Origin of the sequence: Paenibacillus sp. P46E (assembly GCF_001909095.1) — a bacterium.
Lineage (GTDB): Bacteria > Bacillota > Bacilli > Paenibacillales > Paenibacillaceae > Paenibacillus_AQ > Paenibacillus_AQ helianthi.
In genome coordinates, this window is sequence record NZ_LVYZ01000028.1 from 57,672 (window position 1) to 114,190 (window position 56,519).

A 56,519-nucleotide genomic window follows, 5' to 3' on the forward strand; every position below is an offset into this window, starting at 1 on the left:
TCAGTCCGGTAGACAGTGACCTCTTCCGGCGTCAACACCGTACCCTCGAGACGTTTGTTGAAAATCTGCTCCAGCTGTGAGGCATCACCAGCGGCCTGATAACGCAGGACATCCAGTGCATGGTCGGACAGCCGACAGCCGTTCTCATGGAAAAAGTCAACACGGTTCCGCAACGTTTCGACCAATGAGCTATATGTTGTTACTGTAACTCCTGCTGCTTCCTCCAGACGGGCCAGCCAAGCCGGGAAGCCTTCGGCGTCGATATTCAGCGCTTTGTCGGGACGGAAAGTCGGGAAGACCTGAAAGTCATGCTCCGACTCCTTCAACAGCTGGTGATATTCCAGAGAATCTGCCGGGTCATCTGTGGTGCAGATGATTTTGACATTCGAATTCCGGATCAGGCTCCGCCGGGTATAGGCCGGTTCAGCCAGCTTCCGGTTCACTTCCTCCCAGATGGCAGGTGCGGAAGTTTCGTTCAATAGTTCATGAATTCCGAAGAACCGGCGCAATTCCAGGTGGGTCCAGCTGTATAACGGGTTTCCGATTGCCATTGGAAGCGTACGGGCCCAGGCCAGGAACTTGTCATAATCGGAAGCATCACCGGTAATATGGGATTCAGGAACCCCGTTGGCCCGCATAAGCCGCCATTTGTAATGGTCTCCGGCCAGCCAGGCTTCCGTCAGGTTGCGGAATGCCTTGTCTTCATAGATTTCCTTCGGGTCGAGATGGCAGTGATAATCGATAATCGGCATGGTTCTGGCATGATCATGGAAAAGCTTGCGCGCCGTTTCGCTGGTCAGCAGAAAATCGTCATCTAAAAACATCGTGATTCTCCCTTTACTTGGATTAGGTAAGGATTAGAGCGTAACTCCGGTTTTGAAAATCGCTAGCTCGCGCACTTCATTCTGCTCGTTGCGCGTTTTTTGTCCGCTCGCTACATCAATGATATAGGTGATAAATTCCTCCAGCACATCGGCCATCGGGCGCTCCAGCAGCGGTCCGGCATTGAAGTCCATCCAGTGGCCTTTTTTGGCAAAAAGATCATTATTAGTCGCCACCTTGACCGTTGGCACAAAGCTGCCGAACGGTGTTCCCCGGCCGGTTGTAAAGAGCACGAGCTGGCAGTCCGATGCGGCAAGGGCGGAGGCCGCCACCAGATCATTGCCCGGGGCCTGCAGGAGACTTAAGCCTTTGCGGCGTAGCTTCACGCCATAATCCAGCACATCCACAACGGGCGAGCTGCCAGCTTTCTGGGTGCAGCCCAGTGATTTGTCTTCCAGCGTGCTGATCCCGCCAGCCTTGTTGCCGGGAGAGGGATTCTCATAGACCGGTTCCCCATAGGAGAGAAAATACTGCTTGAAATTATTTATCAGAGAGACGATGTCCTCATAGACCTCACGGTTCTCCGCACGTGCCATCAGCATTTTCTCGGCACCGAACATTTCAGGAACCTCAGTCAGCACGGAGGTTCCGCCCTGGGATATAATGAAATCCGAAAAGGCACCCAGCAGCGGATTGGCGGTAATGCCGGAGAATCCGTCGGAGCCGCCGCATTTCAGTCCGACGTTCAGCTCGCTGAGCGGAACCGGCTCGCGGGCATCATTTTGCGCTGCCTCGTATAGCTCTTCGAGCAGAGCGAGGCCTGCCTCTACCTCGTTGCCCACCTCTTGGGCAACAAGAAATTTGACCCGGCTCTCGTCATAGTCGCCCAGCAGGCTGCGGAACTCGGAGACGATATTATTCTCGCACCCGAGGCCGAAGACCAGCACGCCGCCGGCGTTCGGATGATTCACGGCATCCAGCAGAATGCTGCGGGTCATGCGGTGGTCATCGCCAAGCTGTGAGCAGCCGTAAGGATGCTTGAGCACGGTAAAGTTATCGAAGCCGCCCAGATCCGGGTGTTCTGCTTTGAATTCCTGCAGCATCTGCTCGGCAATGCCGTTCACACAGCCGACCGTGGGAATGATGAACAGATCATTGCGGATACCCACCTTGCCGCTTGCGCGGCGGTAGCCCTGAAAGGTCAAATCACGTTTCGGATAAATGACCGGATGAAGTTCGGGAAGATATTCATATTCTTCTTCTCCTGCCAGATTGGTCTTGATGTTATGCGTATGGATCCAGTCACCTGCCCGGATTGCTTCGACTGCATGCCCGATGGGGTAGCCGTATTTAGTAATAACATCGTTCACGGCGAAGTCGGTTAACGCGATTTTGTGGCCCTGCGGGATATCCTGGGCAGCCACTAGCGTGAGTCCCTCAAAAGAGATCTCTTCACCAGAAGCAATCGGGCGCAACGCAACAGCTACCGTATCGCGGGGATTCATTTTCATTAATTGTTTCATGCTGTCCCTCCTTATGGGCAATGATGATTAGGCTTTCGAACCTACCAATTGCTGCAGCGCCGCACGGGTGTCGGAGCTTTGAAGCTGGCGCAACTGGGTGTTAACCGCTTCCGTAAGACCCGGCACCTTGGTCAGATCTTGACCCCACAGGCTATCTTCCTTCAGGATCGCTGCAGCGAATGTGGAGGGATTGTTCCACGCCTGATCGAAGACCGCCAGCACTTCAGCACTGTCCTGACGCTTCACGCGGTCTCCACGGTAACTGAGCAGCAGTGCGGCGAAGGCTAGCGTAATCAGCGGCGGCAACTGGCCGCGTTCCTGCTGATACCGGAGCAGTACAGGGAGGAGGCGGGTTTTGAATTTGGAGATGCTGTTCAGGGAAATCGAGGCCAGCTCATGGCGGATGAACGGGTTTTTGAACCGCTCAAGCACAGCGTCTGCGTAGGAGAGAAGCTCCTCCTCGGGAAGATCCAGCATCGGAATGAGCTCTTCATCCAAAAGCTCGCGCACATAGCGGTAGAACGTTTCATCATTCATCACATCCTCCACGGTTTCGAGCCCGGCCATCATGGCAAGGGGGACCATGGCCGTATGCGGGCCGTTCAACAGATGAACCTTCCGCTCACGGTAGTGGGTCATGTCATCTGTAACGACTACATTCAGCCCTGCTTTGGCCAGGGGCAGCCGTTCAGACAGCCAGGACGGGCCTTCAATGACCCAGAACAGAAACGGCTCTGCGGTTACCATCAGCTTGTCGAGGTAGCCCAGTTCGCTTTCCAGTTCAGCGGCTTTGTCACGCGGATATCCCGGAACGATCCGGTCAACTAGGCTGCAGCAGAAGGTGTTCTCATCACTGAGCCACTGCAGGAAGCCTTCACCCAGATTCCACTCATTAGCGTACTGCCGCACAATTTCCTCCAGCTTCTCGCCATTGCGGTCAATCAGCTCGCAGGGGATGATCACGAAGCCTTTTTTGCCCAGCTCAAACCGTCTGTGCAGTAGGGCGGTCAGCTTGGCAGGGAAGCTTGCAGGCGGCGCATCCTCCAGCTTGTCTCCGGGGTGATAGGCGATGCCTGCCTCTGTCGTATTGGAGGTGATGAACTCCAGCTCGTCATTCTCGGCCAGAGCCAGATAAGTCTCATAATCGCTGTAGGGATTGATCACCCGGCTGACGCTGGTAATAATCTCGCGCGAATTGACAGGCTGTTGCTGCATGATTCCGTTCAACAACACCGTGTAAAGATGATCCTGCTCGGCCATCAGTCCGCAGAGTCCCTGGCCGATAGGCACAACAACTGCCGCGCTTCCGTTAAACAAGCCTTGCTGGTTCATCTGCTGCAGCTGCCAGTCAACAAAAGCACGCATGAAATTCCCTTCCCCAAATTGGATCATCCGTTCCGGATATTGCGGCAGGCCGGGCTGAGTGGTTCTGGATAAACGCTGTGTCATAAGTGTTCAATAATCTCCTTTATAAGGTATTGTATTAATGCACACGTGAACATTATATTTAAAAAAAGAGAGGCTCTTTTTTTAACCGGATGGAGCTGGCAATCACTGCTCTTCTTATCCCTATAGCTCTTAAAAGCGCTTGGGAAGTCCAGATTACGCTGATCCGCAAGTATAAGTGGAAATAGTAGAACTATTTGGCAGGGAAACACTCGATTACAGAGATTAGTGGGAATATGTACACCTAAATCACCCAAAATCTTCATAAATGAGCAAATACCACTGAAATAAGTTTACTTTTTCCAACTACTACATCTCGGACCCTCTGACATAGCTGATTTAGTTCTACTTTTTCCACTTCATAAGGTGAGTGGGGTGAGTGGGGGAAGGGGAGAGCTGCGTCCCAAACTGTTGCTCCGCTCCCCCAGCCCGTTCCTGATCTACACTGCGGATAGCTTCAGTTCCGCTCGTCAGCACTCCTTACCCGCTCGTCAGCACTCCTTACCCGCTCGTCAGCACTCCTTACCCGCTCGTCAGCACTCCTTACCCGCTCCCCAGCACTTCTTACCCGCTCGTCAGCACTTCTTACTCGCTCGCCAGCACTCCTTACCCGCTCGCCAGCACTCCTTACTCACAAGTCAATCACTCTTGATCCGCTCCCCCAGCCGGCTGCACATGAAGTTCTGTTTGCTTCAGCCCCGCATACCGGCTCATTACTTCTGTAGCTCGGCAACAGTCTGGCGGGTGACTAACGCAGTATTCACGAACAACTGCTGGGGCTTGGTCTCCGGCTGCTGAAGCAGCTGTACCAGCATTTTGGTGCCGAGCTCACTGATCTCTGTAATGGGTTTGCGGACTGTGGTCAGGGCTGGATTCGTGTACCGGGCGAACATAATATCATCGAATCCAATCAGGGAAATCTGCCCCGGAACATCGGCCTTGTGGGCGTAGCAGGCGTTCATCGCGCCAATCGCCATATCGTCATTGGAGCAGAACACCGCTGTCGGCGGATCTTCCAGCAGGAGGAGGGCAGCCATTGCCGTGTATCCGCTCTCAATGCTGTAGTCACCGGCCGCAAAGTAATCGGAGTTCAGCGGAAGACGATGGGCGATCAAGCTGTCCATGAAGCCCTGTTTGCGCTCGCTCGATGACTTGAAGCCAGGCTTGCCCTCGATCATAGCGAATTTCTGGTGTCCCAGCCGGACAGCATAATCAATGGCTGCCTTCACGCCTTCACGGTCATTTGCCACCACGTTCATAATGCCGGGATCTTCAAGCTGGCGGTTCAGCACCACCAGGGGAATCCCCATACTCTTCACATGATAGATGAAGGCATTATCCTCGTCGCTCTGGCTCATGACCAGAATGCCGTCAAAACGCTGCGGCTGAATATTGCCGAAGTTGTGAACGCCGTCAATACCGTTGACCGTCAGGTTGAAGTTCTCATCCAGGATGTGGCTGATTCCTTTGATTGCATCGACCAGGAAGCTGGCCGAGGTCCCCTGTTCAATACTGGAGAAGAACAGACCGATGGTGAAGGATCTTTTGGTCACCAGGCTCTTGGCGCTGTAATTGGGCACATAGTTCATTTCAGCGGCGATTTTTTCGATTTTGTCCCGGGTTACTTTTTTGATCAGCGGGCTGCCGTTCAGCGCTCGGGAAACGGTCGTATGGGAGACGCCGGCGACACGTGCAATATCTTTGATGGTGATCATAATATCTCTCCGGGAAAATAGAATTGTTAACGATTTCAGTTTACGGTCTCTACACGGTCAAGTCAAGGAATTATTAAAATGCACACGTTAAAATTTTTATGGCAGAATAACATCTCTGACGCTATAATTTATTTGCTTGCCTAAGACAAATGAGGGCCTGCTGCATCTGAACAAAACGTGTCAGGTAGACGATTCGGACGGTCCGGACCGCCGTGACGGAAGTTTTGCTTATTATATCAACCCGTAATCACCAATGACCTAAAAAACTTAGGCGCATTCCTGCAGGCCTGCGGAGAATACAAGAACATGCCTACCTGATACGCCGGGCCTGTACGTGAAGCCGATAGATGATAAGGAGGAAGAACCGATGCTGGTGGGAAAAGAAGCCTTCTGCGATTTTCATACCATACAGGAGGCTGTAAATGCGCTGGAATCTCAGCCGGAGGATGAGGAACGCATACTATATATTTTGTCAGGCGTATACGAGGAGACGGTAAGGATATACCGCTCCCATCTGCGGATTATCGGCATTGGCCACGTGGAGATTACCATGAACCGGTATGCCAGGGAGCTGGACGCCACAGGTGAAGAGATCACCACCTTTGCTACCCCAACGCTCTTCCTTGGGGGACACCGTCTGGTTGTGGAGAATCTGACGGTTGCCAATACGGCCGGACAGGGAACAGATATTGGACAGGCCGTGGCAGTATATGCTCATTGTGATGAGACGGTCTTCCGCAACTGTACCTTCAAGGGATATCAGGATACCCTGTTGACGGGACCGCTGCCTCCTGCGACTAAGGAGGGCAAGCCCTTCGGCGGCATCCCGCTCAAAAAGCGGCATGACCGCTGCCGCCAGCTCTATACCCATTGTTATATTGAGGGAACAGTGGACTTTATTTTTGGAGGGGCGGCAGCCTATTTCGAGCATTGTGAAATCCGCAGTCTGCAGCATTACGGCCAGGGTGAGGGATACATAACAGCAGCGTCCACGCCTGAGGGTCAGGAATACGGGTATATGTTCAGCGGGTGCTTCTTAACGGCTGATCCAGGCGTAACCGGGGTCTACCTGGGACGGCCCTGGCGCAGATTCGCCCGGACCGAACTGGTGAATTGCCGCTACGGCAGCCATATTCATCCCCGGGGCTGGGATCATTGGGAGGATCGGCTTAATGAACGGACCGTAAGATATTGCGAATACGGTGTGGCGGGTGATGATCCCTTGCGGGGACAGCGTGCTGCTTGGGCGCTGTTGCCTGATATGTCTGAGGAGGCACCAGGCAAGGCACAGATTTTTGCCGGTACGGATTTCTGGAAGAGTATGGGTACCGATAGCTAGGCAGCAGAGGCCTTGCCCGGCTTCGTGTCCCTGTTCATGGAAGGCAGCATGCAGAAAAAGCGGTCTTTTATTATACTGCTGAAGCTGTATAGGATGATGCGGATGAGTCTGCTGGTCTTCTTGCTATTCTATCTATCTCAATCATGCAGAAAGATACTCCGGTTAACCGCCACAGTGGCAAAAACCAAAAAAGCGGACGCCTGATCCTCTCAGGTGTCCGCTTTTTCATATGATTTTATTTATCCGTGGCTTTATCCTTCTTGCCGGCATCCTTAGGAGAATCTCCTGTAAGAGTTTCCTGCACGTTGTCCATAATGCCTCCGACGATATCATTCAGCTTGTCTGTAGAAGCCGTCTGTCCTGGTCTGCTCGCATCGGGAATCTGATTAAAACCGGGGCTCCGTTTGTCTTGGGATTTCTCTTTGTCACTCATGCTTCTCATTCCTTTCCATGCTGCCAAAGTTAGAATATGTCCAATACGCCCATCTTATGTAACGAGTACACCCTATGGACGGATCTGAACCAGTGTGCATCGGGAAGCTGCATTTGGCAAAGGCGAAAGCTATAGGCTGGAGGTCCTTTATGGAAGTCCTTCAATTGGAGAAAGCAGGGAATTCATGCTTAAGGCGGAATGTAATAATATGGAGGTTAGGTTTTGTTATGCTGAAATTTTGTGATTTCCCGGTCATAGTGGGATATACTGCCGTCGAATCTTTTGAGGCGTACGTAGTCTTCGGCAAACTTCTCCACGATTCCGATCCCCACCTGAGAATACATTCCGTCAGGATCAAGCTGCAACGCGGACACAAAGGTCTGCGACAGTGCGGCGACAAAAAAATCAACATTTTTAACAAGGGTCTGCGGCATGGCTGATAATCCTCCGTTCATTCGCTTTAGCGCGTTTAGCTACAAAAGCTTTTTATCTATAATACGACAGCCTTTGCATTTTGAAAATAGGATATAATTTGCAGGATTTGTGAAAATAACGCTTTGTATTTCAAATAAAGGAGGAGGAAGTGCTTGAGCGCTGCAAAAAAGACACTTGTCTTTACGCTGACGGTCCTCGTACTGCTCATCGTGCTGACTCCCATCGTTTATGCAAGGGTTGGCACCAAAGTCTATGCTCACAGGGTCAAAGTCTACCTGACAGAAGAAATGGGCTATACCCGGGCGGAAATTACTTCGGTAAAAGGGAAATGGACCATTAAGGCCCCCCCGTTTGTTGTACATGTCAAGTTTAGAGACGAACCCGAGGTGGAGTATACTTATTTTGCACACGCGGGAGTGATACAATTCAGTCACGAGATTTCCCGGAAAGGCTTGGACCAGGGGGTCACGGAGAAGAACTTGAAGCATTACGTTTCTCTGGATTAAATACAAGATTAAGGCGGTCTGCAGCATGGAAAATAACACTGAGCAAGCCAGGGAACTGTTCACCCGCTATCTGGGCAACCCCATACAGATGCACCGTGAAGGTGTGCTGCAGCAGTATAAGCAGTACGAGGTCGACAAAGAAACAGAAAAACAATGGGCAGAGGATATGATTGCGGGATATCTGAAGCAGCTGTCGATCCGCGACTGGGAGGCTGTGGACACGCTAGAGACGCTTTCCAGGCAATATCCGAATCCTGAAATGGCGGAAAAGATAGTATCGTTTGCTTCACGCAACCTCATGAGCGCAGACAGCATCGTCAGACTGCGGTTCTCCGAAAACCTGGTGGGCATCATCCGCTCCCATAAAAAAGTATTGTCCCGTGAGCAGTTATTCACCGCCTGCCGGGCCGCTGCTGAGCTGCTGCAATCTGTCACCAGGCAGCCTCTTGTGGTCGATCCGGGTCATGAGCTGGAGCAGCTGGGCCTCAAAGACAAACGAGGGTTGAACAGCAGGGCCAAGAAGAGCATGGATGAAGTAGAAGCGCTGTTGAATTGATGAAGGTTTGACTGCGAAAAGTAAATTTATGGAGGAATCCCGATGAGGTTACTGGTCTCCCAGCCGTACCACGAAGCTGGTTTGTTGAAGCTGCAAGAAGAACTGCGGCAGTGGTCTACCCTTTGTGAAGCAGTACTCTATCCTGAAGGATATGTAACGGATCCAGGCAGTGTGCAGACCCTTAGCAGCCTTGCCAGGAAGTACCGAAAGCTGGTGATTACCAGCTATAGAGATGAGAACAACAAGGACCGGGCATTAATGATTGGGCCCGGCGGAGAAATTCTCCTTGAACGGGCGAAGTCTCCCATGCAAGGAGAGCTGTATGCTCCATCAGTGGCTGACGCCTTAGGTATGCAGATCGGTTATCTGCTGTGTATGGAGATCTTACAGGGACTGAACGGGCTGGAGGGGCAAGCCGAATCTCTGGATTTCATAGCCCATCCGATTGGCGTGGGCATGTTCAGTGAAGAACAGTTTGCTTTGTGGACAGAGGAGGCTGCACGGATTGCAGTGAAATATAAATGTCCTGTCGTCGGAACCAGTCATGCTGACGGCTCCTACCGGAATTGCGGAGTGTCCATCCCCATCTCCTACTGTATAGATGCAAATGGTCAGCCGCTGTACATTTCCAAGGCCGACACAAGAAGCCGTATTGTGGATTTGAAGAGCGGCGGTGTTGTGGTTGCGGGACCGGACGGTCTGGTAGCGACAATATGAGGAAACTGGTTGTTGCAATGATTATTCTGGTTGTTGTTTTTCTTGCTGTTGTTTTACTGCACTCGTTAAAGCGGAATATTCTTTCATCTGGAGAAGTTCGGCAGCAGGCAAAGCAGGAGATCAGCAAGCTTTTAAACATTCCTGAGCGAATTAATTTTGACGCCCGACCCGATCGCCCGGTAAACTTCGGCTATAAGTGCCAGTGGTATGCGGTTGGAACAACGGATACGGAGGCGGTGGCCGAATCGTTCGGCTTAGAAGATCTGCAAGCGGCGAATTGGCAGACTGGAATTGCGGGTGCCTATGGAGGTTATTATTATGTCTCACCTCCGGTCAAAGGCTGGACCCTGGTGGTCAATTCACACATGGCAGATTCGGGTGTGCCTGGTGAGAATAATCCTATCGGAGTGGTCAAACGGCTAAGCGCACAGTATGGTGAAGCCTATTACTTTGGAACACACCGTGTGGTTGAATATCATGCCTGGATTAAGGGTGTTCAGGGCGAGATAATCCGGGCCTACGGGTATGTCGGGGAATCCAGTGAAACGCTAATGGATGAGGGCGATCCTACGAAAGAAGAAATAGCAAATGATCTTGTATTTGCGGAGTCCCATGCCGACTACGGGCGAGTGCCTCATGAAGAGGATGTAATAGAGATGGCTTCGTTGTGGACGGTGTCTCCGTTTCTGGAGGACGGGGACTACGAGACAGGAACAGGTCTGGCTGGAACTGCAAAAGCACATGAATAGTAAGTGGCTTCACACTATGAGTGAGTTGCAATGATTGATGCTCTGAAAAAGGTCTGCCCAGCGAATATGACATAAAGCTGTCCGGTTAGTTATGCTACGATTTCCTGGCTACACTGAAACGGAAGAATGAGACAGAGAACCGGCAGGAGGAGACAATAATGGCAGAACCGCTAAAAGCAATGTATAACGAGGAATTTCTGCACGGCTTCGGCACGAAGGTGAAGGAAGTACACGGCAGTTTCGACCTTGAGGGTTTTATCACTGCAGCGATGCGTGACCCTTGGGAGGCGCTGGAGCTTAAAGGACGGATGCGGCGGATCACGGAGACGCTGGGAATATTTTTGCCCCGGAGGTATGAGGATGCTCTGGAGATTCTGTTTGCGATAGATGAAAAATGTGTAGGCTTCCCTTATCTGTTCTTCCCCGATTTCGTCGAGGTGTATGGTGCCGGTGATGAACACTTTGAGCTGTCCATGACAGCACTGGAGCGCTTCACGCCCAGATCATCGGCGGAATTCGCTGTCCGCCCCTTTCTGCTGCGTGACCCGCAGCGGATGATGGCACAGATGCTGCAATGGTCGAAGCATCCCAGTGAGCATGTACGGCGGCTCTCCAGTGAGGGAAGCCGGCCCCGCTTGCCTTGGGGTCAGGCGCTGCCCATGTTCAAGCGTGACCCGTCGCCGGTGCTGCCGGTGCTGGAACAATTGAAGGCTGACCCTTCGCTGTACGTCCGCAAGAGTGTGGCGAACAATTTGAACGACATTGCCAAGGACCATCCCGAAGTTGTGATTGATACCGTACGGCGCTGGAAGGGCGTGAGTGCGCACACGGACTGGATTGTGCGTCATGGATGCCGTACTCTGATCCGCAAAGCGGACCCTGAGGTCATGGCCCTCTTTGGTTATGCCAGCCAGGAGGACGAGACACCTCTTGCCGTCAGTGCCGTCCTGTCTGTAGAGCCTGCGGAACTGCATATAGGCGACAGCTGCGAGCTGGCTTATGCCCTTGCTATTCGTGAGGGGGAAGCGGTCCGTATACGTGTTGAATACGGTATTGATTTCGTGAAGGCCGGAGGCAAGACCTCGCGTAAGCTGTTCCTGCTCTCGGACAAAACAGTTCCCGGCGGCACCCGGCTGACCGGAAAACGGACTCACCGTTGGGCGGATCTGACCACCCGCCGCCACTATGCGGGAGAGCATACCCTCACGCTGCTGGTGAACGGGCGTGAAGCCGCATCTGCATTACTTGTACTGAAGCCGCAGCACCTTGGAGACCTGAAGCTATGATTAGGTATATTTTTATGTGAGGGGGTTAAGTATGAACGGAAGACTGGTATATCCGGTTATGCTGTTGTCCCTGCTGGCGACTCTGCTTGCGGGTTGCGGAGGCACTAAAGGCTCTGGTCCCGCAGAGTCGGATGAGTCGCCTCCGGCAGCTGTCACCATGCCGGAGAAGAAGCCCGGGGACTTCGCTTTTTCTGTCCGTTATGGTATCACAGCCCGGAATGAGATTAATACCTTCAACGGTACGGTAACGAAGGATTTGATCTCCAACGGTACAGCGGCAATAAACCTCCGACTGACAGACGCTGAAATGGATGATATTTATCAGCAGCTGCGCGGGATGAATGTGCTGGGCGGCCTGGAGCTGGAGATAGCGGACAAGACCTGTGGGCGTGAACCCTATAACGAAGAGCACTGGACGATTCAGGTGAATGGTCAGCAGCAAACACTCGATTGGAGTGAGGCGAATTGCGAAATCACTCCCGATGCCAAGAGACTCGAAGCATTGCGGATTATGATCGTGAAGCTGGTCCAGAGCAGACCCGAGTACCAGGCGCTTCCTGAAGCGGTTGGGGGATATGATTAGCTATGGAAGCTTGATGTGAAGCTGCTGGTTGTCCTTGGGAACCCTTCTGGCCATTCCAAGCACATAGCTTTTGAGTCCGCTTGAGGGTGCGTTCTGCCACAGCCGGAAGCTGTCTAAAGCGATCACCCCCGGAAGGTCAGTCTTGGCTGTGCCGGCAAAATAAATTTCGTTGAGCCGTCCCACCAGATCCGCCATGACCTGAAGCTCAGCGTCTGAATACTTGTCATAAGCCTCATCCTCCGACAGCCGGGCATAGCTTCGGGTAGAGGAACGCTTTCTGAAGTTCTGCTCGCTATAGGTGCCGAAGTGCAGCAGATTACTATCCTTGCTGCCGGAAGACGCTGCCCACAGCTCCATATTCAGCTTGGAGGTGCTGTAGTCGAGCGTATGATCCGCAGAAGAGTACTTCAGCATTCCGTATTGATGTGGATACACGGATAGGGCACTGTCCGCGATATCATAAATGCTGGTGCCATCCCCGCTATTTTCGCTGATGTCCTGAATATGAATATGGCCGCTCAGGACAGTGGCAATTCCGTTCCGCTTCAAGGCGTCCACCACCTGTGCATTGTCATTAACCGTGAAACCCTCTTGAATGAAGTCACTATGATCCAGCAGACTGTGATGCATGACCGCTATGATATGCGCTCCACTGCTTGAGGCCAGCTTTCCGCATTTATCGATCCACTGTAATGTGGAAGGAGGGACTCTTCCATCCAGCTGGGGGTGGCCAAGTGCTGAATTATTAGCGTACTGACTGGTATCCAGCATGAGAAGCCAGAGATCCTCAGAGGGAGCTGCCAGATAACTCAGGGTATCTTTATCGTTAAGTAAGGCTTCGTCATACCCGAAGGCGCGGTAAAGGCTGCGGAATTCTTTTGGAGTGATGTTGTCCGCCTTATATTGCCGCTCGTCCTTGAATTCGCGCGCCCAGGGATTCAGAATATCGTGATTGCCGGGAATAACATATACCCTTGTTCCGGTATTCTGTTCAATGATTTTTAGCCGCTTGGCCAGATCCTTATGGCTTCGCTTCTCCCCATTGTTGGTGAGATCCCCGCTGATGATGAGCGCATCCGGCTTTCGGATTTCGATATCATGGCCCAGTGCGCTAATGATTTCTTCACTGTACCCCAGTTGCTTACCGTCTCCGGCGGCTAGGAATTGATTGAAGGCCGGGCCGAAGTCAGTCAGGCTTTTGGACAGGTAGTGTGTGTCTGTCGTGGTCATGATCGTCAGATTATGGCCGGATTGAATCTGGTACTGCTGCGGTGTAGTCTCTTGCCCGGTGCATGAAGCCAAGGTAAGCAGAACCGGGATAATTACGAGCCTGCGGAATGAAATATGCATGATAGCCTCTATTCTCCATAACCCGCAAAGAGGTGCTTCTCCGGGCAAACATGCCTTTAGAGAATCACCTTATGCGGAAACCTATACATTATTTTTTAACTTCTGTTACACCCGTTACTTTTCCCTGGTCCGATGCACTGTAGGTGGCCTGGTACTTTTCATCGGAGAAATAGACATTGCCCTTGATGGTTGCATTCACAACATTGAAGCCATTCGCCTCCACATATACATCACCTACAAAGGTACCGCCCTGAATCCGGGCATTTTCGCTTTTGATTGTGATTTTGGGTGCGGTCAGAGTGAAAGAATTGGTGATGTTGTGATCCGCATCCTGCGTGTACAGCGCGATCTTGCGTGCCGGTTCATTCTTGTGGATGAATTGGCCGTCTACGACGAGATCCTCCGTGAAGGTCAGGTCCTTAAGGGTAGCAGCAATCCAGGTGCCGTCCTTACTGATCGCTTTTTTGAAATCCTCTCCGTTGTCAACCACGGAAGCCGATGTTACAGCGTCAGGTGCAGCAGTGGCATTGCTGGCGGTTCCGTTGCCCGCTGGCGTATTGGTGCCTGCCGTATTATTGTTCGCAGAGTTTCCGCATCCGACAAGCAATGTCAGAACGAATACTGCTGCTAAGGCTGCTAGCTTCTTCATGTCAATATCCTCCTTGGGGTTTGGGGCTACGCTACATCCTTTAAAATTAATATAGAATGATTAGTGCGGAATTGATGTGAGATTATTCATAGGTTGGGGTATAATATTTACCGAACGTTCTATAAATGGTAAAATAGACACAGAAAGGAGCTTGATTATGGCAAGAAGCAAAGAGTTTGATGTTGACAACGTGCTGGGCAAGGCGATGAATGTGTTTTGGCAGCAGGGCTATGAAAAAACCTCTATGCAGGATCTGGTTACCGGTATGGGTATTCATAAGCGGAGCATGTATGATACTTTTGGAGACAAGCACACCTTATATATAAAAGCCATGGAACGATTTGCAGATATGACAGTCAGTAAGATGGCTGGTCGTGTGGAAGGTACAGACTCCGCCAAGGAAGCCATCCGGCTATTATTTGATACAATTATCCACAAGCAGGAGTCAGAGCCGACAGGCTGTCTGCTGGTGAATACGGCGGTTGAATTGGCTAATCATGATCCGGCGGCAACCTCCAAGGTAAATGAGGCTTTTCTGCAAACGGAACAGCTCTTTGAACGATTGGTCGTGCAAGGGCAGGCGAGTGGTGAAATCTCCAGCCGTCACCAGGCGGCTAATCTGGCTGTATTCCTGCATAATGCGCTGGTGGGTCTTCGGGTCATGGTCAAAACCACACCGGATAAGGGCAAGCTGCAGACTATAGCTGATACCACCCTTGCGATGCTGGATTAATGACCATGGGGATATTATGAACCCGCGGCCGGTATATTATCCAATGATATTGCCTGACGTCCAACATTCGCTGGAGTCATAGCCAATTCCAAAATAAAATTATCACTTGTTAGGGTTATAAAGTTATTGCGGCAGAAAGGGGCTAGGTTCAATGGCCAAGCAGAAATACTATGTAGTATGGGAAGGGAAGAACCCGGGAGTGTACGGGACATGGGCGGAATGCCAGGCGCAGACGGATCATTTTACAGGGGCGAAGTATAAATCCTACGAATCCAGAGCGGAGGCGGACGCCGCCTACAAGGCAGGGTGGAAGGGGAACTGGGGAACCGGAGCCGCAGCCTCGGGTGCAGGGAAGAGCAAATCTGCAAGCACGTTTAAGCGCAGTACAACGGCTGCTGAGTCTTCGGCGGAGATTGATTACGACAGTATTTCCGTAGACGTGGGGACCCGTGGTAACCCCGGACCTGTAGAATATAAGGGAGTCGATACGCAGACCGGGGATCTCATTTTTTCATGCGGACCGATTAAGAAAGGCACCAATAATCTAGGTGAGTTCCTGGCGATTGTCCACGCATTGGCTCTGCTGAATAAAGAAGGAAGCAACCGCACGATATACAGTGATTCCGTGAATGCCATGAAATGGGTTAAGCAAAAGAAGGTTGCCACCACGCTGCCGCGTGATGCTTCAACAGAGGAAATCTGGACACTGATTGACCGCGCGGAACGCTGGCTGCAGACGAATACATACAAGAACAAAGTACTCAAGTGGCAGACCAAAGAGTGGGGCGAGATCAAGGCTGATTACGGGCGGAAATAAACTGCCGGGAGCCAGCTATAATTTGGGTAATATCAGGTAAAGAATGAATAACACGCATGGGAGCGGGAGGAAACATAAATGTTTGGCAACGATTGGGATGAGATCCTGCAGGAAGAGACACAGAAGACTTATTTTCAGGAGCTGCGTTATGGGCTGGCGCGGGAATACAAAGAGTACACGGTATATCCGCCCAAGGACGAATTGTTCTCGGCGCTGAAGCTGACGCCTTACAGCAGGACAAGAGTAGTTATTCTGGGGCAAGACCCTTATCATGGAGCGGGACAGGCACATGGACTCAGCTTCTCGGTCAAACCCGGAGTGCGGATTCCTCCTTCCCTGCGCAATATCTACACAGAGCTGCATTCGGACATGGGTGTGCCAGTTCCGAACCACGGCTCGCTGCTGCACTGGGCGGAGGAAGGGGTTCTGATGCTGAATGCTGTGCTGACGGTCCGTGAAGGACAGCCTAATTCCCATAAAGGACTTGGCTGGGAGACTTTCACCGATGCGGTGATGGAGAAGCTGAACGAACGGCAGGAACCTATGGTCTTTATCCTCTGGGGCAGTCATGCCCAGCAAAAAGGAGCCTATATCGACCCCAGCCGCCACCTTGTGTTGAAGTCCCCGCATCCGAGCCCATTCTCGGCGCACCGGGGTTTTCTGGGCAGCCGTCCCTTTTCCCAGGCGAACAAGTATCTGGAATCAAAAGGCTTACAGGGAATCAATTGGTCCATACCGAATATATAGATAACTTGGATACAGCTAAGGGGGTGGAGCCATGAAGCATTGGGTAGGCAGACCAGTTATAATGTATTGTGGCGAAGAACCCTACACGATCATGAAAGGTGTTTTGCGTAAATGGGACCCGGCAGCTTCTGTGGCCGTCATTGGTCATCAGGAAATTGCAGTGCCTTTTCGCGATATTGTGTACATCAAAGCACTGGCCCCCAAAGAGAGAGCCTTAGCCCCAACGCTGCATGCTGTTGGATATGTCATGAGAGAACGCCAGCAGTTCGACAATGCAATCTACTTCAAATCGGCGGTCACCGTCTGGAAGGGCGATCAGCTGATTGCGTACAATACAACAATTGTTTCCCATACCAAGGGCTCAGTCACACTCAAGGATGGACAGAATCTGCCAAAAGGCAGCCATATTTTTGTAGTGCGTTCTCTTCGGGGCTGAACGGTTCGGACTAGATTTCTATGACTGTGACAGCTTTATTTATTCTTAAACTACAAAAAGTGAGCAAAGCAGCGATTCTCCTGTTCCTGGAGAATCGCTGCTTTGCTTTTTTGCTCCCCGGCGGCTTGTTTCAGCATGTACCTGTCTGTCACATTCATTTTAGATAACGGGCAGAGGTTTACAAATATATGGTAATATTGCATTGAGAATAAGTTACGGAGAGGGGGATGATTATGGTTAGTAAAGAAATAAGGGATATAATTGAAGTTTATCTTGAAGCATATAATTCATTTGAAATTGAAAGAATGGTTGAACTCTTGCATAAGGATATCATATTCATGAATATTTCCAATGGAGAAACCACAACGGAGACCCGAGGAATACAAGCCTTCAGGGAGTTGGCAGAACAGTCGTCAGCGATGTTCTCCAGCCGTCGCCAGACCATTACCGATTACAATATTATTAATGACAAAGTAGAGGTCGGAATCGATTATGAAGGTGTTCTTGCCGTGGATTTGCCTAATGGATTAAAGAGTGGGGATAAACTGCAATTAAAAGGTAAGTCAACATTCGAAGTTAAGGAAGGAAAAATCTCATTGATTAAGGATTACAGTTGAGACACCACTTTAGTTTTTTACAGAATATTGAAAATGATTCGGAAACGCCGTCCCCCCCCCCGAATTATTGTGATTTGTTGGGGAAATTGGGAAGAACGTTAGGCAGATGAAAGGGTGATTTTGTAATGCAATTCAAGTTGTATACGGATGTGCATGAGTTTTACATGGATACCTATGATGTGCTTATGCGTCATGAAGCTCAAAATTTAATTCCGCTTGGCAATATCATCATTGGGCATGAAGGAAAAGACAAAACCGACTGGCGTGACCCTGTAAATTGGCTTATGGCAACGATTTCGGATGACAAGGGCATACAGCTTACCGCCATAATGACGCCGCCGCACAATATTACGCTTTATGCAACAGACAACAATATTAATCCGGAAGCTGTAAGCTGTCTGATCGATGGGCTGAAAGACCGTGAAATTCCAGGTGTGACCACCGAAAAAACGCTGGCAGAATATTTTGCCAAAGAATATACCTTGCGCAAGGGAATAACTTTTAAAACAACCATGAGCCAACGTATATATGAGCTTTCAGCAGTTAATCCGGACATTCAAAAGGTTGGTATCGTTCGATTGCTAGACGAAAAGGATATTCACTTTTTTCCATACTGGGCTGAAGCGTTTTATGCAGCGGGGAGTTATGGCCAAACCGAAATGTCCATCCCGCAAGAGGCAGACCCTTACCTCTACCGGATAGCATCGAAAAAAATCTATATTTTAGAGGACAGCGGGATACCCGTTTCTATGGCAGGATATACAAGGGAAATGCAGACGGCTATTGGCGTGGCATTTGTATATACCCCTCCATATGAGCGCGGAAAGGGATACGCTACTTCAATTGTGGCGCAAATAAGCCAACTTGCATTGGATAAAGGATTTACTAAGTGCGTCTTATATACGGACTTAGCCAATCCCACATCGAATAGCATTTATCAAAAGATAGGCTATATGCCAATTTGTGATTCGCTCCAGTTGAAATTTGAATAGTAGAAGATTGCGGATAGAACTTCTGTTACCTTAGATAATAAGAGCATGAGATATAGTAAGATACGGCGGCGCGTTATCGTGATGTATCGACCGTTTTTTCGTGAACCGAATTATTCGGATTACGCTATTTCAATAAAACAGCGGCAGTCTAAGACGTTATTTTCTCGTCTAAGGTTGCCGCTGTCTTTTTTGTTGGAGCCGGTCTAAGTCTGGACACATCAGCCATTGGAACAACGTTTCGTTCGCGGAGCGTCCTCACCCGGCGCAACCGTCTGTCTGACTCCAGAAATTAGGACCGTTCCTTTATTAATCTAACCGAAGCTGTTGCTCAGGGTCACAGCTGCTCGTCTTTGGTAACCACAACGTCTTCCACGCGTTCAGCAATGATAATTTCGTAGATCCGCAGGAAAATGATTTTGAGGATCATATAGACTGGAAGTGCGATCAACACGCCGATGATGCCATAGAATTCTCCTCCTACCAGCACCAGAATTACGGTTGTCAACGGGTGCACATCCAGGGATTTACCGTAAATAATCGGAGAGAGCACATTATCCTGGATCTGCTGGGCAACAACAATGACCACCAGTGACCAGATGGCCATCGTCGGAGATTCAATGAAGCCTACGATGACGACCGGAATTGCGGCGAGCAGCGAACCGACATACGGAATAAAGTTAAGCGGGATGGAAATGATGGCGAGCAGCAGGGAGTAAGGGAGACCAATGATCAGGAAACCTACATAGAGCATGGCCCCCAGGACCACGTTCAGCAGCACTCGTGTAACGATGAATCCGCTCAGTGCGCTGTCAATATCCACCAGCATGTCTTGCCCTTCCTTACGGTATTTTCTGGGTACCAGACTAAGCAGGATCGGCGAGAGCTTGTGCCCGTCCTTTAGCATGTAATAGAGAATAATGGGCAGGGTAGCAATCACTACAACGATGCTGGACACAACACTAATCAGATTGGTCATCGAATTGCTAACCCAGGTGATGGCATCGTTCAAATATCCCGAGAGCCTTGCTGACAGATCAGTATCCCCTTTGAAGAAGCGGGAGAAGTTAGGATCGTTCTGCAGCTTGGTGAACTGATCTTGAAGTCCCTGCACCAGATAAGGCGTATTGTCGATGAAATTCTGGATCTGCTCACGCAGTGTCGGCCAGACCAGTACCCAGAAGAGCACAAACAAACCTATGAATACGACATAAATGAGGAGGATGGAAAGCATACGGTTCAGCCTTTTACTCTCCAGAACATTGACGAGCGGTCTTAGCAGATAATACATGAAGCCGGACAGCATCATCGGTACAAGCAGAAGATTGAAGATGGCTACCAGCGGTGAGATGAGAAATACGACTTTGGAGCCCAGATACAGAATCGTCAGAAAAGCGATAATGGCCAGGCATGTTCTGAAATATTTGCTTTGAAGCACTGCAGCACCCCCTAATTTCTCTCGATTATAGCATTTATGTACCGATTCTATCTTTATAACCGAATTAAGAGGGATTGATTCAATACCTGCAGATGTAAATCAGCACCTCTGGTTTAGGTACCAGAAGCAGTGGTTAATATCGCATTAATACAGGAGGGATGACAGTGACGAAACTGGTTCTGGGGATATTTGAACATCGGAGTGATGCCATCCTTGCAATAGTGGACATATGTGCGCACGGAATCAAGCCGAAACAGGTCTCGGCTGTAACGAAACAGAAGAATACACTGGAGATCATCAGCCATGATACGGGGATTGGCCGGACAGAAGCCGGCGAAGGTAACGGAGGTTTGTTCGGAACCGCCAAAGGACTCGGTGTAGGGCTGGATATGCTTCCTGATACTGCTGTTGCGGCCGGGCCGGCAGCCCGCAAACTGGCGGGGGCTGATCTGGATGGGGATGGTCTGGACGTCAGTCTGATCGGCATCGGAATTCCCATGGAAGATGCCAAGCTCTATGCAAAACATGCTGGCAAGGAACATGTTATTGTTATCGTAGCTCTGGAGGAAGAGCAGAGCCGGCAGGAGGTAAGCTCCTTGTTCGGGCTGCATCATGCCATTCCGCTAGACGCTCCGTGAGGCCCTCAAAGTATAGACAATCAACGCGGTGAACGGTTTTTCCGTTTCACCGCTTTTTTTTTCCTGGATTGCACGAACAGAACCGGATCTACGCCGACCTTACCCCCGGTTTCTTTGGATACCTGTTTGGCTTTTACGAGCGATAAAAAGGCGAAAATTTCACCTAGTGCCGCCAGGCCCGCCGCAATAATGGCATAGTCTTCCGCATCCAGCTCTTCACCTTCGACAGTGGTTGCATTATTGTCCTTAGCCGTATTGCCGTTATTGCCACCATTCCCGTTATTCCCGTATCCCGAGTAGTTATTATGAGCCATCGCCAATTCACCTGCTTTTTCCCATATGTAATATAAAATATGTCAAAGTGTGCCGGGTTGAAATAGGCAATTGAGAGGATATTTCAAAGGCCTATTTCTCATGCGGATTACATGCTCTATTGAGCTTGAAGGAGCACCCCGAAATGATCAAATGGTATTCTGAATCCCCTCTGTAAGAATGGTATATCTTTGCGGTCTGAAGACGAAAATAAACCAAAGAAAAATTGCTTTACTACGAATGAAAACGCTGTTATAATCACAAGTGAGCAGAAACAATCACAAACAATCAATAATAATCACCTTAGATCATGATTTCTGCTCATTTCGATGGTAGTTCTCTAAAGTACATGAAATACAAGGTTTTATATTTTGCCGCTGTTCACAAGGAGTGAGCGCTATGTTTGAAGAGGAACGAAAAAGGAGCATTGTCCAGTTTGTGGAGAAACATACCCGGGCGTCCGTTCAGGAGCTCAGCCAGGAACTGGGAGTGTCAGAGTCCACGGTACGCCGTGACTTGAAGGAACTCGAAGAATCACGGCTGCTGAAACGCACACATGGCGGAGCGGTTTCACTGCAGAGTGTCAATTTTGAAGCGGCGATCACCGATAAGGCGGACCGGTATCTGGATGAGAAGCAGCGAATCGCCCACAAGGCTGTAGAGATGATTCAAGATGGTGACGCCATCCTGTTGGACGGCGGAACAACAACACTGCAAATCGCCAAGGCACTTAGGGCATTCTCGAACCTTAAGGTTATCACGAATTCCATGATTGCTCTCAATGAGCTGAAAGATTGCCGTAATATTGAAGTTTCGATTACAGGAGGACTTCTCCGGCAGGATACCTTGGCCTTTGTAGGGCCAATGACGGAGCGTTCGCTGGAAATGGTGCGCGTGGATAAAGCGTTTCTGGGTACCAACGGATTGGATTTACGCGAAGGCATCACCACTCCGAACATGCTTGAAGCTGCGACCAAGCGCAAAATGATTTCCGTGGCCAAACAGGTCATTCTGCTGGCTGACCATAGCAAAATAGGGCAGGTTTCCTTCTGTAAGGTGGCTGACCTGCGGGAGATGGATCACTGCATTCTGGATAGAGAGACACCTGAAGGCTTCATTCGCGGGCTGAAAGGCTTGGACCTCAGCTACACCTTGGTGTGAGGACAAGAAAACCATAATAAAGAGGGATAACCATGATCTATACTGTGACTCTTAATCCTTCCATTGACTATATCGTGGAAGTTGAAGATTTGAAGCTTGGCAGTTTAAACCGGATGACACGCGACCTCAAGCTCCCTGGCGGCAAAGGTATTAACGTTTCCCGTGTACTGAATACGCTGGAGGTACCCAATACAGCCACAGGTTTTCTGGGGGGATTTACCGGGAAATACATCGAGCAGTGCCTGGGTGAAGAGAACATCTCCTGTGACTTCGTAACGGTAAAGGATGACACCCGGATTAACATCAAGCTAAAGGCCGGAGAAGAGACGGAGATTAACGGAACCGGACCTGTGATCCGGGATACAGAAGCGGAAGCGCTGATGCTTAAGCTGGGGGCACTACAGGCAGGCGATATCCTCGTTTTGTCAGGCAGTGTGCCACCTTCGCTGGGAGGAGCCTTCTACAGCAGACTGATAGACATATGCAAGCGTAAAAAGGCCGAATTTGTCATCGATACCACAGGCCAGGCGCTGAAAGATGCGCTTGCGCTGGAACCGCTTCTTGTGAAGCCCAACCATCACGAGCTGGCAGAACTGTTCGGGGTCCGAATTAACACAAGAGACGAAATTATCACTTACGGTCGCAGATTGATGGAATTGGGAGCACGTTATGTTCTGGTTTCTATGGCTGGTGAAGGAGCACTCTTCATCTCAGATCAAGGCGTATATTATGCCAATGCGCCGAAGGGCAAGGTGAAGAACTCCGTAGGAGCAGGGGATTCAATGATCGCCGGATTTGTGGGTACGCTATCTATGACTGGTGATGTACTGGAGGCTTTCCGGACAGGCGTGGCTTCTGGCAGTGCGACAGCATTCTCAGATGACCTGGCAGAGAGAGCACTTATCGGACAGCTTCGCACGCAGATTGAAATTGAAGAGATTTAACCAAGCAGTACACTTGTGATTAAGGGAGTGGATTGTAATGAAAATTACAGATCTGATGATAAAAGAAACAATGATCATGAACCTTCAGGCGGTGTCTAAGGAAGCGGCGATTGATGAATTGATCGCCAGCCTGGCGGCCAGCGGACGGATTAATGATCCCGTATTGTTCAAGGAAAAGATTCTGGCACGCGAAGCGCAGTCCAGCACGGGAATTGGCGGGGGAATCGCCATGCCGCATGCCAAGACCAAAGCGGTCAATGAAGCTACAGTAGTGTTTGCCAAAAGCGCTGCGGGCGTAGATTATGCCTCTTTGGATGAACAGCCTGCGAAGCTGTTTTTCATGATAGCTGCTCCGGAGGGAGCTGGAAATATGCACCTGCGCACACTGGCTGCATTGTCCAGGTTGCTCATTGAAAGCGAATTCATTGAAGCATTGATGAATGCCCGGACGCCTGACGAAGTTGCAGCTCTATTCGATGCCAAACAAGCCGAAGCAGAAGCTGAGGCCAAGGCGAATGAAGCGGCCGGCACTGGCGAAACCAAACCGAAGGCTCCCGAACGTGTAATTGTGGGCAACCCGGATTCACAAAGCTTTGTCGTTGCTGTAACCGCTTGTCCAACAGGGATTGCCCATACCTATATGGCGGAAGACGCACTGAAGAAAAAAGCCAAGGAAATGGGCGTAAATATCCGCGTGGAGACGAATGGGTCGGAAGGGGCTCAGAATGTACTGACTCCGGACGAAATCGCCCGGGCAAGCGGTGTCATTATTGCCGCCGACAAAAAAGTTGAGATGGCACGTTTCGCCGGCAAGCCGGTGCTGCAAAGACCGGTAAGTGATGGTATTCGTAAGCCTGAAGAGCTGATTACCAAAGCAATTAAGGGAGAAGCTCCAATCTACCGGAGCGAGGGAAGAGACGGAGATGAGGCTCCCGCAGAGAAATCCGGCAGCGTCGGAAGCAGAATCTACAAGGATCTGATGAACGGCATCTCGCATATGCTGCCGTTCGTAGTCGGCGGCGGGATTCTGCTGGCAATCTCGTTCCTGTTCGAGCAGGTGGCGAGTGTGGATAATCCGATCGTCAAGCTGCTGCAGACGATTGGCGGCGGAGATGGTGCCTTCCACTTCCTGATTCCAATCCTCGCCGGCTTCATAGCGCTCAGCATCGGTGACCGTCCTGCCTTGATGCCGGGTATGGTCGGCGGGTACATGGCCCTTAATTCCAATGCCGGTTTCCTTGGTGGTCTGGCTGCCGGATTCCTGGCAGGTTATGTGGTCATTATGCTCCGCAAAGCCTTTGCCGGCCTGCCCAAGACACTTGATGGATTGAAGCCGATTCTGCTCTACCCGGTGTTCAGCCTGCTGATTACCGGCGGGATTATGTTCTACTTGTTCGATCCGGTATTCAGCTGGCTAAATGAAGGTCTAATCAGCGGACTTAACAATCTGGGAACAGGAAATGCAGTTCTGCTGGGTCTGGTTCTCGGCGGCATGATGGCGATTGATATGGGTGGACCGTTCAACAAAGCTGCTTACACGTTTGCCATTGGCGTATTTACCTCCAGCGGCAACACCAACGGATTGATGATGGCAGCCGTTATGGCCGGAGGGATGGTACCACCACTGGCTATCGCCCTTGCAACTACTTTCTTTAAGAATAAATTCACCGAAACCGAACGTAAATCCGGTCTCACGAACTATGTGCTGGGTCTGTCATTCATTACGGAAGGCGCTATTCCCTTTGCCGCAGCCGACCCTATGCGTGTACTGACCTCCTGTATCGCAGGTTCAGCCGTTGCCGGTGGTCTGACCCAGTTGTGGAAAATCAACGTGCCTGCACCGCATGGCGGTATTTTCGTAGCCGCACTGTCTAGCAATGCCCTGCTGTTCATTCTGGCCGTCCTGATCGGCTCTGTGATCTCCGGATTGACGCTTGGTCTGTGGAAAAAGCCGCTGAAGAACGGCTGAGCATAGCATAATCCAATGAGGTTGTCCCGAAGTCATTCGTTGACGGGGCAACCTCTTTGCTATGCAGCCGGGTAAGGCTCGGGACTTTTTACCTAAAGCCTCTGGACTGATTTGACCTACCCTCCTGCAAGATGTTAGGGTAATTTGAAGAGTCAAAATTTGCCGGGAGGGATTAATCATGTCGGAAGTAAAGCTTGCGATTGGGTACGATGAATTTGAAGATGGCCAGCGGATAGCGGAAGCGATTGAACGCTTAAGTGCGAGTCCTGAAGCAGCCACACTAAGCAGCCTAATTATTGGAGACTGGGGCCAGGCCTATGAGAACAGCTCGGAGGAGGTTGTTGAGGAGCTCGTGAAATATAGTGCAAGCTTCCCGGCGCTGCGTAAGCTTTTTATCGGCGAGATGGGCTTTGAGGAATGTGAGATCTCATGGATTACTCAAAGCGATCTTTCTCCGCTCTTACCAGCTTTCCCGGAGCTTCAATCGCTCACGATTCAGGGCGGGAATGACTTGAGCCTGAAGAACCTGCAGCATGACAAGCTGGAGGAACTGATTATTATTACCGGCGGCCTGGGGAAAGGCGTTCTGGCTGAGATCGCGGCTTCTAAGCTGCCGAATCTGCGCAAGCTGGAGCTGTACCTTGGAGTGGATAATTACGGCTTCGACGGAAGTCTTGCGGATCTGACTCCGCTTATTGAGCCGGGTAAGTTCCCCCAGCTTACTTACCTCGGTCTGAAAAACAGCGAAATTCAGGATGAAATCGCCAAAGCAGTTGCTGATGCCCCTATCCTGGACCAGCTTGATACCCTTGACCTTTCGCTTGGAACGCTTAGTGATGAAGGAGCGGAAGCTCTTCTGGCCAGCCAGCGGATAAAGGGCTTGAAGGCGCTGAACCTCAGCCATCACTACATGTCAGAAGAGATGGTCGCACGCTGGCAGAAGAGCGGTCTGCCTGTGGATGTCAGCGACCGGCAGACCAGCGATGATGACGAAGACTGGCGGTACCCCTCCATTACCGAGTGATGAAGGAGACACGGCCGCTGGTCGTCATCGGCATTCCCGGTGACAAACGGACTGGCGGAATTCAGCAGGCAAGAAGCCGACTCGGACTGCCGCCGGCGATCATTCTACCTTATACAGGATTGCTGGCAGGCCAAACGCTGGCCGGGCTGCTCGAAGCGGAGGGAATCCTGGATAGGCAAAACAGGTTAAGCTCCGGCATGCGTGCTCCGCTGCTCCGGCTGGATTCGCCAGGGGGCAGCTTTGAGGTGGAACGGGCCCTGATTGCGCTTGGAGCGTCCGATGCCGGGGATTACAGTGATGCTCTGCATCCCTTTGGGAAGAAGCCGGATCCGTTTCCGCTGAGCTTCAAAACGGCCGGCAAACTCCGGGAAATGCCTGGTGTCCTGCACCATCCTTCCCAGTGGTTTCGCGGGTATTGCCGCCTGCTGGCCAGACTGCGGGAGGAGGCGTCTCTCATTCTGCCGGAGTCCCGGTGGTTGAATGATCCGCAGGATATTGCAGCGATGACCGACAAACGGTGCACCCAGCAGCTTCTGGCGTCTGCTGGTGTCAGAATTCCCCGGCCGCTTGGAGGAGAGGGGACACTGGTAGATTACGACTCTATTCGTGAACAGATGCTTCAGCAGCGGATGCACCGGATTTTTATTAAGCTGGCCTGCGGGTCCGCGGCTTCGGGCGTTATCGCTTATCAGATGAACCCGTCTACAGGCGCGGAGATTGCAGTGACTACTGTGGGGGTTGAACATTATATTACCCGTCCCCCTGTCTATTATAATTCCGGCATGCTGCGGCGTTATACCGACAGCCGCATGATTGCCGGATTGATCAACTGGCTCTGCCGTCACGGCGTATATGCCGAGCAGTGGATTCCAAAATCAGGCACAGGAGGAACTTCGCTCGACATCCGTCAGCTGGTGGTCCTGGGCGGGGCTTGCCACTCTATAGCCCGGGTAAGCTCTACGCCTATCACGAATCTTCATCTGCGCAGCCAGAGGATGACTCCGGCAGAGGCCGGTCTTTCCGGGGAGATTCAGGAGGAAGTGCGGGATACAGCGGTACGGGCGCTGGCAGCTTTTCCTAAATCTGCAGTCGCAGGAATAGACGTCCTTGTATCCGCCGGCTCCAATAGAACCTATGCCGCTGATGTGAATCCTTTTGGTGATTTACTCTATGACGTTGTATATCAGGGCTTCGGCACTTATGAGTGGGAGCTGAAGCAGTTAATAAAGGAAGGTCACTTATGACTGACATGAATGCCATTGTCGGCACCCATGATTTGCTGATGGTCACTCTTGATACTCTGCGCTATGATGCGGCGGTTCTGGAAGAAGCGAACTGCCCCAATCTGTGCGGCAGCGGCTCCTGGGAGAAAAGACATACCCCGGGAAGCTTCACCTATGCGGCTCATCATGCTTTTTTCGGCGGATTTCTGCCTACCCCGGCTACTACGGATAAATCACAGCATGTAAGGCTGTTCCATTCGCGGAATACCGGAATGAAGACCCATCCGGACACATGGCTGTTTGATACGCCGGATGTGGTGTCTGGGCTTGCCGCCGAAGGCTACCGGACCGTTTGTATCGGGGGAGTCATTTTTTTTAGCAAAAAAGTGCCGCTCGCCCGTGTCCTGCCCGGTTATTTCCAGCACAGCTACTGGCGGATGACATTCGGCGTTACGAATCCCCGCTCCACAGAGCATCAGGTGAACCATGCTCTTAAGCTGCTGAAGGATACACCGCTGGATCAAAGGCTGTTTATGTTTCTCAATATTTCGGCGATCCACGGCCCGAGTCATATCTTTGTGCCGGGTGCCCGGAAGGATTCCGTCGACACCCAACGCGCTGCACTGCGATATGTAGACGGAGAGCTGGGCCGGTTGTTTGATGCATTTCGTGAACGCGGCAACCCGGTGTTCTGCCTGGCTTTTTCAGATCATGGGGAGGCTTTCGGCGAAGAAGGCTATCATGGACACCGGCTGGCGCATGAGACCGTATGGAATGTTCCGTACCGGGAGTTTTTTCTTTAGCCAGTAACCGATTGTACCCGAAAGGATGGTAATAGTATGACGTCGACACAGCATCCCCTGCACCTCCGCCATGACGGAAGAACCCCATTCCCTTCGGAGGAGGTCATACAGTGGAAAGAACGCATTACCACTTATCCTTACCGCAATTATCTCTATTCTTATCCGCACAAAACGGCTTACCGCGACCTGGAGCCGCCGGTTCCGCTGGAGCCACTCTGGCAGGAGGAGCCTGCGGAGACTTTTTTCCTGTACATGCATATTCCGTTCTGCGGCGCACGCTGCGGCTTCTGCAACCTGTTCACTCTGCCTGACAAGCGGGCGGAGGTGCACACGGTGTATGTGGACGCATTGGAACGCCAGGCACGGCAGTGGGCAGCATTCACCGGCGGCAAGCCGTTCGCCAGATTCGCCATCGGGGGCGGGACTCCCAGCCTGCTGGAGCCTGTTCAGCTGCGCCGGCTGTTCCGTATTGCTGAGGATATCATGGGTCTGGACTTTAGCACGGCTTCCCTCTCGGTTGAAACCTCTCCCGAGACGCTCTCAGAGGAAAAACTGGATATTCTGAAGGAACATAAGGTAGACCGGGTCAGTATGGGCATCCAGAGTTTTGTTGCCGCCGAGTCAGCCGCCATATTCCGTCCGCAGAATCCGGATACGGTATACCGTGCACTGGAGCTGCTGAAGCAGTATGATTTTCCGATCCTGAATCTGGATCTGATCTATGGGCTTCCAGGCCAAACGGTGGAATCCTGGCTGTTCTCCCTGCAGCAGGCGGTGCAGCATGAGCCGGAGGAAATTTTCATTTATCCGCTGTATACGCGTGATCATACGATTGTGAAGCCGGAGGATATACGGCGCCAGACGGACATCCGCCTTGAGTGCTATAAGGCGGCCCAAAGGGTCCTGGCTGACTATGGCTACACGCAATACTCCATGCGGCGTTTTGCCAAGGATACGGCCAGATCAGGCAAAACCATCCTGGACTACAGCTGTCAGGAGGAAGGAATGGTCGGACTGGGCTGCGGAGCCAGATCCTATACCCGGAATGTGCACTATGCCTCCCGTTACGGGGTCAGCCGCAAGGCTACAGAGAGCATCATCGCGGATTATGTCGCGGCTGAGCGCTATGATACCGCAGATTACGGCATTGTGCTTAGTCTTGAAGAGCAGAAGCGGCGTTACATTCTGAAGGCGGTGCTGCACAGTGAAGGACTGAAGCTTGCCGATTATAGCGGGCGCTTTGCGTCTTCCTTATGGAACGATCATCCTGAGCTGAACCTCTTGCTGCAGAGCGGCCTTGCCCTGGATGAAGAGGGTATATTACGCTTGACTCGGGAAGGACTCGGCTACTCGGATTCGATCGGCGACTGGTTTATTTCGGGCAACATCCGGGAGCAGATGGAAAGGTTTGTTTTGCCATGAAGGCTGTTCTTTACTATCGTGGCTCTCTAACCTCCTGTAACTATGATTGCCCGTACTGTCCGTTTGGTAAGACCAGAGACAGTAGAGCGCGACTCGCGAAGGACCGTGAGGAGCTGGAGACCTTTGTCCGCTGGGCAACCGCACAGGGATCTGAAGGTCACCGGCTGTCCATCTTCTTCAATCCTTACGGAGAAGCCCTGATCCACCGCTGGTACAAAGAGGCTATGGTCACACTCTCCAATCTGGAGCACGTAGACAAGGTGGCTATTCAGACCAATCTGTCGGCCGGGCTGGATTTTACCGCCCGGCTGAATCCGCATAAGGCAGCCTTCTGGGCGACCTATCATCCGGGACAGGTAACGGAGCAGCAGTTTCTGGCCCAATGTATGGCTGTATATGAGCAAGGCATACCTTTTAGTGTGGGGAGCGTCGGGTTGCGCAGTGCCTTTGAGGCGATAGCTTCACTGCGGGAAGCCCTGCCGGAGGATGTCTATTTGTGGGTAAATGCTTATAAGGATAAACCTGACTACTATACACGGGAGGATATCGCATTACTTAGCGGTATAGATCCGCATTTCGTACTTAATACGAGAGACTACGAAAGCCTAGGCAAAGCCTGTAATGCAGGTAGCAGTGTGTTCTATGTACAAGGTTCCGGCCAGGTCAAACGGTGTTATAAGGACAGAGGGGTGATTGGCAGCCTCTACAGGGATGGTCTTGAAGGTCTGTCGGCGGAACGAAGCTGCCGGATGAAGGCTTGTGACTGCTATATCGGCTATATCCATATGCCTGAGCTGCAGCTGCAGCAGATTTACGGTTCCGGACTGCTGGAACGAATTCCTTATAGCGTGCCGGAGGGAAGAGCATGAGTGTGCAACCAGGAATAACCCTATGGCTCACAGGGCTGTCAGGGGCAGGCAAATCAACAATTGCCGGGCTGATCACGGACAGTCTGCGGGCAGAGGGACACGCTGTGGAATGGCTGGACGGAGATGAGCTGCGGCGCAGCATCGGCCACGGGCTGGGATTCAGCCGGGAAGACCGCTTCGAGAATATCCGCCGGGCAGCCTATATCTCAGGATTGCTGAACCGGCACGGTGTGATTACGGTGATCTCTCTGATCAGCCCTTATGCGGAGATGCGGAGCTATGCCCGTGATATGCTTCCGGATTTTGTGGAAGTCTATGTGGCATGTCCCCTGGAGATCTGCGAAGCGCGGGATGTCAAGGGCCTGTATGCCAAAGCCCGCCGTGGTGAAATTCCTTCCTTCACCGGGATCTCCGATCCTTACGAGGTCCCTGTCAGTCCTGAAGTGAAGCTCTGCACGGCGGAGCATACGCCGGAGGAATGTGCAACCGAGCTGCTGACATGGCTGAAGAAGCGGCAGTAAAGAGCAGTCTGTCCAGTATGATTTAGGGTAAGCGATGGCTGAGTGCCTAGTCATTTTGACAAAACTGTGCCCTGCCTGCGATTTTGGACAGGGTTTCTTTTCAATTTGTAGAATAGAGTCATACATACTGAGAATATAAAGGAGAGAGCGGGATGATTTTGCACAAAGGAGAGGTCTTGTTCCGCCAAGGGGATGCCTGCCAGAATCTGTTTCAGGTGAAGAGCGGACTCTTCAAGGTAACCCGGCTGCATGAGAACGGGAACATCGTATTGTTCAATCTCTTGTACCCCGGGGAAACCGTCCCCCATCATTCACTTATTTCACCGAAGGAGGCGCATGGAACAGCTGTAGCCATGATGAAAAGCGAAGTGGAACTGATTCCGGCAGCGGAATGGTACCGCGAGCTGCGTGAGGACCCGGATAAAGTCATGGAAATCGCCCTGCTGCTTCAAGAGAAGGTGCGTTTCATGCAGACCCGCCTGGATCATCTTACGGTGGGCACTCCGGGAGAACGGCTTGCGCTGCTGTCACGCTGGCTTCTCGAGTATTCACATGGTGCAGAGCTGACGGATTTATTGACGCAGGAGGAGATCGGCCAGCTGATCGGAGTGAGGCGTGAGACGGTCAACCGCCTGCTGCGGAGTCCGGGCTGACAGAGATTTTACAAAGTTCTGTATGCTTTTTAATGGAAATGTGTTTAGAGAAGCACCTTAGCGTGGTATAATCTATTCAGAACACATCAAATTAGAGAAAGGATCAGGATACCATGTGTCCCCGAAGGACGATTCCCCAAAGGACGATTTGGAAACGTTATGATCTGTCTTATACTTAGCTTCCCTGTAGAAAGTGCGCGTACCGTTGTTATTTGACGAAACCGCCTCTGCGAGGAAGGGAGTATTGTATGCGAAGGAGCAACACATCCTCCGGTCAGACCCATCGTAGAGGGTTGGAATACGTCTAAGCCGCCATCTACAATAAGGGGAGACCTGTATGAGGAAACAAGACAGTGGCATGCGATTGCCGCTTCGACTAACTATTATTTTGTCCGGAACATTTCTGCTTGCATTTACGTATTATCACATCAATTATCAGAATCATTTGACCGAGGGTGGTTTCGTAGGTTTGTCACTGCTCGGCAAATATGTACTAGGTATTTCGCCATCTTTGTCTATTCTAGTCTTAGACATACCAGTACTTCTAATCGCAATGTTCTTCAAGGGAAAAGCGTTCGTGTGCAATACCTTCATCTCTGTAGGAGCCTTCACCGTATTCTACAGCCTGATGGAACGTTATTCCGGATGGGTGATCAACTTGCAGGATAACTTGCCGCTTGCGGCGTTGTTGTCCGGTGTACTGACAGGTCTAGGAGCGGGAATGGTCCTACGCGGCGGCGGGGCGAGCGGCGGTGATGATATTTTGTCACTGCTGATCAGTGAATGGAAGGGAATTAAGGTAGGAACCGTATTTATCCTGATGGATGTTATCGTTCTGGCACTATCACTTTTCTATATGCCTCTCAAGGAAACGCTGTACACCGTAATGGCAGTAGTTGTTGCAGGCTACGTTATTACGTTTACAACCTCACTGGGCAGACCTAAGCTGAGCAAAGCACCGAAGATTCAACCCGCACTAAGCAAACCGCATGATGGTACAGTAATGTGAAAAGTTTCAAATTACCCCCTGTTATGGGGATAAGCGAAAGGTCAGCCAGATTAACACTCGGGCTGGCCTTCTTTGTTGTCTAGGGTTAGTGAAACCAGTGAAGCGCGTGGAGCGTATATATCTCAGCCGTACAAACATAGGATTACATAGCAGACCTAAATTTGGGAGGAATAACAATGAGTGCTCATGAGATTGACTACGTGATTATGGGTGAGGAAATACAGTGTGTTGAGATACAGCTTGATCCAGGTGAAAGTGTGGTTGCGGAGGCCGGAAGCTTCATGATGATGGACCCGGAAATCTCGATGGAGACCATTTTCGGTGACGGAACCGGATCACGCGGGGGCGGGCTGATGGGCAAACTGATGGGCGCAGGCAAACGCCTGCTGACCGGTGAGAGCCTGTTCATGACAGTGTTCACACACAGTGGGGCCTACGGCCGCAAAGGGGTTACCTTTGCCGCGCCTTACCCTGGCAAAATCATCCCTCTGGATCTTCAGCAGCATGGGGGGAAGATCATCTGCCAGAAGGATTCCTTCCTTTGTGCAGCCAAAGGTGTATCGATCGGCATTGAATTCCAGCGCAAGCTGGGTGCAGGCTTCTTCGGCGGTGAGGGCTTCATTATGCAAAAGCTCGAAGGAGATGGTCTTTCCTTCGTTCACTCCGGGGGCTATATCATGGAGCGGACGCTGCAGCCGGGTGAGACGATTAAGCTGGATACCGGCTGTCTCGTGGCGATGACCTCCACTGTAGATTATAATATCGAAATGGTCAAAGGCGTGAAGACTGCGCTCTTCGGCGGTGAAGGCCTGTTCTTTGCCACCCTGCGCGGACCGGGCAAGGTGTGGGTACAATCGCTGCCGTTCAGCCGGATGGCAGACCGTATACTGTCTGCTGCCGGTCCTACAGGACGCAAGGAAGAAGGCAGTATTCTCGGCGGTCTGGGCAATCTGCTGGACGGCAGATAGACGGTATAAGCAACTGGCCTGTTACCTTTACTCCTTAACAATGAAACAGCCGTCTGCCGGAGTACTCCGGTGGGCGGCTGTTTTTGCGCGGGTTCTGAGGCGCAACACCTGCCAGGCGGGATTTCATCATGGGATGCTTAGTAACTTTACCTCATATTTGACTACTATGCAGGGACTGTATATATTATGGGGCAAACCCCTTTGCGGGCTTATGCTGCAGACCGGAGGCCTGATATGTTCAAAATTTTTATTATTGAAGACGACCGTGGGCTGGTGACGCTGCTCCAGGATTATTTACATAAATTCGGCTATGATACGCAGGCCGTGTGTGATTTTGAAGCGGTCCGTACAGAGTTCGAGCAGTTTGTTCCTCATCTGGTACTGCTGGATGTGAATCTGCCGAAGTTCGACGGTTACTACTGGTGCCGCCAAATCAGGGGAATCTCTACCTGCCCGATCCTGTTCATCTCCGCCCGTGAAGGCAAAATGGATCAGGTGATGGCGCTGGAAAACGGCGCTGATGATTACATCACGAAGCCGTTCGATTACGAGATTGCGCTTGCCAAAATCAAAAGCCATCTTCGCCGGGCTTACGGCTCCTATGCCGGAGGCGGAAGTGATCGCAGCTTGACCGTGTCGGGGCTGATGCTCGATGTGGAGCGTCTGGTCCTGTCGCGGGGCAACGCCAAGATCGACCTCAGTCACACTGAAGCCAAAATACTTGATGAGCTGATGCAAAAGGCAGGCACCCTCGTGACCCGCGACCGGCTGCTGGAGAAAATCTGGGATGACCAGGCTTTTGTCGATGACAACACCCTGAATGTGTATGTGACCCGGGTGCGCAAAAAACTGTCGGCGCTGGATATCGCGGACGGCCTCCAGACGGTACGCGGTCAAGGCTATAGGCTGTGCGATAACTGGGAGGAGGCCTAAGATGAAGCTTTTTGTGCGGGAACAGATGCCGCTTATTATTATTTATCTGGCCCAGCTTTCAATGATAACACTGGTCTATCGGCTGGACGGGGGCAGCGGAGTGAATGTAAGTCTGTATGCGGGCTTGCTTAGCACCTGTCTGCTGCTGGCATACCTGGCATACCGCTATTTCTCCAACCGTTCCTTCTACGAACGTCTGCTGAATCTGCCGTCATCGCTGGATGACTCCGGCGGACCTGTCCAGAGTACTCCGCTGGCGGAGAGCCTGCGCAGCCTGCTGGCTCATCAGTTCCGCCTGTATCAGAATGACCTGCATAGCTACCGCCATAAGCTGGAGGAGCATATTCACTTCATTAACCAGTGGGTGCATGGCATGAAGACCCCGCTGTCGGTCATCCACCTTATGATTCAAGACAAAGACGGCCCGCCTTTTACGGCGATCAGCGATGAGCTGGACCGGCTCAAAAAAGGGCTGGATACCGTCCTCTATACCGCCCGCCTGGACACGTTCGAGCATGATTTCTATGTGGAGCGGCTTGAGCTTTCGGCTATTGTGCGGGGCGTAACCTCGGAGCAGAAACGGCTGTTTATCCGTAAACGTGTTTTTCCGGCCATTTCAGTCGAGAATGACCTTTTTATTACCTCAGATGAGAAATGGCTGTCCTTTGTGCTGACACAGCTGATTACCAACGCGCTGCGGTATACGGTAGAGGAGGGACGATTTGTACATTTTCACGGGTATGCAGGGGAACAAGGCAGACCTGTGCTTGAGGTGAGGGATGAAGGCGTAGGTATTCCGCCAGGAGATTTGCCGCGTGTGTTCGATGCCTATTTTACCGGTGTTAACGGGCGCAGCTTCCAGGAATCTACCGGGATGGGCCTGTATTTGGTGAAGCAAATCTGCGGTAAGCTGGGACATCACGTGGAAATATCCTCCGAGGTGGGGGCGGGAACTACGGTCCGGATTATGTTTTGAGTGAACGGAATCAAGTAAGGCAATGAACTGCAACCATAAAAACCTGCCGTCTCCAATATGAGACAGCAGGTTTTTATGAAAATAAATGGATTTTGGGGTGAGCCCGGCTTGGGCGCTATTGCTGCGGAAGGTCCAGCATTTGCTCCAGCAGCAGCTTGATCTCCGCACGGGGAAACGCTTCACGAAGCACTTCATTCACCGTCACTTGCGCGCGGTCCACCTTTTCCTGGCCGAAAGGGGTCAGAGAGGTATAAATGCTTCTGCGGTCGTCGTCACAGACCGTCCGTTGCAGTGCGCCGCAGCCTTTGGCTTCGAAGCGGCTGACCAGTCTGGAGACGGCACTCTGGCTGAGCCCAACCATAGATTCCAGCTGCTGCAGGCGCAGCTTCTTCTCCGGTGCTTCGGACAGGAAGTACATCAGATAGAATTCATTCAGAGACCACCCAAAGCTCTCCTGCAATTTGGCTTCAAGTTCACCTGCAACCTTCATTTGTATATGAGTTAAGCTTAACCAGCCTGTGATTACGCCACCCTCAAGAGAATTTTTCATCTACACCATTCCTCTCCCGGATGTATGCCATATGATGATATTTTTGTACATTATAACATTCCAGGCCCCGGTTTGTATAAGGAACGGCGAGGGAATCGCCCTGGTTTCTGGGAGGAGGTTATCTACGGGAACGGGGAAAGCCAAGCTCGTATTGCTTCGGCAGTCCGGCATCTTTTCCGAGCTGAACTCCGGCTTCCAGGGTCCAGTACGGATTTCTCAGCATGCCCCGTCCCACAGCGACGAGATCAGCCTCATCGTTGCCGATAACTGCGTTAGCCAGAACCGCCTCATCTAGGCGCCCTACTGCAATCACAGGAACATTCAGCTCCTGTTTGAATGCACGGGCAAGCGGAACTTGATAGGCAGCATGAGTTCCCGGCTGGCCTTCAGCAGCAATGGCACCTTCACCACCCGCACTGATATGAAAAATATCCGCGCCTGCTTCCTTATAGACTTTGCCAATCTCGATACTCTCGCGAATGCCATAGCCGCCTTCTACATACTCCTGTGCGGATATCCGCATAATCAAAGGCATGCCCTCCGGCATTTCCTTTTTAGCTGCCTGAATGACCTCTTTGCCGAACAGCGTCAGATCCTGTCCATATTCATCAGACCGCTTGTTGGTCAGCGGGGAATGGAACTGGTGGATCAGGTAGCCATGTGCGCCGTGAAGCTCAATCACATCGAAGCCCGCCTGAACGGCGCGCTTAACGCCTGCCTGGAATTTCTGAACCATCGTTTGTACTTCTTCGGTGGTCAGCTCGCGCGGAGTTTTGAATTCCGAATTAAAAGGAATCGCAGAGGGGGCCACCGGTTGAGGAGCATCCTCAGCTTTGCGTCCGGCGTGGGCAATCTGGATGCCTACCTTGGCACCGTAAGCGTGGCAAGCTTCAACGATTCTCGCCAGTGCGGGGATTTGTTCATCTGACCAGAGCCCAAGGTCATAATCGGTAATCCGGCCATCCGGATCGACATCAGTCATTTCAATGATAATGAGTCCGGCACCGCCGACCGCCCGGCTTACGTAATGATTGTAGTGCCAGTCCGTGGCGAGACCATCCTTGTTCGTTACGGAATATTGGCACATGGGCGGCATAACCACACGGTTCTTCAGCTTCAAATCCTGCAGCTCATAGGGGGTAAACAAGTCCTTCATTCAAATCTCTCCTCGCAAATTATTAAATGCATGCTCATGCATACAAATATATTCGCTTTGCAGATGAATGTCAATCGTCTTTCGCGGCTTACAATACTGTAAGGTAGTTGTAAGTTTCAGAAATAGCAGCTGCTGTTTACACTTTGTATAATGAATGCAAGCCAGGGGAATGAAGGAGCGGAAGCATTTGCCCATCTTAGATGTCCATAATCTATCCAAAATATACGAGGGCAAAGTGTCGATTCACGCCCTGAATCATATCCGGTTTGCTGTGGAGAAGGGCGAGTTCGTGGGAATCATGGGACCATCGGGCAGCGGCAAAACTACACTGCTTAATGTGATCGCCACCATCGACGAACCCACCTCGGGAGAAGTAATGATCAATGGCCGGGACCCGAAAAGCCTGGGGCGCAAGGACAAAGCGCTGTTCCGCCGCAAAGAGCTCGGGTTTGTCTTCCAGCACTTCAATCTCCTTGACACGCTGACTGTGGAAGAAAATATTGTGCTGCCATTGACGCTTGCCGGAGTCTCCGTGAAGGAGATGGAGCACAGACTCACAGAGGTGTCAGACAGACTGGGCATCAGCACTCTTTTGCACAAACGGACTTATGAGATCTCCGGCGGACAGATACAGCGGGTGGCCATCGCCAGGGCAATGATCCACCGGCCTGCACTGATTCTGGCAGATGAACCGACGGGCAGCCTGGATTCAAAAGCCGCAAACGAGGTTATGAATCTGCTGGCCGAGGTGAATGAGGCGGAGGGAGCCACGGTGTTGATGGTCACACATGACGCGGTAGCAGCGAGCTTTTGCCACCGGGTCATCTTTATCAAAGACGGGCGCTTCCATAGCGAAATGTACCGGGGCACCAGCCGGGCCGCCTTCTTCCAGAACATCATCGACATGCTGTCGCTGCTGGGAGGAGCGGGCCATGACCTTCCGGCAGTTCGCCTATAGGAATGTAGCACGGAATAAGCGGAAATATGCCGCGTATTTTGTCAGCAGCGCGTTTTCGGTCATGGTCTTCTTTCTGTGTGCACTGTTCATTTATCATCCGGCGATTTCGCAGGATATGATCCTTGGGACAGCTGCAAATACGATGATGGTGGCCGAGGGAATCATTTATGTCTTTTGTTCCCTGTTCGTACTCGTGTCAGTAGGTTCTTTCCTGCAATCACGTAATCTGGAGTTCGGGATTCTGCTGATGCACGGTATGACCAAACGGCAGCTGAACCTGATGGTATTTCTGGAAAATATGATGATTGGCGGATCTGCTATCCTCACCGGCACACTGCTGGGGCTTCTGCTGGGCAAGCTCTTCCTGATGATCGGGTCCGGGTTTCTGGGCATCCCCCCACTTACATTTCACCTGCCCTGGCAGGCGCCGGTGCTTACCATCTGCAGCTTTGTTCTGCTGTTCATGCTGATCTCGCTGTCTACTTTTGTTTTTATAGGGAATGAAGCACCGCGCGGCCTGTTCCAGGGCGGGCACAGAGGGAATGCGGAGCCAAAGGTATCCAAGGGGCTGGCGCTGATCTCAGGTCTGTTGCTCCTCTCCGGGTATGGTCTGGCGGCTGCCACGACAGCCACTACTGTAGAGATCATGATGGTTCCAGTTGTGCTGATTACTGTATGCGGCACGTATCTTTTCTACACACAACTCAGTCTGTATATCGTGGGGATGCTGCGGAAGCTGCGCCGCTTCTATTGGAAGCATACGCATATTCTCACGTTCTCGGGATTGTCGTACCGGTGGAAGGACAATGGGCGGATGTTTTTTATGGTCACTATTGTATCGGCGGTTTCCTTCACCTCGGTGGGAGTCTTCGCATCGATCCACACGCTGTCGCGGGAGCTGAAGCTGGATTATCCGGCGGCAGTCGGCTATGTAGCCAAGGGCGGGGGGCATGCTTCCTCGGAAGAGAAGGACCTTAGGGGGATTACTGCAGAGCTGGAGCAGCTGGGTCTGACTTACGAAACCCTGCGGATTCCGCTCAAAGTCGCAGCAGTCGCTTCGCAGACAGGACCAGACCATACACGTCAGCTGCCTCTGATGTCCTACAGTAATTTTAAGCTTGCTCTGGAGTATGCGGGCTTCAGCTCGAATGAACCGCCGCTGGAAGGCCGTGAAGGCCTGGTGATGATCGGTTCCCAGCGTGACCGGAGTCTGACCTCGGAGCGCTTCAAAGCAACATATACGCTTATACAAGGAATACGGATTGAAGAGACCGGCTATACGCAGCAAGTACCGGTTGCCGAATATCTGCTGCCGGAGCTGGATGGCAGGGGAGGCGGCGATTTCAGCGGGCTGGTGATCAGCGACAGTCTGTACAGCCGGGTGATCCCGGTGCAGCAGGATTGGTATACCGGCTTCTACGTGGATGATTTTGTCCGGACGGCGGGTGTGGCTTCAGAGCTCGCTGCCAAAGGGAAGGTTCCCTATGAAGAAAAGTCTGCTTATGCGGTCGTGATCAGCGGAACCTTATTTGAGATTCAGCGCACGCTGTACAGCACCATGCTGTTCGCTTCGCTGCTCGTCGGGATCGTCTTCTTCATTGCTGCCGGCAGCTTCCTCTACTTCCGTCTTTATATGGATCTGGATCATGACCGCCTGCAGTATTCCACCCTGTCCAAAATGGGTCTGACCGACCAGGAGCTGGACCGTATTGCGACGCTGCAGCTGGCACTCATGTTTTTCATTCCGGTGCTGCTGGCGGTTCTGCACAGCCTGTTTGCTTTTATTGCGCTTCAGCGGCTGTTCTATCTATCCATCGCTGCCGAGACCGGAGCTGTGCTGACCAGTTATCTGGCTGCCCAGACGCTGTACTTCTTTTTCATCCGCAGCCGCTATTTGCGCAACCTTAAGAAAAATCTCATCTAGACGGAGGGAACCGCATGAAAACATGGATTACGGATATTATGGAGCAGTTCGGATATGCCGGTATTTTTCTGATGCTGGCGCTGGAAAATGTCTTTCCCCCCATTCCTTCAGAGGTCATCCTGCCCTTTGGCGGATTTATGACTACAACCTCCGGACTCACGATACCGGGTGTCCTTATCGCCTCTACGGCGGGTTCTTTGCTGGGGGCAGCCATTCTGTATTGGATCGGCCGGATGCTGGATGTCAGCCGAATGGAGCGGATTGTGGACCGGTACGGCAAATGGATACGAATCAAGAAAAGTGATATCCGCAAAGCGGATGCCTGGTTTGATAAATACGGCTACTGGACGGTGCTGTTCTGCCGGATGGTGCCGCTGGTGCGCAGTCTGATCTCGATTCCGGCAGGAATGTCGGGAATGAAGTTCGGACTTTTTATGTTGTTTACGACGATCGGTACACTGGGCTGGAATACACTGCTGATCCTGCTGGGTGCTGCGCTAGGAGAGTCCTGGGAGGATATTGGAGGGTATATAGAGGCTTATTCCAGCGTGGTCTACGCCCTGATTGCCGGAGGAATTCTCGTGCTGGGACTGTTGTATTTGCGTAAACGACGTACCGCCGGCAAAGCCCGCGGGTAACAACACCAACGAATTCTATGCTTCCGAAGCAAGTTTTGAACGAAGTGATTTCATAGATGCGATGCTCACAAAACTAAGTTTATGCTTCCGAAGCAAGTTTTGAACGAAGTGATTTCATAGATGTGATGCTCACAAAACTTTTAGGAGGAGATTACATGGAGCTTTTGACTATAATTAAAGCAATCATATTAGGTATTGTTGAAGGTTTGACTGAATTTGCTCCGGTATCCTCCACGGGTCATATGATTATTGTCGATGATATGTGGCTGAAATCGCAGGAATTTCTCGGGAAATACACAGCGAATACGTTCAAGGTAGTGATTCAGCTGGGCTCGATCCTGGCTGTGGTGGTGATTTTCCGCAACCGGTTCATCGATCTTCTGGGTCTGAAACGGTTCAGCCGCAAAGAGCTGACAGCGGTGCCGGAAGGACAGCCGGCAGTGGAGACCGCGGGACGGCTGAAGCTGGCACAAGTGCTTGTGGGTCTTATCCCTGCCGGAGTGCTCGGCTTTCTGTTCGAGGATTATATTGATGAGCATCTGTTTTCGACCTCAACGGTGCTGATTGGTCTGGTCGTCGGAGCGATTCTAATGATCTGCGCAGACCTTTTCGCCCCCAAAAAGATCAAAACGGAGAGTGTCGACCAAATTACATATAGGCAGGCGCTATCGGTCGGTCTGATCCAGTGTTTCTCGCTATGGCCGGGGTTCTCCCGTTCGGGATCAACGATCTCCGGTGGTGTACTGCTCGGAATGAGCCACCGTGCCGCGGCCGACTTCACCTTCATTATGGCGGTGCCGATTATGGCTGGAGCCAGCCTGATTTCACTGCTGAAGAACTGGCAGTATTTCACTCTCGATGCACTGCCGTTCTTTATCGCCGGGTTCATCAGCGCATTTCTGTTCGCACTGCTGTCCATGCGTTTCTTCCTGAAGCTGATCAACCGCATTAAGCTGCTGCCGTTTGCAATCTACCGGATTGTTCTTGCTGCAGTGGTCTATCTGGTATGGTTCTAGAATAGAAAAGAATAATGCGGGCGGTGCCTTCCTTGGAGGGTATCGCCTTTTTGTCATGAGCACTGATCAAGATTCAGATGCCAAATCGGGCAAAAAGCTGTTTTGCTATAGCGAATGTGTATAGCTGAAATCGCCGGAATCTGTTGCGGATGGCAAAAAAGGTACAGTATGATGGCATCAGATTAAAGGATGAAGTTTTGAAAAGCGAATATAGGAGACAGGTGCCGGACGGAGTGAATGTAGCTTTTGTCCAGCTTAATAGGGAAGTTCGGCTCGAAACCGACGCGGTCCCGCCACTGTAACGGAAGAGTTCCAGCTTAATGTGTCACTGGCAGACAGGTAGATCCAGCCGGGAAGACTTGCTGAAGAACGATGACTCCGCTAGCCAGGAGACCTGCCTGACTCTGAAGCACTGCAGTACCTACGGAAGATAGGGAGGTGTTCGGACGTTATTCCATTTAGAAGATCAATGGGCGTCTTTCCCTGTGGCTTATTTTTCGGGAGAGGCGTCTTTTTATAAGGATATACAACAAATAGCGAACAGATGAGGAGCAGATTTCAATGACAACTAAATTGATCACCAGCAATCTGGGATACCCGAGAATCGGCAAAAACCGTGAATGGAAAAAAACGCTGGAAGCGTACTGGGCCGGTAAAATTGGCGAGCAGGAGTTCCGTGCTGAAATGGCGGACATTCAGCTTCAGCACCTGCGGTCGCAGCAACAGGCCGGTATTGACCTGATCCCGGTGAATGATTTCACCTTCTACGATCATGTGCTGGACACAGCCGTTATGTTCGGCATTGTGCCGCCACGGTATGATTATGACGGCGGGGCTGTCCCGCTTGATCTATATTTCGCCATGGCCCGCGGCAATGCGGCCGCCCCGGCCTGCGAGATGACCAAATGGTTCAATACGAATTACCATTATATCGTGCCGGAGATCGGCAGCCTTACACCCCGGCTGACTGAGAATAAACCGCTGGCCGCCTATCGCTTCGCCAAAGCGCAGGCTGGCATTGAAGGCAAGCCGGTTATCGTGGGACTTTATACCTTTCTCAAGCTGTCCAAGGGATTTCCGGCTGCGGACATCGGGGAGGTTGCCGACCGTTTCCTGCCGGCTTATATTCAGCTGCTGCAGGAGCTTCAGCAGGAAGGTGTAGCCTGGGTGCAGATCGACGAACCAGCCATCGTTATTGGATTGAACGCGGAAGATATTGCCTTGCTGAAGACCATTTATAGCGAGATTTCCGCTGCAGTCCCCGGCTTGAGTCTGATTCTGCAGACTTATTTTGAAGCGGCTGAACCCTTGGAAGCATTGCTTGAATTGCCGGTACAGGCCATTGGCCTTGACTTCGTCCATGATGGCGGCACGAATCTGGAGGCGATCGGACGACTTGGCTGGCCGGAAGATAAATGGCTGGGCGCTGGCATTATCGACGGACGCAGTATCTGGCGTGCAGACCCTGATACCAAGCTTGGATTGATTGAGAAGCTGGCTCTTCATGTGCCGCTGGACCGGCTGATTCTTCAGCCATCCTCCAGCCTGCTCCATGTGCCGGTAACGGTGCAGAGCGAAGGGAAGCTGAAGCCTGCAGTGAAGCAGGCGCTGGCCTTCGCCGACGAAAAGCTGGCAGAGCTTCGGCTGCTCGCCGCAGCCGCAGGCGGTGACAACGGAACGGCCGAGGCGGGGCTTGCAGAGAGCCGGGAAGCGCTGGCCGTCTTCCGTGCACTTCCTGAACGCGGCCGCCGGGATGTGGCCGAGCAGGTCCGCCGTCTGGACGAACTTCAGGACAGCCGGAGCCTGCCGTTCGCAGAGCGAGTGCAGCTGCAGCAGGAGAAATGGCGTTTGCCCCTACTGCCGACAACAACTATCGGCAGCTTTCCGCAGACGGCTGAGGTCCGCCAGGCGCGACTCAAATGGCGCAAAGGGGTGTGGAATGAGGAGCGCTATGATACGTTCGTCCGCCGCCAAATCGCCGAGGCAATTACACTTCAGGAGGAGCTTGGTCTGGATGTGCTGGTACATGGTGAATTTGAGCGGACGGATATGGTGGAGTTCTTCGGGGAGAAACTGGGTGGCTATCTGTTCACCCAGAATGGCTGGGTGCAATCCTATGGCTCGCGCTGCGTGAAGCCACCGGTGATTTACGCGGATGTCGCTTTTATCCAGCCGATGACCGTCAAAGAAAGTGTCTATGCCCAGTCTCTGACGAAGCTGCCGGTAAAAGGGATGCTGACCGGACCGGTAACTATCCTGAACTGGTCCTTTGTACGTGATGACCTCAGCCGCGAAGAGGTTGCGAAGCAGATTGCCCTTGCTCTCCGTTACGAGGTTCAGGCGCTGGAGGATGCCGGAATTGAGATGATTCAGGTGGATGAGCCGGCTATCCGCGAAGGACTGCCGCTGAAGGCGGAAGATCATGAGTATTATTTGAATTGGGCTGTACGGTCCTTCCGGGTAGCCACGAACCATGTGAAGGACACCACGCAGGTTCATACACATATGTGCTACAGCGAATTTAATGACATGATCGGGGCGATCTCGGCTATGGATGCGGATGTGATCTCCATTGAGACTTCCCGCAGCCATGGGGAGCTGATTACTGCTTTTGAAGATCATGATTATGATAAAGGCATTGGACTGGGCGTCTATGATATCCATAGTCCCCGTGTTCCGGAAGTAGAGGAGATGACGCAGAATATTGAGCGCGCACTGCGTGTACTGGATGCCGGACAATTCTGGATTAATCCAGACTGCGGGCTGAAGACACGCGGCTGGGAGGAGACGGAGGCGGCACTTCGCAACATGGTTCTGGCTGCAGGTAATGTGCGGAAGAAAAACGCTTGATAATCATTCTCAATCTTGCTAGAATAGAAAAAAGAAAAGAAGGAACCGTGGAGGGTCCCTTCTAACCTTAACTTATTTGCTTTCAAAGGTTTTACAGTCTGTTTCTTCAGCTTGTGAAGGCTGCTTCGAGCTGTGGTAGGCAACGAAGATGGATTCGGCGTTACATTTGTCTTCTTCAGCCCAGTACGTACAGGAGTTGACTGCGCACTTTACGTCTTTTGCCATGAGGGTCTCACCTCCCTTTGTCGTGAAATGGCGGCGTTCGAAATGAATAATAGACTGATCGGCAAGGTGGAGCTTGTCCGAGCAGAACCTAACCCTTATTCCTTGTGAATATAGGGTTTTTGGTGTTACCTTCCTTATAAAGACAACTTCATTGCAGCAAATAATGTAAACGCTCGCAAACAAAGATAACGGCTAATTAAATGGAAAATTTACCGAATTCCTGCAACCTTCCAGCTTTTGGAACGTCAAAGACTTTAACGCGAAAGATGCCTACAGACAAAAAGCTCTTCGCTGGCAGCAATCTGTACAAAAGAAGCGGAAATTCCACTACACTTTTGGAGGAATGGGCATGCAAAAAAGGGGTCTGCATTATCTGTATTATGTATTGGGACTAATAGTGTTTGCTATCGTTTTGACAGGGTGCGGGGCTGGAAGCAATAATGATTCTGCAAGCCGGTCGGAGATGAAGGCAGACAATTCCAGCACGGCAGAAGGCTTCGACGGCGCAGCAGACCAGAACACTTCAGCGAATGCTGCACCGAAGGATCAAGCAGTGTCGGCTGCAGCTGAAGCTCCTGCGGCTGAGGGAGACAAGGCTGGCGGAGGAAGCTCAGCAGTGAGCAACACGGATGCAGCGCGTGCAGCTGGAGGAACAGCCGGTTTTACGGGAAGCGATGTTGTGGCAGGACTGAACAAAAAGCTGATCTATCACGCCAGCCTAACGATGGAAGTAACGGACTATGCTAAAGCGCAGACAGAAGTGCGCAATATGGTGACGCTTGCAGAAGGCTATATTGTTGAATTTTCGGAGAATACCTCCGAATATGAGCATGGCGGAGCCTTTATTCTGAAGGTGCCTGCTTCGGGATTTTCTTCCTTTCTGGACCATTTGGAAAAGATCAAAAACGTGAAGCTTCAGCATAAAATCCAGGGTCAGGACGTTTCAGAGGAATATGTGGATTTGGGGTCGCGCCTCAAGGCCAAGCAGTTGATGGAGAGCCAATATATCGAGTTTATGAAAAAGGCAACCAAATCTGCAGACCTCGTGGCGTTCGCCAACCAGCTTGGTGCCATTCAGGAGGAAATGGAGACGATCAAGGGCAGAATGCGATATATTGACCAGAATGTATCCTTTTCCACGGTTGAGCTTCGACTATATCAGACTGAAGAGAGCGTGGGTATTGCCAAGACCAAAGAACAAGGGCCGTTAATGGACCGGGCTTCGGATGCGCTTCAGAGCAGTCTGCATGCACTGTCTGTAATGTTTCAATGGCTCTTTATACTCCTGGCCGCTGCACTTCCGGTATTGATTGTAGCTGCTGTTGTTGTGGTAATTGTGCTCTGGGTCCGCAAAAGAAACAAGTCACGGGATCATGGGACGGTTATGCGTATCCGTCAGGAGAACCGGGAGCAGAACCAGACGCATCAGGATCAGACCACCGGGAATCCGGCGCCGGCTCCTGATGCGGATGAGCTGGATGACAAAAAGCCGGAGTAGTAGCGGAGTAGTATTTTTTACAGAAGAAACAAAGCCTCCAACACCGCTGCTTGCGGGTTGGAGGCTTTGTGACATGGATGTGCAACTGGGCTGAATAACCGCTGTTAGTTAAGCATGCTGGAACAGTACGCGGTATTCGCCGTAGCCTTCCGTTTCCAAATCCTCTTTCGGAACAAAGCGGAGTGCTGCCGAGTTAATACAGTAGCGCAGACCATTCGGACCGGGACCATCGTTAAATACATGTCCAAGATGAGAATCGGCTGCTTTGCTGCGGACTTCGGTGCGGACCATCAGATGGCTGAGATCCGTCTTCTCTTTGACTGAATAGTCGCGGATCGGTCGGGTGAAGCTGGGCCAGCCGCAGCCGGAGTCGAATTTGTCATGAGAGCTGAACAGCGGTTCACCGGATACGATATCGACATAGATGCCATCCCCGTGATGATCCCAGAACTCATTGCGGAAAGGGGATTCGGTTGCATTGTTCTGGGTAACCTCATATTGCAGCGGAGTCAGACGTTCCTTGAGGCTCTGCTTCTCCTCCTTGTGCTTCCAGTGGTCCTCGATAAAAGCGTCCCGGCCGGAGCCTGTGCGGTAACGTTTATAGTGACCGGGATTTTTGTGGTGATATCCCTGGTGGTACTCTTCCGCACGGTAAAACGGCTTGGCCGGAAGGATCGGCGTCACAATGGGAGCGGAGAAACGTCCGCTGGCCTGTAAGTCCGCCTTGGAGGCTTCAGCCTGCTCCCGCTGCTCTTCGGAGTGGGTGAAAATAGCTGTCCCGTATGAAGTCCCGCGGTCATAGAACTGCCCTCCGGCATCGGTAGGGTCAATCTGCTGCCAGAACAGCTCCAGAAGCTTGGTGTATGGGAAAATATCAGGTTGAAAGGTGATCTGCACTGCTTCCACATGTCCTGTGGTTTCCGAGCAAACCTCTTCATAAGTCGGGTTAACGGTATGTCCGCCCGTATACCCGGATATAATCTCAACGATTCCTGGAAGTTCTTCAAATGGTGATACCATACACCAGAAACAGCCCCCGGCAAACGTAGCTTTTTCTGTTTTGCTGCTTATATTGTAAGATTGAACATCACTCATGAATATCCCTCCATTCATAGATGCAATTAAATAGATCACAATGTAATTATAAAACAAAAAAGCGCCGCCTGCCAGTTAGCGGCGTTTTGTGCAAAAATAAGGATTCATGTCGTTCCTGGCATCAGTCTTTCTTGGAGCTGAAGGATCGCGGACGCAGCGATAATATAGCCAGAGCCAGTACCGCCACATATACCAGGATAGCCATCCACGCGCTTCGCGGATGCTGGAGCAGCTGGCCGCCGAGAAAGGCGTATAACGCGATGGCAGGAATTTTGCCCAGTCCGGATGCCGCAAGATAACTCCAAAAGGGCAGGCCGGCGGCACCTGCATAGATATTTACTCCCATCTGCGGAACGACCGGTGCAAGCCGGGCCAGCACAACCGCTGCAAATGGCCTCCGCTGCACGGCAGATGTGAATTTATCCAGCGCGGGTACTGATGCCAAATAAGTACGGGCTTTTTCCTGGAACATGTGTTGGACAATACCATAGATCATCGCCCCGGCAAGGGTAGATGCACTCCAGCAAATCACCGCCGCCGCCAGACTTCCATAGGCATACCCGTAAATCCCGATTATCAGCTTATAAGGCACCGGCGGGAACATCGCCAGCAAAGTAGCGGCGCCAAAGCCCAAAAACAGATTATGATCCTGCCGCAGCCAGGCCAGGATGTCATACCTGTAGATAAACGTGAGGAATATTCCCGAAACATACAGCAGTATAGTCAGCCATTTTCTCATTCTACTATGCCCTTTCTTTCGTTCATTCATTTCATCATACTGAAAAAAAAGCATTTAATGAAGCAAAGATCATTTGTTGCTGCGGCTTGTCACGGTATAATACGTTTAATAGGAAGTGGAAATACTCACAGCCAAGGGAGATACGCTTATGAAAAGTACAGTACGGAAAAGGGTGGCTCTCGTTGGCCTCGGCGACATCGCGCGGAAAGTCTATCTCCCGCTGCTCTCCCGGCATGATCAGGCCGAGGTGGTGGGTGTGCTCAGCCATTCGCCGGCAACCGTACAAAATGCAGTTCATTCCTACCGGTTCCCAAGAGGCACTACAGATCTGAATGAGCTCCTGTCGTGGAAGCCGGATGCAGTATTTGTGCATAGCCCAACCCCCACGCATTATGATATTGTTATGAAATGCTTAAATCACGGAGTTTCGGTATATGTGGACAAGCCGTTGTCCTATGATCTGGAAGAATCCCGGCGGATGGCCGGATTCGCTGAAAAGAAGGGACTGCTGCTGGGTGTAGGGTTCAACCGCCGCTATGCGCCGATGTATACGGCTGCCAAAGCCTGGCTGGAGAAAGCAGGCGGCATCAGCGCCTGTCACGCGTTCAAGCACCGGACCAAGCTGCAGTCCGGCAGCAGCCGTGAAACGGTCCATGATGATCTGATCCATATGCTGGACCTGCTGCTATGGTTGTGCGAAGGAGATGCTGAGCTGCTGCATAGCAATCTGAAATCCGACGATGCGGGACGGCTGCTGCAATCTTCCGGTCATCTGGGTTGGAAGAATGGTACGACCGGTATGTACAGCATGGTGCGGGACGCCGGGGCAGATCTGGAGAAGCTGGAGTTGCACGGCAACGGCAGATCTGTGGAAGTCGTGGACATGGAACGGGCAACCTTGTATGAGAAGGGATCGCTGCCGCGTACGCAGAACTTCGGAAGCTGGGATACAGTGCTGGAACGCAGAGGATTTAGTGGTGTGGTGAACCATTTTTTAAGCAGCCTGGACACACCGGGGCAATGCGGAATAACTGCTTCAGCAGTCCTGCCCAGCCATGTGCTGGCAGCGAAGCTTGCTGACTAACAATGGAGCAGAAAGGAGGGAGACCACATGGAGGATTACCGCAAATCAACGGAAGAGCAGATTATCGAGAGCTACAAGCGGGATGAAGAAATGATGATCCTGGTATTTGCCCAATGGTGTGTGAACAACAAGCTGGACCCGCATGCGTTGTATCTTCAGGCTTATCCGCAGCAAGAGGGGAATGCGGCGTTAAGCCATGCGCTTTCGCTGACTGTACCCATTGACGAATCGGGGTTCATCTCCGACGATACGGTGCTGGGAGTCCTGTCCCTATATAGCAATGACGACCTTGCATATGTAGTGACCGAGGCTATAGCCAATAGGAAATCCCGGCAAGACAGAGGCGATTGAACTTTTTTTTGCCAAACGATGTTCATTGTGCTATAAATGTGTTAAAATTATATATACTAACTTAATGTAAGTTAAAAGTGAGAGGTGAGAATAATGGAAGAACATCAGTTGACGATGTGCCCTCGATTCGAAACGGCCTTCTCCTTCTTAGGTAAACGTTGGAATGGACTTATTATTCAGACATTGATGAGCGGACCCAAGCGTTTCAAGGATATTTCCGGTCTGATCCCAACAATGAGCGATAAGATGTTATCCGAACGAATGAAGGACCTGGAGTGTGAAGGGATTCTGGTACGCCATGTGTACCCGGAAACTCCCGTACGCATCGAGTATGAACTGACCACCAAAGGCCGTGCGCTGGAGCCGGTCATGCAGCAGATTCAATCTTGGGCAGAGAGCTGGGTCGAGTAGAACCGCTCGGTTCCCTGTTGGTAGCCCCTTTTTCCGGATGGAAAGAGGGGCTTTTTCCTTTTAAATTACAAATAAATTGCACGTAAGGCGGCAGAATATAATATAATAGAAAAAAAGTTGCTGCCCACCCCTTTATGACGCGGTTTTTTTTGATTGTAATATAGATAATTATGGCAACGCTAACAAAATGAAGCGTATCCTTTCGAAGTAAGTTTTGTACGAAGTGAATTCAGGAAGCTATGCTAACAAAACTTTTAGGAGGCGAGGAAGATGACAACCACCTTGTTTTCCCGGGAAATAACCTATGGAAAAAAAGATGTCGCCGAACTGGAGAGTGCTTCGATCAGAGTGCAGCTTATTTACGACAAAGTGTTGTTCATGCTCCACAGCCATCTCCCCGAGTCTTTGTGGAGCGCATGGATTGGGGTGCCTTATGACATCATCTCTTCTTTGTACAAAGGGGATAACGATAGCGGCAGTGTTTTTCAAAAGTGGATTCAAAGCCCGTCTGGCTGGAAATGTATCGGATGCGAGCGTCATTGCCTTGAGCCTTCAGCAGGTCCGGCAATTCCATCGCCTGGCAAGCAGCGCAGGTTCACTTTCCATAATGGTATCCGGCAGAGTATGGTGCTACAGGCAGTGATCTGGTCGATGTATGAAAATACTTTGCTCTTCCAGCCCTATTTGGGCGAAGAATCTTTTCTGGATGAAGCTGATCTGGATACGATCTCCACATACTTCGTACCTACCTATCTGAGCAAGCACCGTCTGATCGAGAACGGCAAGCGCTGCAAGGAATATCTGGAGTCGAACATCCGGGTGTATCAGGAATGGATCGCCGCTCCCGATCTGGTGCTACAGTGGAACGGAGGCCTGACCGAAGGCCGCTGGATGACCGGAGTTTACGTGGACCATTCGCGCTTTGCCGGGCTTGGCCCATACCTGAAGGATGCACAGGGCAAGCGTACGTATATGCGGGCTACGGTGGAATAGATATTATGAATTGTGGGATATTGTAATGAGAAACACCTCGCTAAGAGGTGTTTTTTCGGTTGGGATAAAGTTTATGGTTGATGCTTTACTTGCTTTCTATAGGTATTACTTGCACAACTGCGGAACGAAACTGTTTAGCCCTGCAAGAGCTCTTCAGTTCGTTGTAAGGCTATGGTTTCTCCGTCCCAAAATCTAATAGATAACCAACAACTATATATAGTAGAAAGAATCGAATTATTGGAAGTGAAACTATCCCACCACCCACAAGTTCATTAAAATTTTTTATATTTAGTGCGTACAATCACAAACCGTCTTCCACGCTGGCGTTAAGGTATAGAGGTAAAAGAAACCTAGACCAACAACAACCCAAGGGAGGGCCCAGCATGACGGCCAAACAATTGAACAATACAATGACGGATACATCCGCTCAATTCACCGGTGAAGCAATGGTAAGAGATATCGTCCTTCAATTCCCCAAAGCAGCAGATTACTTCAAGGCACAGCGGATTGACTTTTGCTGCGGAGGCGCGAAGCCTTTGGCAGAGGCGGTAGCCGAAAAAGGGCTTGATACAGAGGCAGTACTTCAGGATCTGAACAAGCTGTATGCCGACCATCCGGTGCTGGAAGAAGATACGGCCTGGAACGAAGCATCGTCAGAAGAGCTGGTTGATTACATTATCAACAAGCATCACAACTATTTGCGCGAGGAGCTGCCGCTCATCGCCCAGAATGTAACAAAGGTCTTCCGCGTCCATGGAGAGGATTCTCCGCACTTGGCTGAGGTGTACCGCTTGTTCCATACGCTTCGTGAGGAATTGCTGGAGCACACGGCCAAGGAAGAAGAAAGTGAATTCCCCAAAATGCTGGCCTATGATAAAAATCCAACCGCTGAAGGGTTGGCTGAGCTGCGCGGACTGCTAAGTACGCTGGAGGAGGAGCATGACGGGGCAGGAGATATTTTACGCGAGCTGCGGAGAGTTACAGGGGATTTCACCCCACCGGAGCATGCTTGCACCACTTACCGTCTGACCTATGCCCGTCTTGAAGAGCTGGAGGGCATGACCTTTGAGCATGTCCATCTGGAGAACAACATTCTTTTCCTGCGCTACCAATAGAAAATTAACATTTCATAAGTCCCTTCGGGGACTTTTTTTGTGCTGGAATAAGGAGTATTTGAGAACGGCACCCGTTTACGTTATTCTTAAAAAAGACAATGTACATAATCAAGACATGTCTGAACAGCAGCGGAAAGCTGGAGTCAGGCGGGAGAAGGCGGTGCCGGGAATGTCCGCGAAGTGGGTGTGGCGTATTTTACTGGGAATAATGATAATTGCAACCTTGAGCGGCTGCTCATCGGTTCTTGGCACTCCAACAGATGGGAACGATGCCGGGACTGGAAATGCCGGACCAGGCTTTTCGGTTCGGGTCGGTGACAGCGAGCTGGCTGGAAGCGCGGGCAGGCAGCTAAGTGAAGCCTATACAGATGGGTTGACGCTCATCGAGCTGCTCAAGAACAGTGGCGTAGCCACGTTTGCGGATGACGGGAACAAGATTCTGGCAGTCAACAAAGTATCTTTGAGTCCCGAGTGGATTTGGGAGATTCAATTGAACGGCAAAAAAATAACGGATTGGAACAGCCGCGTTGACCGCGGGGATACCCTCGTTGCTGAAGCTGTCCCAGCAGCAAGCGGGGCAGAGTTGCAGCCGGTCATTTTCACTGTTAACGGGGGTAGTGAGCAGCCGCAAATGACGCATTCTTACGTGCTGCCGTATACCGAGGACCTGTCCGTACGGGGTGTATTGAAGACCAGTGGAATGGTGCAGCTCTCCGAGGATAATAAGACGATAATCAGTATTATGGATTACAAGCCACTCAGTAATGAGGCATGGATGCTGAAGGTAAATGGCAAGCAACTGCTGGACACCGGGATCGATATGAAGCTTAGACCACAGGATACTCTGGAGGTTGTGCTTGTGTTGCTCTAAATGAAGTACTATTTCGCCACATTCCTTAGGCTTACGTCAAGGAATATGGCGTTTTTTTGTGTCCCAAAAGAGTTAAGGAAGCGTGATTAAAATTATGTGAAATGCTTCACAATTGGTGTGACTGCAATCACAAATCCGCTTTAAATTTTAACAGTATAATTTCTTTATCAAATCATGTTGTGATGAAGTTCAGATGCATGAAGGAGGGTCATGACAGTGACAGTGGAGAGAGAAAAGCTAGTACTCATAGGTAACGGAATGGCAGGAGTAGGCACAATTGAGCAGATTTTGAAGCTTGGCGGCGCTTATGATATTACTGTGTTCGGAAGTGAGCCGCATCCCAATTACAATCGCATTATGCTGTCCTACGTTCTGGAAGGCAGTAAAACAATCGAAGACATTATCCTCAATGACCGCCAGTGGTATGCGGATCATCATATTACTTTGCATACAGGAACTACAGTTATCCGTATTGATGAAGCATCTCGGCAGATCATCACAGATAATGGACTGTCTGTTGCCTATGACAAAGCGATCATTGCTACAGGCTCGAACTCGTTCATTCTGCCAATACCGGGAAGCGACAAGGAAGGGGTAGTTGGCTTCCGTGATATCGCAGATTGTGATGCCATGCTTGCAGCAGCCAAGCAGTACCGCACGGCAGCAGTTATCGGGGGCGGACTCCTGGGACTGGAAGCGGCCAAAGGACTTGTGAATCTCGGCATGGACGTTACGGTTGTGCATCTGCTGGAAGATCTGATGGAGCGCCAGCTGGATCATACAGCTTCCTCCATGCTTCAGGCAGAACTGGCCCGCCAGGGCGTGAAGTTTGCTATGGGCAAGCAGACCGTTGAGCTGACCGGGTATGAACGTGTGAACGGACTTCGCTTCAGTGACGGAACGGAGCTGGCCGCGGATTTTGTAGTCATGGCTGTGGGAATTAAGCCGAATACACAACTCGCCAGAGAAAGCGGCATTACGGTAAATCGCGGGATTGTTGTCGATGACTATCTGCAAACCTCGATGCCGGATGTATATTCCGTAGGTGAATGTACAGAACACAGAGGAACTTGTTATGGTCTGGTTGCACCGTTGTTCGAGCAAGGAATGGTGCTTGCGAAACATTTGTGCAACGTGCCAACTCAGCCTTATGAAGGTTCGGTTGTAGCCACCAAGCTAAAAATCTCTGGAGTAGATGTCTTCTCTGCCGGTGAGTTCACAGAAACCGCAGAGCACACGGTCATCTCAGCCAAAGATGAATGGAAGCGGACCTACAAGAAGATTTTGCTCAACAATAATACCATTGTCGGAGCAGTCCTCTTCGGCGATGTCACGGAATCGGCCAGTCTGCAGAAGCTGGTGAAGCAGGGTGCAGAAATGACTGAGGAGATTTACAGCGAGGTTATGGGCACAGGCTGCTGTGGCGGAGGCGGAGCGAAAAAGAGCTTGTCGGTGGAAACGATGGCCGATGAAGAGATTGTCTGCGGCTGCAACGGGGTGACCAAGAAAGCCATTGTTGATGCTGTTACGGAGAATGGTTTCACCACTGTAGATGAGATTAAGGCCTGCACCGGGGCTACCCGTTCCTGCGGGGGCTGTAAGCCAGTCGTGGAGCAGATATTGCAATTTGTCCTTGGGGACAGCTTCCAGCAGAGTGCCAAGCAGGGGATCTGCAGCTGCACCACTCTAAGCCGAGATGAGATCGTAGCCGAAATCACCTCCAAAGGCCTGAAAACGACCAAGGAGGTCATGAATGTACTGGACTGGAAGCAAGCCGAGGGCTGCTCCAAATGCCGTCCGGCGGTGAACTATTATCTCGGTATGATCTATCCGGACACTCATGAGGATGAGAAGGAGTCGCGCTTCGTCAACGAACGGATGAGTGCGAATATTCAGAAGGACGGTACTTTTACGGTTGTACCTCGTATGTATGGCGGAGTCACGACACCGGAGGATTTGAAACGGATCGCCGACGTCTCCTTGAAATATGATGTTAAGGTTGTAAAGGTGACCGGCGGGCAGCGTCTGGACCTGATCGGTATCCGGAAAGAAGATGTGCCCAAGGTGTGGGAGGAGCTGGACATGCCATCCGGTTATGCCTATGCGAAATCGCTGCGCACTGTGAAGACCTGTGTAGGTTCGCAGTTCTGCCGTTTTGGCACACAGGACTCCATGGGTATGGGAGCGCTGCTTGAACGCAAATACGAGCGGCTTGATTTTCCGGCCAAGTTCAAAATGGCAGTCAACGGCTGCCCGCGCAACTGTGCGGAATCATGCACAAAAGATATCGGCATCGTCGGCAACGACGGCGGCTGGGAGATTTTCATTGGCGGTAACGGCGGGATCAAGCCGCGGATCGCGGATGCCTTCTGCAAGGTGAAAACCGATGAAGAACTGATTGAGGTCTGCTCCGCAGTTATGCAGTATTACCGTGAAACAGGGAACTATCTGGAACGAACCTCCGAGTGGGTGGAACGTATGGGACTTGAGCAGATTCAACAGGTGATTCTGGAGAATGATGAGCAACGCAAGGAGCTTGCTGCACGGATTGATTTTGCCCTGGCACAGGTTTCTGATCCCTGGAAAAAAATGCTGGATGACCAAGATACACGTACCGCACTGTTTGAGCAGGCAAAAGTCTAACCTATACCGAATATGAGAGGAGAGAGCTCAATGCAAACCACTACACAAGAATATGCTGTAGGCACGGTGGAAGAATTCCTGCTGCAGATTGGCCGGGTTGTCACCACCGGTGAGATTGAATTAGCCATTTTCCGCACCTCGGATGGTGCCGTCTATGCCCTGGAGAATCGCAGTCCGCATCCCAAAGGCGGTCCGCTGGCTGAGGGGATCGTCTCCGGCTACTATCTGTACGATCCGCTGTATGACTGGAAAATCGATCTGCGCAGCGGCGAAGTTCAGGCCCCGGACCACGGGAAGGTAAAGGTCTATCCGGTTATACTGGACGGCGGTATTGTAAAGGTCAGCCTGTAGAAAGTCTGGATGAATAAACAATTTTAAAGGAGAATGGGGCGGGGTGGACGTGTGTTTACGCAAAGTGTAGAGAACATCGTGGAGACGGCAGTGGCCAAACGTGACAAGATGAATGAAAGTCTGCCGAAATACTTTCTTGCAGCACTGCTGGCCGGAGCCTATGTAGGCATTGGTATTATTCTGATCTTTTCACTCGGGGCACCGCTGGCGGCGGTTAAATCTCCTTTTCAGCCGCTGATTATGGGGATGTCCTTCGGGATTGCCCTGACACTGGTAGTCTTCGCCGGCTCGGAGCTGTTCACCGGGAACAATATGTTTTTTACCGTAAGTACACTTGCGGGAAGAACTAGCGTATGGGATACAGCGAAGAATTGGGTCCTCGTATTTATCGGGAATGTTGCCGGTGCGGTGGTTCTGGCATTACTGATCCGGGGTACAGGATTATTTACAGCGGCTCCGGCGGAACATCTGATTTTTACCGCAGCCGCCAAAAAAATGAGCCTGCCGTTCTCTGAGCTGTTCTTCCGCGGTATTCTCTGTAACTGGCTGGTTTGCCTGGCACTGTGGATGTCCTCCCGCGCCAAAAGCGAGACTGCCAAGCTGGTGCTGATCTGGTGGTGTCTGTTCGCCTTCATCGCGAGCGGCTATGAGCACAGTGTAGCGAATATGACGCTGCTAAGCGTAGCGGTGCTACTGCCTAACCATCCGGAGACGGTTACTATAGCCGGATGGCTGCACAA

At 51.4% G+C, this 56,519-nt stretch carries 58 protein-coding genes, 1 pseudogene and 1 riboswitch (2 of these 60 cut by a window edge); of the genes and pseudogenes, 44 read left to right on the forward strand and 15 right to left on the reverse strand.

Features of this window, described 5'->3' with window-relative positions; genetic code table 11:
• The 4 genes from uxaC to A3849_RS06765 form a co-directional block, all read right to left on the reverse strand.
• A protein-coding gene (gene uxaC / locus A3849_RS06750; RefSeq protein ID WP_074110714.1) for a glucuronate isomerase crosses the window boundary here: on the reverse strand, positions 1-824 show its 5' portion. The gene continues 592 nt to the left of window position 1, outside the view; 824 of the gene's 1,416 nt are visible here — the first part of the coding sequence; the start codon lies at positions 822-824; the stop codon falls past the left edge of the window.
• A 33-nt stretch (positions 825-857) separates the two neighbouring features.
• A complete protein-coding gene (locus A3849_RS06755; protein ID WP_074110715.1) occupies positions 858-2,345 on the reverse strand; it encodes a UxaA family hydrolase in 1,488 nt (495 codons plus the stop codon).
• 27 nt (positions 2,346-2,372) lie between these two features.
• Positions 2,373-3,794 (reverse strand): tagaturonate reductase, encoded by a 1,422-nt coding sequence (locus A3849_RS06760; RefSeq protein ID WP_074110716.1) that lies wholly within the window; start codon positions 3,792-3,794, stop codon positions 2,373-2,375.
• A gap of 710 nt (positions 3,795-4,504) precedes the next feature.
• Complete coding sequence (locus A3849_RS06765) at positions 4,505-5,506, reverse strand: LacI family DNA-binding transcriptional regulator (RefSeq protein WP_074110717.1); 1,002 nt, start codon at positions 5,504-5,506, stop codon at positions 4,505-4,507.
• A 145-nt stretch (positions 5,507-5,651) separates the two neighbouring features.
• On the opposite strand from A3849_RS06765, the pseudogene A3849_RS33940 reads away from it, so the two are divergent.
• Both A3849_RS33940 and A3849_RS06770 read left to right on the forward strand, forming a co-directional pair.
• A pseudogene (locus tag A3849_RS33940) lies at positions 5,652-5,824 on the forward strand (glycosyl hydrolase family 88); the annotation flags it as partial.
• Between the two features lie 49 nt (positions 5,825-5,873).
• On the forward strand, positions 5,874-6,845 hold the full coding sequence (locus A3849_RS06770) for a pectinesterase family protein (RefSeq protein WP_074110718.1): 972 nt from the start codon (positions 5,874-5,876) through the stop codon (positions 6,843-6,845).
• A 235-nt stretch (positions 6,846-7,080) separates the two neighbouring features.
• On the opposite strand, the gene A3849_RS06780 is transcribed toward A3849_RS06770, so the two are convergent.
• Together A3849_RS06780 and A3849_RS06785 are read right to left on the reverse strand one after the other, a co-directional pair.
• Positions 7,081-7,278, reverse strand: coding sequence for a hypothetical protein (locus A3849_RS06780; RefSeq protein ID WP_074110720.1), 198 nt, complete (start codon positions 7,276-7,278; stop codon positions 7,081-7,083).
• Positions 7,279-7,493: 215 nt separating this feature from the next.
• Positions 7,494-7,712 carry a hypothetical protein gene (locus A3849_RS06785; RefSeq protein WP_074110721.1) on the reverse strand — a complete coding sequence of 73 codons (219 nt, stop codon included), beginning with the start codon at positions 7,710-7,712 and terminating at the stop codon, positions 7,494-7,496.
• A 153-nt stretch (positions 7,713-7,865) separates the two neighbouring features.
• On the opposite strand from A3849_RS06785, the gene A3849_RS06790 reads away from it, so the two are divergent.
• From A3849_RS06790 to A3849_RS06815, 6 genes are all read left to right on the forward strand, one after another.
• Positions 7,866-8,219, forward strand: a complete 354-nt coding sequence (locus A3849_RS06790; protein ID WP_074110722.1) for a DUF3139 domain-containing protein — start codon at positions 7,866-7,868, stop codon at positions 8,217-8,219.
• 25 nt (positions 8,220-8,244) lie between these two features.
• A complete protein-coding gene (locus A3849_RS06795) occupies positions 8,245-8,775 on the forward strand; it encodes a hypothetical protein (RefSeq protein ID WP_074110723.1) in 531 nt (176 codons plus the stop codon).
• Between the two features lie 42 nt (positions 8,776-8,817).
• Complete coding sequence (locus A3849_RS06800) at positions 8,818-9,492, forward strand: carbon-nitrogen hydrolase family protein (protein ID WP_074110724.1); 675 nt, start codon at positions 8,818-8,820, stop codon at positions 9,490-9,492.
• Positions 9,489-10,241, forward strand: coding sequence for a hypothetical protein (locus tag A3849_RS06805; protein WP_083613387.1), 753 nt, complete (start codon positions 9,489-9,491; stop codon positions 10,239-10,241). The genes A3849_RS06800 and A3849_RS06805 overlap by 4 nt, the downstream gene beginning before the upstream one ends.
• 158 nt (positions 10,242-10,399) lie before the next feature.
• A complete protein-coding gene (locus A3849_RS06810) occupies positions 10,400-11,527 on the forward strand; it encodes a DNA alkylation repair protein (RefSeq protein WP_074110725.1) in 1,128 nt (375 codons plus the stop codon).
• A gap of 31 nt (positions 11,528-11,558) precedes the next feature.
• Positions 11,559-12,110: a hypothetical protein gene (locus A3849_RS06815; protein ID WP_074110726.1), complete on the forward strand. Its 552-nt coding sequence runs from the start codon at positions 11,559-11,561 to the stop codon at positions 12,108-12,110.
• Here the strand turns inward: A3849_RS06815 and A3849_RS06820 are convergent, their stop codons facing one another.
• Both A3849_RS06820 and A3849_RS06825 read right to left on the reverse strand, forming a co-directional pair.
• The gene (locus A3849_RS06820; protein WP_074110727.1) at positions 12,111-13,460 is read right to left on the reverse strand and encodes a metallophosphoesterase; all 1,350 of its coding nucleotides are present in this window, start codon (positions 13,458-13,460) and stop codon (positions 12,111-12,113) included.
• An 88-nt stretch (positions 13,461-13,548) separates the two neighbouring features.
• A complete protein-coding gene (locus tag A3849_RS06825) occupies positions 13,549-14,109 on the reverse strand; it encodes a hypothetical protein (RefSeq protein WP_083613388.1) in 561 nt (186 codons plus the stop codon).
• 157 nt (positions 14,110-14,266) lie between these two features.
• On the opposite strand from A3849_RS06825, the gene A3849_RS06830 reads away from it, so the two are divergent.
• The 6 genes from A3849_RS06830 (at position 14,267) to A3849_RS06855 (ending at position 18,451) form a co-directional block, all read left to right on the forward strand.
• A complete protein-coding gene (locus A3849_RS06830) occupies positions 14,267-14,842 on the forward strand; it encodes a TetR/AcrR family transcriptional regulator (protein WP_074110729.1) in 576 nt (191 codons plus the stop codon).
• 151 nt (positions 14,843-14,993) lie between these two features.
• Positions 14,994-15,659, forward strand: coding sequence for a ribonuclease H (gene rnhA / locus A3849_RS06835; protein ID WP_074110730.1), 666 nt, complete (start codon positions 14,994-14,996; stop codon positions 15,657-15,659).
• 78 nt (positions 15,660-15,737) lie between these two features.
• Positions 15,738-16,406, forward strand: coding sequence for a uracil-DNA glycosylase (ung, locus tag A3849_RS06840; RefSeq protein WP_074110731.1), 669 nt, complete (start codon positions 15,738-15,740; stop codon positions 16,404-16,406).
• 31 nt (positions 16,407-16,437) lie between these two features.
• The gene (locus A3849_RS06845; protein WP_074110732.1) at positions 16,438-16,842 is read left to right on the forward strand and encodes a hypothetical protein; all 405 of its coding nucleotides are present in this window, start codon (positions 16,438-16,440) and stop codon (positions 16,840-16,842) included.
• A 233-nt stretch (positions 16,843-17,075) separates the two neighbouring features.
• Positions 17,076-17,459: a nuclear transport factor 2 family protein gene (locus tag A3849_RS06850; RefSeq protein WP_074110733.1), complete on the forward strand. Its 384-nt coding sequence runs from the start codon at positions 17,076-17,078 to the stop codon at positions 17,457-17,459.
• Between the two features lie 125 nt (positions 17,460-17,584).
• Positions 17,585-18,451: a GNAT family N-acetyltransferase gene (locus A3849_RS06855; protein WP_074110734.1), complete on the forward strand. Its 867-nt coding sequence runs from the start codon at positions 17,585-17,587 to the stop codon at positions 18,449-18,451.
• 334 nt (positions 18,452-18,785) lie between these two features.
• Here A3849_RS06855 and A3849_RS06860 read toward each other — a convergent pair whose 3' ends face one another.
• Positions 18,786-19,886, reverse strand: coding sequence for an AI-2E family transporter (locus tag A3849_RS06860; protein WP_074110735.1), 1,101 nt, complete (start codon positions 19,884-19,886; stop codon positions 18,786-18,788).
• A 164-nt stretch (positions 19,887-20,050) separates the two neighbouring features.
• Here A3849_RS06860 and A3849_RS06865 point away from each other — a divergent pair, with 164 nt between their 5' ends.
• Positions 20,051-20,524: a hypothetical protein gene (locus A3849_RS06865; RefSeq protein ID WP_074110736.1), complete on the forward strand. Its 474-nt coding sequence runs from the start codon at positions 20,051-20,053 to the stop codon at positions 20,522-20,524.
• A 20-nt stretch (positions 20,525-20,544) separates the two neighbouring features.
• On the opposite strand, the gene A3849_RS06870 is transcribed toward A3849_RS06865, so the two are convergent.
• Positions 20,545-20,838 (reverse strand): hypothetical protein, encoded by a 294-nt coding sequence (locus tag A3849_RS06870; protein WP_074110737.1) that lies wholly within the window; start codon positions 20,836-20,838, stop codon positions 20,545-20,547.
• Positions 20,839-21,235: 397 nt separating this feature from the next.
• Here A3849_RS06870 and A3849_RS06875 point away from each other — a divergent pair, with 397 nt between their 5' ends.
• The 14 genes from A3849_RS06875 (at position 21,236) to A3849_RS06940 (ending at position 35,311) form a co-directional block, all read left to right on the forward strand.
• Positions 21,236-21,997: a DeoR/GlpR family DNA-binding transcription regulator gene (locus tag A3849_RS06875; protein WP_074110738.1), complete on the forward strand. Its 762-nt coding sequence runs from the start codon at positions 21,236-21,238 to the stop codon at positions 21,995-21,997.
• 32 nt (positions 21,998-22,029) lie between these two features.
• On the forward strand, positions 22,030-22,941 hold the full coding sequence (gene pfkB / locus A3849_RS06880) for a 1-phosphofructokinase (protein ID WP_074110739.1): 912 nt from the start codon (positions 22,030-22,032) through the stop codon (positions 22,939-22,941).
• Between the two features lie 37 nt (positions 22,942-22,978).
• On the forward strand, positions 22,979-24,910 hold the full coding sequence (locus tag A3849_RS06885) for a PTS fructose transporter subunit IIABC (protein WP_074110740.1): 1,932 nt from the start codon (positions 22,979-22,981) through the stop codon (positions 24,908-24,910).
• 178 nt (positions 24,911-25,088) lie between these two features.
• Positions 25,089-25,934 (forward strand): STM4015 family protein, encoded by an 846-nt coding sequence (locus A3849_RS06890; protein ID WP_074110741.1) that lies wholly within the window; start codon positions 25,089-25,091, stop codon positions 25,932-25,934.
• Complete coding sequence (locus A3849_RS06895; protein WP_074110742.1) at positions 25,934-27,178, forward strand: STM4014 family protein; 1,245 nt, start codon at positions 25,934-25,936, stop codon at positions 27,176-27,178. Before A3849_RS06890 ends, A3849_RS06895 begins: the two co-directional genes overlap by 1 nt.
• Positions 27,175-27,960 carry an STM4013/SEN3800 family hydrolase gene (locus tag A3849_RS06900; protein WP_074110743.1) on the forward strand — a complete coding sequence of 262 codons (786 nt, stop codon included), beginning with the start codon at positions 27,175-27,177 and terminating at the stop codon, positions 27,958-27,960. The genes A3849_RS06895 and A3849_RS06900 overlap by 4 nt, the downstream gene beginning before the upstream one ends.
• 36 nt (positions 27,961-27,996) lie before the next feature.
• On the forward strand, positions 27,997-29,382 hold the full coding sequence (locus tag A3849_RS06905; RefSeq protein ID WP_074110744.1) for an STM4012 family radical SAM protein: 1,386 nt from the start codon (positions 27,997-27,999) through the stop codon (positions 29,380-29,382).
• Positions 29,379-30,251, forward strand: a complete 873-nt coding sequence (locus tag A3849_RS06910) for an STM4011 family radical SAM protein (protein ID WP_074110745.1) — start codon at positions 29,379-29,381, stop codon at positions 30,249-30,251. Before A3849_RS06905 ends, A3849_RS06910 begins: the two co-directional genes overlap by 4 nt.
• Entirely contained in the window at positions 30,248-30,772 is a 525-nt protein-coding gene (cysC, locus tag A3849_RS06915; protein ID WP_074110746.1) for an adenylyl-sulfate kinase, read from the forward strand. Before A3849_RS06910 ends, cysC begins: the two co-directional genes overlap by 4 nt.
• Positions 30,773-30,924: 152 nt before the next feature.
• On the forward strand, positions 30,925-31,425 hold the full coding sequence (locus A3849_RS06920; RefSeq protein ID WP_074085378.1) for a Crp/Fnr family transcriptional regulator: 501 nt from the start codon (positions 30,925-30,927) through the stop codon (positions 31,423-31,425).
• 337 nt (positions 31,426-31,762) lie between these two features.
• Positions 31,763-32,434, forward strand: a complete 672-nt coding sequence (locus tag A3849_RS06925) for a YitT family protein (RefSeq protein WP_074110747.1) — start codon at positions 31,763-31,765, stop codon at positions 32,432-32,434.
• Positions 32,435-32,610: 176 nt separating this feature from the next.
• The gene (locus A3849_RS06930) at positions 32,611-33,402 is read left to right on the forward strand and encodes a TIGR00266 family protein (protein ID WP_074110748.1); all 792 of its coding nucleotides are present in this window, start codon (positions 32,611-32,613) and stop codon (positions 33,400-33,402) included.
• Between the two features lie 234 nt (positions 33,403-33,636).
• The gene (locus A3849_RS06935) at positions 33,637-34,335 is read left to right on the forward strand and encodes a response regulator transcription factor (RefSeq protein ID WP_074110749.1); all 699 of its coding nucleotides are present in this window, start codon (positions 33,637-33,639) and stop codon (positions 34,333-34,335) included.
• 1 nt (position 34,336) lies between these two features.
• Entirely contained in the window at positions 34,337-35,311 is a 975-nt protein-coding gene (locus A3849_RS06940) for a sensor histidine kinase (RefSeq protein WP_074110750.1), read from the forward strand.
• Between the two features lie 115 nt (positions 35,312-35,426).
• On the opposite strand, the gene A3849_RS06945 is transcribed toward A3849_RS06940, so the two are convergent.
• Together A3849_RS06945 and A3849_RS06950 are read right to left on the reverse strand one after the other, a co-directional pair.
• Positions 35,427-35,861, reverse strand: a complete 435-nt coding sequence (locus tag A3849_RS06945; protein WP_074110751.1) for a MarR family winged helix-turn-helix transcriptional regulator — start codon at positions 35,859-35,861, stop codon at positions 35,427-35,429.
• A 118-nt stretch (positions 35,862-35,979) separates the two neighbouring features.
• Positions 35,980-37,017, reverse strand: a complete 1,038-nt coding sequence (locus tag A3849_RS06950; RefSeq protein WP_074110752.1) for an NADH:flavin oxidoreductase/NADH oxidase — start codon at positions 37,015-37,017, stop codon at positions 35,980-35,982.
• Positions 37,018-37,204: 187 nt separating this feature from the next.
• Here A3849_RS06950 and A3849_RS06955 point away from each other — a divergent pair, with 187 nt between their 5' ends.
• The 5 genes from A3849_RS06955 (at position 37,205) to metE (ending at position 44,403) form a co-directional block, all read left to right on the forward strand.
• On the forward strand, positions 37,205-37,975 hold the full coding sequence (locus tag A3849_RS06955) for an ABC transporter ATP-binding protein (RefSeq protein ID WP_074110753.1): 771 nt from the start codon (positions 37,205-37,207) through the stop codon (positions 37,973-37,975).
• Complete coding sequence (locus A3849_RS06960) at positions 37,950-39,899, forward strand: FtsX-like permease family protein (protein WP_074110754.1); 1,950 nt, start codon at positions 37,950-37,952, stop codon at positions 39,897-39,899. Before A3849_RS06955 ends, A3849_RS06960 begins: the two co-directional genes overlap by 26 nt.
• Positions 39,900-39,913: 14 nt before the next feature.
• The gene (locus A3849_RS06965; protein WP_074085369.1) at positions 39,914-40,537 is read left to right on the forward strand and encodes a DedA family protein; all 624 of its coding nucleotides are present in this window, start codon (positions 39,914-39,916) and stop codon (positions 40,535-40,537) included.
• A 155-nt stretch (positions 40,538-40,692) separates the two neighbouring features.
• On the forward strand, positions 40,693-41,553 hold the full coding sequence (locus tag A3849_RS06970) for an undecaprenyl-diphosphate phosphatase (RefSeq protein ID WP_074110755.1): 861 nt from the start codon (positions 40,693-40,695) through the stop codon (positions 41,551-41,553).
• A gap of 202 nt (positions 41,554-41,755) precedes the next feature.
• Positions 41,756-41,969: riboswitch (cobalamin riboswitch) on the forward strand.
• A gap of 145 nt (positions 41,970-42,114) precedes the next feature.
• The gene (gene metE, locus A3849_RS06975) at positions 42,115-44,403 is read left to right on the forward strand and encodes a 5-methyltetrahydropteroyltriglutamate--homocysteine S-methyltransferase (RefSeq protein WP_074110756.1); all 2,289 of its coding nucleotides are present in this window, start codon (positions 42,115-42,117) and stop codon (positions 44,401-44,403) included.
• 72 nt (positions 44,404-44,475) lie between these two features.
• On the opposite strand, the gene A3849_RS06980 is transcribed toward metE, so the two are convergent.
• Positions 44,476-44,628, reverse strand: a complete 153-nt coding sequence (locus A3849_RS06980; protein ID WP_074110757.1) for a DUF1540 domain-containing protein — start codon at positions 44,626-44,628, stop codon at positions 44,476-44,478.
• A gap of 349 nt (positions 44,629-44,977) precedes the next feature.
• Here A3849_RS06980 and A3849_RS06985 point away from each other — a divergent pair, with 349 nt between their 5' ends.
• Positions 44,978-46,126: a DUF4349 domain-containing protein gene (locus A3849_RS06985; RefSeq protein WP_074110758.1), complete on the forward strand. Its 1,149-nt coding sequence runs from the start codon at positions 44,978-44,980 to the stop codon at positions 46,124-46,126.
• 108 nt (positions 46,127-46,234) lie between these two features.
• Here A3849_RS06985 and msrB read toward each other — a convergent pair whose 3' ends face one another.
• Both msrB and A3849_RS06995 read right to left on the reverse strand, forming a co-directional pair.
• Complete coding sequence (gene msrB, locus A3849_RS06990; RefSeq protein WP_074110759.1) at positions 46,235-47,221, reverse strand: peptide-methionine (R)-S-oxide reductase MsrB; 987 nt, start codon at positions 47,219-47,221, stop codon at positions 46,235-46,237.
• A 121-nt stretch (positions 47,222-47,342) separates the two neighbouring features.
• Positions 47,343-47,960 carry a TVP38/TMEM64 family protein gene (locus A3849_RS06995; protein WP_074110760.1) on the reverse strand — a complete coding sequence of 206 codons (618 nt, stop codon included), beginning with the start codon at positions 47,958-47,960 and terminating at the stop codon, positions 47,343-47,345.
• Positions 47,961-48,108: 148 nt separating this feature from the next.
• Between A3849_RS06995 and A3849_RS07000 the strand changes: the two genes are divergently transcribed.
• The 9 genes from A3849_RS07000 to A3849_RS07040 all read left to right on the forward strand — a co-directional run.
• Positions 48,109-49,044 (forward strand): Gfo/Idh/MocA family protein, encoded by a 936-nt coding sequence (locus tag A3849_RS07000; protein WP_074110761.1) that lies wholly within the window; start codon positions 48,109-48,111, stop codon positions 49,042-49,044.
• 27 nt (positions 49,045-49,071) lie between these two features.
• Positions 49,072-49,395 (forward strand): hypothetical protein, encoded by a 324-nt coding sequence (locus tag A3849_RS07005; protein ID WP_074110762.1) that lies wholly within the window; start codon positions 49,072-49,074, stop codon positions 49,393-49,395.
• Positions 49,396-49,488: 93 nt separating this feature from the next.
• Positions 49,489-49,806 (forward strand): winged helix-turn-helix transcriptional regulator, encoded by a 318-nt coding sequence (locus tag A3849_RS07010; protein ID WP_039295412.1) that lies wholly within the window; start codon positions 49,489-49,491, stop codon positions 49,804-49,806.
• Between the two features lie 270 nt (positions 49,807-50,076).
• Positions 50,077-50,799 (forward strand): hypothetical protein, encoded by a 723-nt coding sequence (locus tag A3849_RS07015; protein ID WP_074110763.1) that lies wholly within the window; start codon positions 50,077-50,079, stop codon positions 50,797-50,799.
• Between the two features lie 383 nt (positions 50,800-51,182).
• Positions 51,183-51,914: an iron-sulfur cluster repair di-iron protein gene (gene ric, locus A3849_RS07020; RefSeq protein WP_143186207.1), complete on the forward strand. Its 732-nt coding sequence runs from the start codon at positions 51,183-51,185 to the stop codon at positions 51,912-51,914.
• 169 nt (positions 51,915-52,083) lie between these two features.
• On the forward strand, positions 52,084-52,785 hold the full coding sequence (locus A3849_RS07025) for a hypothetical protein (protein WP_143191752.1): 702 nt from the start codon (positions 52,084-52,086) through the stop codon (positions 52,783-52,785).
• 210 nt (positions 52,786-52,995) lie between these two features.
• Positions 52,996-55,428, forward strand: a complete 2,433-nt coding sequence (gene nirB, locus A3849_RS07030) for a nitrite reductase large subunit NirB (protein WP_074110765.1) — start codon at positions 52,996-52,998, stop codon at positions 55,426-55,428.
• Positions 55,429-55,458: 30 nt separating this feature from the next.
• On the forward strand, positions 55,459-55,779 hold the full coding sequence (gene nirD, locus A3849_RS07035) for a nitrite reductase small subunit NirD (RefSeq protein ID WP_074110766.1): 321 nt from the start codon (positions 55,459-55,461) through the stop codon (positions 55,777-55,779).
• A gap of 51 nt (positions 55,780-55,830) precedes the next feature.
• On the forward strand, positions 55,831-56,519 hold the 5' portion of the coding sequence (locus A3849_RS07040) for a formate/nitrite transporter family protein (RefSeq protein WP_074110784.1). 130 nt of this gene lie beyond the right edge of the window; the window shows 689 of its 819 coding nt (coding positions 1-689); its start codon is at positions 55,831-55,833; its stop codon lies beyond the right edge, outside the window.

Excerpts from the sequence above, each read along its gene's own strand:
- A3849_RS06965 (WP_074085369.1), top strand. The coding sequence starts at position 39,914 with ATGAAAACATGGATTACGGATATTATGGAGCAGTTCGGATATGCCGGT.
- A3849_RS06970 (WP_074110755.1), top strand. The coding sequence starts at position 40,693 with ATGGAGCTTTTGACTATAATTAAAGCAATCATATTAGGTATTGTTGAA.
- A3849_RS06995 (WP_074110760.1), bottom strand. The coding sequence starts at position 47,960 with ATGAGAAAATGGCTGACTATACTGCTGTATGTTTCGGGAATATTCCTC.
- A3849_RS06985 (WP_074110758.1), top strand. The coding sequence starts at position 44,978 with ATGCAAAAAAGGGGTCTGCATTATCTGTATTATGTATTGGGACTAATA.
- A3849_RS06940 (WP_074110750.1), top strand. The coding sequence starts at position 34,337 with ATGAAGCTTTTTGTGCGGGAACAGATGCCGCTTATTATTATTTATCTG.
- A3849_RS06870 (WP_074110737.1), bottom strand. The coding sequence starts at position 20,838 with ATGGCTCATAATAACTACTCGGGATACGGGAATAACGGGAATGGTGGC.
- A3849_RS06875 (WP_074110738.1), top strand. The coding sequence starts at position 21,236 with ATGTTTGAAGAGGAACGAAAAAGGAGCATTGTCCAGTTTGTGGAGAAA.
- A3849_RS06780 (WP_074110720.1), bottom strand. The coding sequence starts at position 7,278 with ATGAGTGACAAAGAGAAATCCCAAGACAAACGGAGCCCCGGTTTTAAT.
- A3849_RS06945 (WP_074110751.1), bottom strand. The coding sequence starts at position 35,861 with ATGAAAAATTCTCTTGAGGGTGGCGTAATCACAGGCTGGTTAAGCTTA.
- rnhA (WP_074110730.1), top strand. The coding sequence starts at position 14,994 with ATGGCCAAGCAGAAATACTATGTAGTATGGGAAGGGAAGAACCCGGGA.
- metE (WP_074110756.1), top strand. The coding sequence starts at position 42,115 with ATGACAACTAAATTGATCACCAGCAATCTGGGATACCCGAGAATCGGC.
- A3849_RS06925 (WP_074110747.1), top strand. The coding sequence starts at position 31,763 with ATGAGGAAACAAGACAGTGGCATGCGATTGCCGCTTCGACTAACTATT.
- A3849_RS06815 (WP_074110726.1), top strand. The coding sequence starts at position 11,559 with ATGAACGGAAGACTGGTATATCCGGTTATGCTGTTGTCCCTGCTGGCG.
- A3849_RS06800 (WP_074110724.1), top strand. The coding sequence starts at position 8,818 with ATGAGGTTACTGGTCTCCCAGCCGTACCACGAAGCTGGTTTGTTGAAG.
- ric (WP_143186207.1), top strand. The coding sequence starts at position 51,183 with ATGACGGCCAAACAATTGAACAATACAATGACGGATACATCCGCTCAA.
- A3849_RS06845 (WP_074110732.1), top strand. The coding sequence starts at position 16,438 with ATGAAGCATTGGGTAGGCAGACCAGTTATAATGTATTGTGGCGAAGAA.
- A3849_RS07000 (WP_074110761.1), top strand. The coding sequence starts at position 48,109 with ATGAAAAGTACAGTACGGAAAAGGGTGGCTCTCGTTGGCCTCGGCGAC.
- A3849_RS06820 (WP_074110727.1), bottom strand. The coding sequence starts at position 13,460 with ATGCATATTTCATTCCGCAGGCTCGTAATTATCCCGGTTCTGCTTACC.
- A3849_RS06765 (WP_074110717.1), bottom strand. The coding sequence starts at position 5,506 with ATGATCACCATCAAAGATATTGCACGTGTCGCCGGCGTCTCCCATACG.
- A3849_RS06830 (WP_074110729.1), top strand. The coding sequence starts at position 14,267 with ATGGCAAGAAGCAAAGAGTTTGATGTTGACAACGTGCTGGGCAAGGCG.
- msrB (WP_074110759.1), bottom strand. The coding sequence starts at position 47,221 with ATGAGTGATGTTCAATCTTACAATATAAGCAGCAAAACAGAAAAAGCT.
- pfkB (WP_074110739.1), top strand. The coding sequence starts at position 22,030 with ATGATCTATACTGTGACTCTTAATCCTTCCATTGACTATATCGTGGAA.
- cysC (WP_074110746.1), top strand. The coding sequence starts at position 30,248 with ATGAGTGTGCAACCAGGAATAACCCTATGGCTCACAGGGCTGTCAGGG.
- A3849_RS06980 (WP_074110757.1), bottom strand. The coding sequence starts at position 44,628 with ATGGCAAAAGACGTAAAGTGCGCAGTCAACTCCTGTACGTACTGGGCT.
- A3849_RS06760 (WP_074110716.1), bottom strand. The coding sequence starts at position 3,794 with ATGACACAGCGTTTATCCAGAACCACTCAGCCCGGCCTGCCGCAATAT.
- A3849_RS06755 (WP_074110715.1), bottom strand. The coding sequence starts at position 2,345 with ATGAAACAATTAATGAAAATGAATCCCCGCGATACGGTAGCTGTTGCG.
- A3849_RS06900 (WP_074110743.1), top strand. The coding sequence starts at position 27,175 with ATGACTGACATGAATGCCATTGTCGGCACCCATGATTTGCTGATGGTC.
- A3849_RS06770 (WP_074110718.1), top strand. The coding sequence starts at position 5,874 with ATGCTGGTGGGAAAAGAAGCCTTCTGCGATTTTCATACCATACAGGAG.
- A3849_RS06920 (WP_074085378.1), top strand. The coding sequence starts at position 30,925 with ATGATTTTGCACAAAGGAGAGGTCTTGTTCCGCCAAGGGGATGCCTGC.
- A3849_RS06855 (WP_074110734.1), top strand. The coding sequence starts at position 17,585 with ATGCAATTCAAGTTGTATACGGATGTGCATGAGTTTTACATGGATACC.
- A3849_RS07010 (WP_039295412.1), top strand. The coding sequence starts at position 49,489 with ATGGAAGAACATCAGTTGACGATGTGCCCTCGATTCGAAACGGCCTTC.
- ung (WP_074110731.1), top strand. The coding sequence starts at position 15,738 with ATGTTTGGCAACGATTGGGATGAGATCCTGCAGGAAGAGACACAGAAG.
- A3849_RS06905 (WP_074110744.1), top strand. The coding sequence starts at position 27,997 with ATGACGTCGACACAGCATCCCCTGCACCTCCGCCATGACGGAAGAACC.
- nirD (WP_074110766.1), top strand. The coding sequence starts at position 55,459 with ATGCAAACCACTACACAAGAATATGCTGTAGGCACGGTGGAAGAATTC.
- A3849_RS07025 (WP_143191752.1), top strand. The coding sequence starts at position 52,084 with ATGTCCGCGAAGTGGGTGTGGCGTATTTTACTGGGAATAATGATAATT.
- A3849_RS07015 (WP_074110763.1), top strand. The coding sequence starts at position 50,077 with ATGACAACCACCTTGTTTTCCCGGGAAATAACCTATGGAAAAAAAGAT.
- A3849_RS06825 (WP_083613388.1), bottom strand. The coding sequence starts at position 14,109 with ATGAAGAAGCTAGCAGCCTTAGCAGCAGTATTCGTTCTGACATTGCTT.
- nirB (WP_074110765.1), top strand. The coding sequence starts at position 52,996 with ATGACAGTGACAGTGGAGAGAGAAAAGCTAGTACTCATAGGTAACGGA.
- A3849_RS06785 (WP_074110721.1), bottom strand. The coding sequence starts at position 7,712 with ATGCCGCAGACCCTTGTTAAAAATGTTGATTTTTTTGTCGCCGCACTG.
- A3849_RS06850 (WP_074110733.1), top strand. The coding sequence starts at position 17,076 with ATGGTTAGTAAAGAAATAAGGGATATAATTGAAGTTTATCTTGAAGCA.
- A3849_RS06805 (WP_083613387.1), top strand. The coding sequence starts at position 9,489 with ATGAGGAAACTGGTTGTTGCAATGATTATTCTGGTTGTTGTTTTTCTT.
- A3849_RS06810 (WP_074110725.1), top strand. The coding sequence starts at position 10,400 with ATGGCAGAACCGCTAAAAGCAATGTATAACGAGGAATTTCTGCACGGC.
- A3849_RS06910 (WP_074110745.1), top strand. The coding sequence starts at position 29,379 with ATGAAGGCTGTTCTTTACTATCGTGGCTCTCTAACCTCCTGTAACTAT.
- A3849_RS06890 (WP_074110741.1), top strand. The coding sequence starts at position 25,089 with ATGTCGGAAGTAAAGCTTGCGATTGGGTACGATGAATTTGAAGATGGC.
- A3849_RS06895 (WP_074110742.1), top strand. The coding sequence starts at position 25,934 with ATGAAGGAGACACGGCCGCTGGTCGTCATCGGCATTCCCGGTGACAAA.
- A3849_RS06930 (WP_074110748.1), top strand. The coding sequence starts at position 32,611 with ATGAGTGCTCATGAGATTGACTACGTGATTATGGGTGAGGAAATACAG.
- A3849_RS07005 (WP_074110762.1), top strand. The coding sequence starts at position 49,072 with ATGGAGGATTACCGCAAATCAACGGAAGAGCAGATTATCGAGAGCTAC.
- A3849_RS06795 (WP_074110723.1), top strand. The coding sequence starts at position 8,245 with ATGGAAAATAACACTGAGCAAGCCAGGGAACTGTTCACCCGCTATCTG.
- A3849_RS06960 (WP_074110754.1), top strand. The coding sequence starts at position 37,950 with ATGACCTTCCGGCAGTTCGCCTATAGGAATGTAGCACGGAATAAGCGG.
- A3849_RS06950 (WP_074110752.1), bottom strand. The coding sequence starts at position 37,017 with ATGAAGGACTTGTTTACCCCCTATGAGCTGCAGGATTTGAAGCTGAAG.
- A3849_RS06935 (WP_074110749.1), top strand. The coding sequence starts at position 33,637 with ATGTTCAAAATTTTTATTATTGAAGACGACCGTGGGCTGGTGACGCTG.
- A3849_RS06885 (WP_074110740.1), top strand. The coding sequence starts at position 22,979 with ATGAAAATTACAGATCTGATGATAAAAGAAACAATGATCATGAACCTT.